This is a genomic window from Pseudomonadota bacterium, from assembly GCA_039196715.1.
Classification (GTDB): Bacteria; Pseudomonadota; Gammaproteobacteria; order CALCKW01; family CALCKW01; genus CALCKW01.
This window is the reverse complement of the sequence record JBCCUP010000021.1, coordinates 1-57459: the sequence shown is the minus strand read 5'-3', so window position 1 is coordinate 57459 and position 57459 is coordinate 1. Positions and strand designations below refer to the sequence as shown.

General features: G+C 65.9%; 51 protein-coding genes and 1 pseudogene (1 of these 52 only partly in view). 23 read left to right on the top strand and 29 right to left on the bottom strand.

The features are described from left to right. Both AAGA11_09695 and AAGA11_09690 read right to left on the bottom strand, forming a co-directional pair. Positions 1-791 carry the 5' portion of a sugar ABC transporter permease gene (locus tag AAGA11_09695; GenBank protein ID MEM9603124.1) on the bottom strand. The gene continues 448 nt to the left of window position 1, outside the view, so only the first 791 of its 1239 coding nucleotides appear in the window; its start codon is at positions 789-791; the stop codon falls past the left edge of the window. Between the two features lie 82 nt (positions 792-873). Continuing rightward, positions 874-2235, bottom strand: a complete 1362-nt coding sequence (locus tag AAGA11_09690; GenBank protein ID MEM9603123.1) for an extracellular solute-binding protein — start codon at positions 2233-2235, stop codon at positions 874-876. A gap of 246 nt (positions 2236-2481) precedes the next feature. On the opposite strand from AAGA11_09690, the gene AAGA11_09685 reads away from it, so the two are divergent. The 3 genes from AAGA11_09685 (at position 2482) to AAGA11_09675 (ending at position 5191) form a co-directional block, all read left to right on the top strand. Further along, positions 2482-3498 carry a LacI family transcriptional regulator gene (locus AAGA11_09685; GenBank protein ID MEM9603122.1) on the top strand — a complete coding sequence of 339 codons (1017 nt, stop codon included), beginning with the start codon at positions 2482-2484 and terminating at the stop codon, positions 3496-3498. Positions 3499-3605: 107 nt separating this feature from the next. Then, positions 3606-4214 carry a glutathione S-transferase family protein gene (locus AAGA11_09680; GenBank protein MEM9603121.1) on the top strand — a complete coding sequence of 203 codons (609 nt, stop codon included), beginning with the start codon at positions 3606-3608 and terminating at the stop codon, positions 4212-4214. 17 nt (positions 4215-4231) lie between these two features. Next, positions 4232-5191, top strand: a complete 960-nt coding sequence (locus tag AAGA11_09675; GenBank protein ID MEM9603120.1) for a pyridoxamine 5'-phosphate oxidase family protein — start codon at positions 4232-4234, stop codon at positions 5189-5191. A 10-nt stretch (positions 5192-5201) separates the two neighbouring features. Here the strand turns inward: AAGA11_09675 and AAGA11_09670 are convergent, their stop codons facing one another. Together AAGA11_09670 and AAGA11_09665 are read right to left on the bottom strand one after the other, a co-directional pair. Then, entirely contained in the window at positions 5202-6095 is an 894-nt protein-coding gene (locus AAGA11_09670; protein ID MEM9603119.1) for a LysR family transcriptional regulator, read from the bottom strand. A gap of 26 nt (positions 6096-6121) precedes the next feature. Then, positions 6122-6565 carry a hypothetical protein gene (locus AAGA11_09665; GenBank protein MEM9603118.1) on the bottom strand — a complete coding sequence of 148 codons (444 nt, stop codon included), beginning with the start codon at positions 6563-6565 and terminating at the stop codon, positions 6122-6124. Between the two features lie 138 nt (positions 6566-6703). Between AAGA11_09665 and AAGA11_09660 the strand changes: the two are divergent. Further along, positions 6704-8491, top strand: a pseudogene (locus AAGA11_09660) (acyl-CoA dehydrogenase). Positions 8492-8519: 28 nt separating this feature from the next. Here the strand turns inward: AAGA11_09660 and AAGA11_09655 are convergent. From AAGA11_09655 to AAGA11_09635, 5 genes are all read right to left on the bottom strand, one after another. Then, positions 8520-9284 carry an alpha/beta hydrolase gene (locus AAGA11_09655; GenBank protein ID MEM9603117.1) on the bottom strand — a complete coding sequence of 255 codons (765 nt, stop codon included), beginning with the start codon at positions 9282-9284 and terminating at the stop codon, positions 8520-8522. Positions 9285-9570: 286 nt separating this feature from the next. Then, positions 9571-11103 (bottom strand): sulfatase-like hydrolase/transferase, encoded by a 1533-nt coding sequence (locus AAGA11_09650; protein MEM9603116.1) that lies wholly within the window; start codon positions 11101-11103, stop codon positions 9571-9573. Then, complete coding sequence (locus tag AAGA11_09645; protein ID MEM9603115.1) at positions 11096-12682, bottom strand: tripartite tricarboxylate transporter permease; 1587 nt, start codon at positions 12680-12682, stop codon at positions 11096-11098. The genes AAGA11_09650 and AAGA11_09645 overlap by 8 nt, the downstream gene beginning before the upstream one ends. Continuing rightward, positions 12679-13245, bottom strand: a complete 567-nt coding sequence (locus AAGA11_09640) for a hypothetical protein (protein MEM9603114.1) — start codon at positions 13243-13245, stop codon at positions 12679-12681. The genes AAGA11_09645 and AAGA11_09640 overlap by 4 nt, the downstream gene beginning before the upstream one ends. A 58-nt stretch (positions 13246-13303) precedes the next feature. After that, positions 13304-14248, bottom strand: a complete 945-nt coding sequence (locus tag AAGA11_09635; GenBank protein MEM9603113.1) for a tripartite tricarboxylate transporter substrate-binding protein — start codon at positions 14246-14248, stop codon at positions 13304-13306. Between the two features lie 133 nt (positions 14249-14381). Between AAGA11_09635 and AAGA11_09630 the strand changes: the two genes are divergently transcribed. From AAGA11_09630 to AAGA11_09615, 4 genes are read left to right on the top strand one after another with little or no spacing between them, the layout of a single operon-like run. Then, positions 14382-14918: a MarR family winged helix-turn-helix transcriptional regulator gene (locus AAGA11_09630; GenBank protein MEM9603112.1), complete on the top strand. Its 537-nt coding sequence runs from the start codon at positions 14382-14384 to the stop codon at positions 14916-14918. Next, the gene (locus AAGA11_09625; GenBank protein ID MEM9603111.1) at positions 14911-16347 is read left to right on the top strand and encodes a sulfatase-like hydrolase/transferase; all 1437 of its coding nucleotides are present in this window, start codon (positions 14911-14913) and stop codon (positions 16345-16347) included. The genes AAGA11_09630 and AAGA11_09625 overlap by 8 nt, the downstream gene beginning before the upstream one ends. Before the next feature lie 4 nt (positions 16348-16351). Then, positions 16352-17206, top strand: a complete 855-nt coding sequence (locus AAGA11_09620; GenBank protein ID MEM9603110.1) for an MBL fold metallo-hydrolase — start codon at positions 16352-16354, stop codon at positions 17204-17206. 42 nt (positions 17207-17248) lie between these two features. Continuing rightward, positions 17249-18883 (top strand): long-chain-fatty-acid--CoA ligase, encoded by a 1635-nt coding sequence (locus tag AAGA11_09615; GenBank protein MEM9603109.1) that lies wholly within the window; start codon positions 17249-17251, stop codon positions 18881-18883. 130 nt (positions 18884-19013) lie between these two features. On the opposite strand, the gene AAGA11_09610 is transcribed toward AAGA11_09615, so the two are convergent. From AAGA11_09610 to AAGA11_09600, 3 genes are all read right to left on the bottom strand, one after another. Next, a complete protein-coding gene (locus AAGA11_09610; GenBank protein ID MEM9603108.1) occupies positions 19014-19832 on the bottom strand; it encodes an alpha/beta hydrolase in 819 nt (272 codons plus the stop codon). Next, a complete protein-coding gene (locus AAGA11_09605; protein MEM9603107.1) occupies positions 19814-20182 on the bottom strand; it encodes a 2Fe-2S iron-sulfur cluster-binding protein in 369 nt (122 codons plus the stop codon). Before AAGA11_09605 ends, AAGA11_09610 begins: the two co-directional genes overlap by 19 nt. A 90-nt stretch (positions 20183-20272) precedes the next feature. Beyond that, positions 20273-21649 (bottom strand): selenium-binding family protein, encoded by a 1377-nt coding sequence (locus AAGA11_09600; protein MEM9603106.1) that lies wholly within the window; start codon positions 21647-21649, stop codon positions 20273-20275. A 425-nt stretch (positions 21650-22074) separates the two neighbouring features. Between AAGA11_09600 and AAGA11_09595 the strand changes: the two genes are divergently transcribed. After that, positions 22075-22467 (top strand): nuclear transport factor 2 family protein, encoded by a 393-nt coding sequence (locus AAGA11_09595; GenBank protein MEM9603105.1) that lies wholly within the window; start codon positions 22075-22077, stop codon positions 22465-22467. A gap of 21 nt (positions 22468-22488) precedes the next feature. Here the strand turns inward: AAGA11_09595 and AAGA11_09590 are convergent, their stop codons facing one another. Next, positions 22489-22911 carry a nucleoside deaminase gene (locus tag AAGA11_09590; protein ID MEM9603104.1) on the bottom strand — a complete coding sequence of 141 codons (423 nt, stop codon included), beginning with the start codon at positions 22909-22911 and terminating at the stop codon, positions 22489-22491. A 141-nt stretch (positions 22912-23052) separates the two neighbouring features. Here AAGA11_09590 and AAGA11_09585 point away from each other — a divergent pair, with 141 nt between their 5' ends. From AAGA11_09585 to AAGA11_09575, 3 genes are all read left to right on the top strand, one after another. After that, the gene (locus tag AAGA11_09585; GenBank protein ID MEM9603103.1) at positions 23053-24066 is read left to right on the top strand and encodes an aldo/keto reductase; all 1014 of its coding nucleotides are present in this window, start codon (positions 23053-23055) and stop codon (positions 24064-24066) included. Positions 24067-24173: 107 nt separating this feature from the next. Beyond that, positions 24174-24971, top strand: coding sequence for a phytanoyl-CoA dioxygenase family protein (locus tag AAGA11_09580; GenBank protein MEM9603102.1), 798 nt, complete (start codon positions 24174-24176; stop codon positions 24969-24971). A gap of 10 nt (positions 24972-24981) precedes the next feature. Further along, positions 24982-25740: an SDR family oxidoreductase gene (locus AAGA11_09575; protein ID MEM9603101.1), complete on the top strand. Its 759-nt coding sequence runs from the start codon at positions 24982-24984 to the stop codon at positions 25738-25740. A gap of 10 nt (positions 25741-25750) precedes the next feature. Here the strand turns inward: AAGA11_09575 and AAGA11_09570 are convergent, their stop codons facing one another. Beyond that, on the bottom strand, positions 25751-27244 hold the full coding sequence (locus AAGA11_09570; GenBank protein MEM9603100.1) for a PLP-dependent aminotransferase family protein: 1494 nt from the start codon (positions 27242-27244) through the stop codon (positions 25751-25753). Positions 27245-27268: 24 nt separating this feature from the next. Next, positions 27269-28099 carry an inositol monophosphatase family protein gene (locus tag AAGA11_09565; protein ID MEM9603099.1) on the bottom strand — a complete coding sequence of 277 codons (831 nt, stop codon included), beginning with the start codon at positions 28097-28099 and terminating at the stop codon, positions 27269-27271. A gap of 386 nt (positions 28100-28485) precedes the next feature. On the opposite strand from AAGA11_09565, the gene AAGA11_09560 reads away from it, so the two are divergent. Both AAGA11_09560 and AAGA11_09555 read left to right on the top strand, forming a co-directional pair. Then, on the top strand, positions 28486-30927 hold the full coding sequence (locus AAGA11_09560) for an FAD-dependent oxidoreductase (GenBank protein MEM9603098.1): 2442 nt from the start codon (positions 28486-28488) through the stop codon (positions 30925-30927). 124 nt (positions 30928-31051) lie between these two features. Next, on the top strand, positions 31052-32932 hold the full coding sequence (locus AAGA11_09555) for a DUF4091 domain-containing protein (GenBank protein ID MEM9603097.1): 1881 nt from the start codon (positions 31052-31054) through the stop codon (positions 32930-32932). 8 nt (positions 32933-32940) lie between these two features. Here the strand turns inward: AAGA11_09555 and AAGA11_09550 are convergent, their stop codons facing one another. Genes AAGA11_09550 through AAGA11_09525 form a run of 6 tightly spaced genes read right to left on the bottom strand, consistent with a single transcriptional unit; the run spans position 32941 to position 38016 of the window. After that, positions 32941-33534, bottom strand: a complete 594-nt coding sequence (locus AAGA11_09550) for a DUF3833 family protein (GenBank protein MEM9603096.1) — start codon at positions 33532-33534, stop codon at positions 32941-32943. A gap of 8 nt (positions 33535-33542) precedes the next feature. Then, the gene (locus AAGA11_09545; protein MEM9603095.1) at positions 33543-34058 is read right to left on the bottom strand and encodes a DUF2878 family protein; all 516 of its coding nucleotides are present in this window, start codon (positions 34056-34058) and stop codon (positions 33543-33545) included. Continuing rightward, entirely contained in the window at positions 34045-35295 is a 1251-nt protein-coding gene (locus tag AAGA11_09540) for a cyclopropane-fatty-acyl-phospholipid synthase family protein (GenBank protein ID MEM9603094.1), read from the bottom strand. The genes AAGA11_09545 and AAGA11_09540 overlap by 14 nt, the downstream gene beginning before the upstream one ends. 14 nt (positions 35296-35309) lie before the next feature. Continuing rightward, positions 35310-36017, bottom strand: a complete 708-nt coding sequence (locus tag AAGA11_09535) for a DUF1365 domain-containing protein (GenBank protein ID MEM9603093.1) — start codon at positions 36015-36017, stop codon at positions 35310-35312. Further along, positions 36014-37297, bottom strand: a complete 1284-nt coding sequence (locus AAGA11_09530) for an FAD-dependent oxidoreductase (GenBank protein MEM9603092.1) — start codon at positions 37295-37297, stop codon at positions 36014-36016. The genes AAGA11_09535 and AAGA11_09530 overlap by 4 nt, the downstream gene beginning before the upstream one ends. After that, on the bottom strand, positions 37297-38016 hold the full coding sequence (locus tag AAGA11_09525; GenBank protein MEM9603091.1) for an SDR family NAD(P)-dependent oxidoreductase: 720 nt from the start codon (positions 38014-38016) through the stop codon (positions 37297-37299). Before AAGA11_09525 ends, AAGA11_09530 begins: the two co-directional genes overlap by 1 nt. Positions 38017-38065: 49 nt before the next feature. Between AAGA11_09525 and AAGA11_09520 the strand changes: the two genes are divergently transcribed. Beyond that, positions 38066-38449 carry a hypothetical protein gene (locus tag AAGA11_09520; protein MEM9603090.1) on the top strand — a complete coding sequence of 128 codons (384 nt, stop codon included), beginning with the start codon at positions 38066-38068 and terminating at the stop codon, positions 38447-38449. Positions 38450-38527: 78 nt separating this feature from the next. Next, on the top strand, positions 38528-39838 hold the full coding sequence (locus tag AAGA11_09515) for a HAMP domain-containing sensor histidine kinase (GenBank protein MEM9603089.1): 1311 nt from the start codon (positions 38528-38530) through the stop codon (positions 39836-39838). Here the strand turns inward: AAGA11_09515 and AAGA11_09510 are convergent. Then, positions 39804-40493: a response regulator transcription factor gene (locus tag AAGA11_09510; protein ID MEM9603088.1), complete on the bottom strand. Its 690-nt coding sequence runs from the start codon at positions 40491-40493 to the stop codon at positions 39804-39806. The two genes, AAGA11_09515 and AAGA11_09510, sit on opposite strands and share 35 nt — an antisense overlap. A 124-nt stretch (positions 40494-40617) precedes the next feature. Then, the gene (locus AAGA11_09505; GenBank protein ID MEM9603087.1) at positions 40618-41580 is read right to left on the bottom strand and encodes an exopolyphosphatase; all 963 of its coding nucleotides are present in this window, start codon (positions 41578-41580) and stop codon (positions 40618-40620) included. Between the two features lie 313 nt (positions 41581-41893). On the opposite strand from AAGA11_09505, the gene AAGA11_09500 reads away from it, so the two are divergent. The 3 genes from AAGA11_09500 to AAGA11_09490 all read left to right on the top strand — a co-directional run bounded on the left by AAGA11_09500 (position 41894) and on the right by AAGA11_09490 (position 46441). Further along, positions 41894-42748 carry a DUF533 domain-containing protein gene (locus AAGA11_09500; protein MEM9603086.1) on the top strand — a complete coding sequence of 285 codons (855 nt, stop codon included), beginning with the start codon at positions 41894-41896 and terminating at the stop codon, positions 42746-42748. A 107-nt stretch (positions 42749-42855) separates the two neighbouring features. After that, a complete protein-coding gene (locus AAGA11_09495; protein MEM9603085.1) occupies positions 42856-43641 on the top strand; it encodes a TSUP family transporter in 786 nt (261 codons plus the stop codon). 52 nt (positions 43642-43693) lie between these two features. Then, positions 43694-46441 (top strand): helicase-related protein, encoded by a 2748-nt coding sequence (locus AAGA11_09490; protein ID MEM9603084.1) that lies wholly within the window; start codon positions 43694-43696, stop codon positions 46439-46441. A 72-nt stretch (positions 46442-46513) separates the two neighbouring features. Here the strand turns inward: AAGA11_09490 and AAGA11_09485 are convergent, their stop codons facing one another. The 6 genes from AAGA11_09485 to AAGA11_09460 all read right to left on the bottom strand — a co-directional run bounded on the left by AAGA11_09485 (position 46514) and on the right by AAGA11_09460 (position 53680). Then, entirely contained in the window at positions 46514-47017 is a 504-nt protein-coding gene (locus AAGA11_09485; GenBank protein ID MEM9603083.1) for a DinB family protein, read from the bottom strand. A gap of 120 nt (positions 47018-47137) precedes the next feature. Further along, complete coding sequence (locus tag AAGA11_09480; protein ID MEM9603082.1) at positions 47138-48265, bottom strand: serine/threonine protein kinase; 1128 nt, start codon at positions 48263-48265, stop codon at positions 47138-47140. 115 nt (positions 48266-48380) lie between these two features. Then, complete coding sequence (locus tag AAGA11_09475) at positions 48381-50174, bottom strand: DEAD/DEAH box helicase (protein ID MEM9603081.1); 1794 nt, start codon at positions 50172-50174, stop codon at positions 48381-48383. Between the two features lie 285 nt (positions 50175-50459). Further along, positions 50460-51428: a 3-hydroxyisobutyrate dehydrogenase gene (gene mmsB / locus AAGA11_09470; protein MEM9603080.1), complete on the bottom strand. Its 969-nt coding sequence runs from the start codon at positions 51426-51428 to the stop codon at positions 50460-50462. After that, a complete protein-coding gene (locus AAGA11_09465) occupies positions 51370-52470 on the bottom strand; it encodes an enoyl-CoA hydratase/isomerase family protein (protein ID MEM9603079.1) in 1101 nt (366 codons plus the stop codon). The genes mmsB and AAGA11_09465 overlap by 59 nt, the downstream gene beginning before the upstream one ends. A 55-nt stretch (positions 52471-52525) precedes the next feature. Continuing rightward, positions 52526-53680 carry an acyl-CoA dehydrogenase family protein gene (locus tag AAGA11_09460; GenBank protein ID MEM9603078.1) on the bottom strand — a complete coding sequence of 385 codons (1155 nt, stop codon included), beginning with the start codon at positions 53678-53680 and terminating at the stop codon, positions 52526-52528. A 177-nt stretch (positions 53681-53857) separates the two neighbouring features. Here AAGA11_09460 and AAGA11_09455 point away from each other — a divergent pair, with 177 nt between their 5' ends. The 4 genes from AAGA11_09455 to AAGA11_09440 form a co-directional block, all read left to right on the top strand. Beyond that, positions 53858-54460, top strand: a complete 603-nt coding sequence (locus AAGA11_09455) for a glutathione S-transferase family protein (GenBank protein MEM9603077.1) — start codon at positions 53858-53860, stop codon at positions 54458-54460. 139 nt (positions 54461-54599) lie between these two features. Then, the gene (gene hspQ / locus AAGA11_09450; GenBank protein ID MEM9603076.1) at positions 54600-54926 is read left to right on the top strand and encodes a heat shock protein HspQ; all 327 of its coding nucleotides are present in this window, start codon (positions 54600-54602) and stop codon (positions 54924-54926) included. A 66-nt stretch (positions 54927-54992) separates the two neighbouring features. Then, entirely contained in the window at positions 54993-56150 is a 1158-nt protein-coding gene (argE, locus tag AAGA11_09445; GenBank protein ID MEM9603075.1) for an acetylornithine deacetylase, read from the top strand. A gap of 313 nt (positions 56151-56463) precedes the next feature. Further along, a partial coding sequence (locus tag AAGA11_09440) for a hypothetical protein (GenBank protein MEM9603074.1) occupies positions 56464-57459 on the top strand: 996 nt, incomplete at its 3' end.

The window sequence follows — 57459 nt, the reverse complement described above, 5'->3', positions numbered from 1 at the left end:
ACACCCATCTGGACCAGCAACGCGTTCAGGGACCCGGAAAACGGGTCGAGCAGCGCGACCCAGGTGAACGCCACCGCGATGATCGGTGACACGTAGGGAAAGAGGTACAGACCACGCAACACGCCCTTGCCGACGAAGCTCTTGTTCAGCAAGAGCGCAGCGAACAGCCCCACCACCAGGGCGCCTATGGTGCCGAAGACGGTGTAGAACGTGGTGGCCCAGAGCACGCTCATGAACTCTGCGCTGTCGAAGATGCGCTTGAAGTTGTCGAGCGTGAACGAGGCGTTGGTCAGGATGTTGTCGCCCGAACCGAACTTGAGCGGCTCACTGCCTTCGACAACGTCCTCGAGTGCATCGGGGTCACCGTCGAGTTCAACGGGAATGCGCAGGCGCTCGTTGAAGCCGCCAGGCACATCGCCGAAGTCGCATGCGAGCGCACTGCCCGACAGCGTGCAGGCCTCCGGCACCTCGAGAAGTGTGACGCCCGGTGGAATCGTGTCTTCAAAGCGCACGCCGCTGAGCACCTTGTCTTGCGAGGAGTTTCGCACCCGGTACTCGATGCGGTAGTTGTCACCACGGCTGCGGAGGCTCTCGCGCACCACGGTACTCACGGGGCGCAGGTCGCTCAAACCGACCGGCTTGAAGCTGATCCAGAAGATCGCCAGCAGCGGCAACAGGATCACCAGACTCACGATGGCGATCGTGGGTGCCAACAAGCCCCACGCGAGTTTGGCTTCGCGGCGCTCCAAAGCACCACGGGAAGTTGGGGGTATTGGGGTCGCTGTTGTCATACTGCTGCCCACCGCAACGAACGTGAATGGGATGGAGAGGGGTCGGTTGGTGGGCCGAGTGCCCACCAACCGAAACGGCGGCTCAGTTGACCTTCGAGAGCTCGTCGTTCATGGCTGCCACGGCGGCTGCGGCATCCACTTCACCGTCGATGTACTGGCGCACAACGCGGTTGATGACCTGGCTGTTGATCATCTTCGATGCCAGCGAGAGCTGACCTTCCGCCACGCCCCAGCGCTGCGCGACCTGCAGGCCGCCGACGATCTCGTCGAGCATCTCGGCCGAGTACAGGTCTTTCAGCGGTGCCTTGCGGTCCACGCCGACATCCAGCTCGGACCAGATCGCCGTGTACTTGCCAGGCTCGTCCGCGGTGCCAGTGCGCACGGGGAACTTGCCTTCCGCTGCGATCGACAGCGTCTGAGCGTAGCCTTCGTCCATCGAATACGTGATGAAGTCCTGCGCGACATCGGTGTTGGCATCTGAGGTGATACCGAAGTAGCGCACGTCACCCCAGGCAGCCCCGTCCGGGTTCGACGGACCGCTGAAGTTGGTCACGATGCCGGTCTTCGCCGCCAGCTCACGCGTGGTCGGGTCGTCGTTGATACTCGGCGCCGCACTGTCACGCAGACCGGCGAGCTCGTCGAGGATGAAGGGAGACCAGATGATCATCGCCGCGTTGCCGGAGAAGTACAGCTCGCGCGATTGCTTCCAGTACAGCTCACCCGGGGGCGATGCTGCAGCCACCGCCTTGTAGAAATCCAGCACTTCGGTGGTCGCCGCTTCATCGAGCGGAGCGAAGCCGTCTGAGTTGACCGGCGACACGCCGTTGGCGAGGAACACATGCTCCAGCACCTGGCTCATGAAGTTCTCGTCCACCTTGGTCGCGGCGACGAAGCCGTACATCTCGGGTGGGTTGTGCAGGGCGTCGAGCGCGGCCTGGACGTTGGCGTAGGAGGACGGAGCCTCGAGGCCGGCGGCGTCGAACAGGTCCTTGCGGTAAACCACCATCTGGGTCCAGCCGTCGACCGGCACGGATGCCACCCCGTCTTCAACGGCCGCCATGGAGAGCGGACCGGCAGAGAAGGTGTCAGTGCCGAGCTCTTCGACCAACTCGGATGCCGCGTCGGTGTCGAGGATACCGGCTTCGGCCCACGGCAGCGCGTACTGCAGCGTGTGGTAGATCACGTCCGGCAGATCACCGGCCGCAAACGCCGCAGTGGCACGGGTGCCGAGGTCGCTCTCGGAGACCGGAATGACCTCCACGGTGTGACCCGAGGCCGACCCGAAGTCCGCTGCCATCGCCTGCTGCTTCGCCAGACGCTCGGGCTGCTCTTCGGTGGTCCAGAACCGGATGGTGTCCGCCGATGCGGTGCCGGCAACGAGCGCCAGACCAATCGCCGAACTCAACAGAAGTCGGGCACCAGGCCCCTTTTTGGTGTGTGTCATGTACTCCCTCCCTGCGGGATCATCGCTTTAAGCATTCTGAGGATGCACCGGCGGACCGGCTGCATTCCTGCACAACTGTGCACGGATAATTGCAACGTTGCAACTCATTTCTTGCTCTTTGCGATGCCACAGGCAGCCAACCACCACATCCAACCATCACGCCGGAATCGGCCGCGCAGCGGGCAAACGTGTGACAATAGGTAACACTGCAACGTTGTAGCGCCGTCCGGGCAGCCCCCGAATGCAATGACCGACCGCCCCGTCACCAAAGCGCCCACGCTGAAAACCATCGCCGACATGACCGGTTTGAGCCTGTCGACCGTGTCCTTGTCACTGCGCGACGGATCGAAGCTCAAGAAAGAGACACGCGACCGCGTGGCGCGCGCGGCGGCAGAGCTGGGGTACGTGCCGAACCGTGCCGGCGTGCGGCTGCGTACAGGGCAAACCAACGTCCTGACGCTGATTCTGTCGACCGAACGCAACACGCTCGACTACACGCGCCTGCTGATTCAGGGTATCGGCTCGCACCTTCAGCGCACACCTTATCACCTGAATGTCACCCCGGAACTGCCCGGCAGCGACCCGCTCGACAGCCTCAACTACATCCTCACGAACCGCACCTCGGACGGTGTGATCCTGACCCACACCAGCACGCACGACGTCCGGGTGCAGCGCCTCGCTGACGCCGGCCTGCCCTTCGTGACGCACGGCCGCACGGCATTCGACTTCGACCATGCCTATGTCGATTTTCACGCTGAGCGGTTCATCGAGTTGGCCGTCGACCGGCTGCTCGCCCTGGGCCGCACGCGCTTCCTCTACGTGCCTTTCGACAACGGCACCACCAACTTCAACAACACCGTCGCGCAGTTCAAGGGCACGGTGTCTGAACGTGGCCTGGACGGCGACGTGGTGCTCGACACCAAACGCCTGGACACAGCTGCAAGCGCGCGTGAGTTCGCCTGTAACCTCGCGACGTCGAAGGCGCCACCCGACGCAATCATCTGCAGCAACGACGTGACCGCCGTGGCCGTACTGGGCGGGATGACCGACGCCGGCAAGCAGTGTGGGCGTGACTTCAACCTCGTCTGCAAGGGCACGACCGAGCTGCTGCCGGCGCTGTACCCCCAGATCGACACGGTACGCGAAGACCTGGTCGAAGCCGGCCGGCACATCGCAGAGCTTCTGATCCAGCGCTTGCGCGGCGAAGCTGTGTCGGCATTGCAAAAGCTCCACAAGCCGACCGTGAGCTGGGGCAACGGCTGAGGCGAGACGGTCTTTCGCCGCGCGAAAGACTGCATGTCGCCGCACGCCTCTACAAAAGACCGCGCCGTGACGCCAGTCTTGGAGCCCACACCCACAGGGCGCTCCCCATGGCACTCACGCTGTACGACTTCCCCCTCTCCGGACACGCCCACCGCGTGCGCCTGTTCCTCTCGCTGAACGGGCTGGACGCCGACATCAAGACGGTTGATCTCCCGGCCGGAGAGCAGCACAGCGAGGCATTTCTCGCGCTGAACCCGTTCGGACAGGTGCCGGTGCTGACCGACGGCGACGTGGTGGTGGCAGACTCCAACGCGATCCTTGTCTATCTCGCGAAGCGGTTTGCGCTCGCGCAGTGGCTACCGGAAGACCCGCTCGGTGCTGCGCGCGTGCAACAGTGGTTGTCCATTGCCGCGGGCCCGCTCACGTTCGGCCCCTGCAACGCGCGCTTGCGCGTGCTGTTCGGCGCGCCGTTCGACGAAGCCGACGTGACGGCCCGCTCACACGCGCTGTTCGCGCAGATGGACGCCGCGCTGACCGACCGGCCCTTCCTCACCGGCGACACCGCAACGCTGGCCGACGTCGCGTTGTACAGCTACACCGAACGGGTCGTGGACGCGGGCATCGACCGCAGCACCTACCAGCACATCACACGCTGGCTCGAACGCGTCGAAGCCCTGCCGGGCTTCACGCCGTTTGCACCCCACGACGCCGCCTGACGACCGGAGTTCACACCGTGACCGAAGAGCACAGCGAATTCACGCCTGCAGACGGTGCCCCGCCCTCCCCCTGGCACCGCGGCGAGCGCGCGCTGCACGCACGCCTCGGCGTGCAGGCGGAGATGGAACGCCTCGGCCAGCGCGTGCTGCGCCCTTTCATGCCAGAGCAGCACCAGCGGTTCTACGAGAGCCTGCCGTTCATGGTGGCGGGCGTGGTCGATGCGGCGGACCGTCCCTGGGCCACCGTCGTTCAGGGCCAACCGGGTTTTGTCGACGCACGCTCGCCAACGCGCCTGCACATCGCGGCCAGCGTGGCGAACACCGACCCGGCACACGCCGGCTTCAGTGACGGGCGCGCCATCGGGTTGCTGGGCATCGAACTCGGCACCCGTCGGCGCAACCGCGTGAACGGACAGATCAGCGCTGTCTCCGATCAGGGCGTCGATGTCGCCGTCGAACAGACCATGGGCAACTGCCCGAAGTACATACAGGTACGCGCACCGGTGGGGGACGCCGCCGTCACAGCGAAACCGTCCACCGAGCCGCTGGAGCTCGCCGCCACCGACACGAACTACCTGCAGGGCGTGCATGCGGCTGACACCTTTTTTGTCGCCTCCTACGCGGACACCGCATCCGGGCGCGCTGTCGATGTGTCGCACCGCGGTGGCAAACCGGGGTTCGTTCAGGTCGAGCGCGACGGCAGCCTGCTGATCCCGGACTACCCCGGCAACCGCTTCTTCAACACCTTCGGCAACATCCTCGAAACCGGCCGTGTCGGGCTCGTTTTTCCGGATTTCGACACAGGTGCGGTCTTGCAGTTGACCGGCGCGGCCGAGCTGCTGCTCGACACTGAAGTCACTGGCTTGAACGACACGGTGGCACAGGCCTGGCGAGTGCAGCCCGAGCGCATCGTCTACCGAGAGGCGGCGCTCGCACAGCGCTGGTCGCTGGAGGCGCCGTCGCCGTTCAACCCGTGACGCGCTGCCGTCACACGCCTTGCAGAAACGGGTTGTTCCGAAGGCGATCCCGCGCCAGTGCCACAAAGGCACGCACTTTGGCCGACGCCGATCGTCCCTCGGCATGCACCAGGTTGATTGGCAAGGCCGGTACCGCGTGCGACGCCAGCACTTCGCGCAGCTCACCACGCTCGATGGCATCGGCCACCTGGTAGGACAACACCCGGGTCACGCCCCAGCCGGCGGTTGCTGCGGCGATGGCCGAGGGAATCGACGACACCGACAGGCGCGGCTTGAGACGCGGGGCGCCCTCGCCCTCGAAACGCCAGCTCGCGTCGCTGATGGCGCTGCAGTGCACGATCCGGTGGTTCAGCAGGTCGGTTGGTGTCCGCGGTTCGCCGTGCTCGGCGAGGTAGGCCTCGCTCGCGCAGACCACACTGCGCACCGTGCCGACCGGGGTGGCGATCAGGCTCGAGTCGGCCAGCGCACCAATGCGCACCGCCACATCGAAGCGCGCTTCGATCAGGTTGACGACCTGGTCGAGCCAGACCGCGTCAACACGCACCTGCGAGTGAGCATCGAGGTACTCCAACACCAGGGGCTGCACGTAGAACTGCCCGAACATGGCCGGTGCCGTGAGGCGCAGTTCACCGCGCGGCTCGCGGTGGCTGCCGCGTGCAGTTTCTGTCGCAGCGCCGTAGCGCTCGAGGATGTCACGCGCCTCGCTGACAAAGCGGGTGCCGTCCGCCGTCAGCGTGAGTGCGCGGGTCGAGCGGTGAAACAGCAGCACCCCGAGCTCGGCCTCCAGCTCGCCCAGGATACGGGTCACCGAGGGGGCACTGAGTGACAGCGAACGGGCGGCACCGGCGAGGCTGCCCTCGTCTGCCACCGCGACACACACCTCGAGCGATTTCATCTTGTCCATCGAAACAGCGCCCCCGCGCCCGTCGGTCAGTGCAGCACGAAGGCCGCCGTCGCGGCAGCGAAAGCGAGCACGGCCGCGACCGTGCGCACCCAGTGCCACAGCGCCCACCGCGCCAGGGCTGACGCCAACGCCTCGTCGCTCAGGGTGCGGGCGGCAAAGGCGGCATTGGCGCGCTTGAAAAACAGAAAGAAGGTCGCGAGCGCGGCCAGACAGAGGACGGCAGCCACAGTCCGGTAGGCGTTATCAAACCGGTCGAGCAACGCCGACGCCACAGACAACCAGACCGCCGCGTTGGTGACCGGAAAAAAGAAGCGAAACAGGCGCGGCCCGAAGTCGCCGTGAAGACCGAAAAACGCGCTCGGTGAGAGCGTGCGCCAATAGGGCACGAGCAGCGCGCCCTCGGTCAACAGGCTGCCCGCGTAGAGGCCCAACGCCACGGTTGCCAGCACGTGAAGCCACTCGACAATCATGCCCTGCGCCCCCCGGTGTCACTGACACGCAGTGTACGGCCTCGCACGGCCCGGGCTCCAGCGCGCAGCGTGCGTGCGCACACGCGCCGAAAACCGGTCACACTGTGTGTCCTAGCCCTGGCAGCCCGCGCACGCTCCATGGATTTCATTCCCCGCAACGAAATGCAGTTCCTGTTGAACGACTGGCTCGAGGTGGCGACGCTGGCGGACCGAGACGCCTACCGCGCGCACGGTGTCGACACCTTCGACGCTGTGCTCGACCTCGCCGCCGACCTCGCCCGGGACCACTTCGCCCCGCACTACAAGGCCTCGGACGCAACCGAGCCCGAACTCGACGCCGGCACCGTGCGCCTGATTCCCGCGATCGGTGAGGCGCTCGGCACGTACGCCGAAGCGGGTTTCTTCGCCAGCGCCTTCCCGGAGGCGTTCGGTGGCCTGTAGCTGCCGAACACCGTCGCCACCGCCGCCTTCGCCCACTTCTGTGCCGCCAACATCAGCACTGCCGCCTACCCGATGCTGACCGGCGGCAACGCCCGCCTGCTGCTCGAATGCGCAAGTCCGGCGCAGATTGACGCCTGGGCTCGGCCCCAAATCGCCGGTCGCTGTTTCGGCACCATGTGCCTGTCCGAACCACACGCCGGCTCGTCGCTTGCGGACATCCGCACCCATGCGAAACCGGACGGCTCGGACGCCCTCGGCCAGCGCTACCGGCTGCGCGGAAACAAGATGTGGATCTCGGGTGGCGACCACAGCCTGAGCGAGAACATCGTCCACCTCGTGCTCGCCAAGGCCCCCGCTGACGACGGCACGCAGCTGACGGGCATCCGGGGTATTTCGCTGTTCGCCGTGCCAAAGGTGTTGCCGGACGGCTCCCGAAACGACGTTGCGGTCGCCGGTCTCAACCACAAGATGGGCTACCGCGGCACGGTGAATTGCCTGTTGAATTTCGGCGAGACCACCGGCGCACTCGGTTGGCGCATCGGCGCAGCAGGCGACGGCCTGCCCAACATGTTCCGGATGATGAACGAGGCGCGGATCATGGTCGGCCTCGGGGCGGCCGCGCTGGCGTTTCGTGGCTACACCCAATCGCTCGACTACGCGCGCAATCGACCGCAGGGTCGGCTGGGAGCGGATGCCCGCAACCCCGATGCGCCCATGGTGCCGATTGTCGAGCACGCCGACGTCAAGCGCATGCTGTTGGCGCAGAAGGCCATCGCCGAGGGCGCGCTCGCGCTGGTCCTGTACTCGGCGCGCCTCGTCGATGACATCAAGACCGCGCCCGAAATGGGCGACCGCCAGGACGCCGAACACCTGCTCGGCCTGCTGACACCGATCACCAAGAGCTGGCCCTCGGAGTTTGGCCTGGTGGCGAACGACCATGCAATCCAGATTCACGGCGGCTACGGCTACACGCGCGACTACGACGTCGAGCAGATCTACCGGGACAACCGCCTCAACCCGATCCACGAGGGCACGCACGGCATCCAGGCGATCGATTTCCTCGGCCGCAAGGTGTTGGCCGACCAGGGCCGTGCGCTCGCACTCCTCACGACACGGATGACGGTGACTGTCGATCGCGCGCGCCTGCACCCGCAACTCGATACCTTCGCGACGGCGCTGGCCACCGCGATCGACACCGCGCGCTCGGCGCTGGATCACCTGGCGTCTCGCGTCGAGCCCGAGCGCGCGATGGACAACGCCAGCCACGCACTGTCCGCCTTCGGCCACACCGTGGTGGCCTGGCTGTGGCTCGATCAGGCGATCGCGGCGTTGGCGCTCGGTGACACCCGTGCCAATCAACGCGAGGCCAAGCTGGCAACCTGCCGGTACTTCTTCGAGTGCGAACTGCCCAAGACCGAAGCACAGTGGCGTCTCGTGGCCGAGGCCAACACCGCAGCCGCAGACGTGCCGAGCGCCTGGCTCTGACCGTGACCACACGCCAGGCCTTGCAAGTTCAGTGGGTCACGGCGCCCACGCGATCGGCGAGGAACGCGGCAGCGCGCGCGGCGGTTTCGGCCTCACGGCAGTCGTTGAGGTGCACGAGGTGCTTGTTCAGGTTGGCGCAGCCGTACGCGACCATCGTGACCGTGGACGGAAACGCGTCTGCGAGAAACTGCAGATCCTCGGGACGGTTGAACGGGTCGCCCTCGTAGGCAAACACCAGCGCCGACAGCGCCGGGGCCGACAGCATGCGTACCACCTGGCGCGGACGCACTTCGCCCCGCCACCACGGGAAGGCGGCCGCCTCGCTCCGGCGACCGGCGAATGCTGGCGCGTAGGCGATCGCGGCGTTGAACTTGGCGGGAAACGCACTCGCCGCCATCAGCGCCACCCAGCCACCGGCCGAATGCCCGGCGAGGAACAACCGCTGCGGTGCCACACCGGCGTCGATCATGTCGTCGAGTGTGCGCTCCACTTCCGCGAGGCGGTCGTCCACGTATTGCCCGGCAAAGGCCGCCCCGGGCGGCTCGGTGACGGCTGAACACAGGTAGTAGATCAGCGTCGTCTCGCTCTGCACGGACAGCAACGACGGCGGCACCCGATTCCAGAAGGCACCACAGTCTTCTCTGCGCTGCGGCCGGGTGGTGCCGTGGCTGTAAATGATGACCGTCTTGCTTGCCGGCGCCTCGATCCAGATCGGCGGCCGGTCCCGCAGGTAGTTGCGCGATTTGGGTTGCGCAACCGCCGTGTCTGCGTAGAACCCCGTTACAGGGGCCATGACGCTGCAGCCTCCCAACAGCATCGACAGGCACACCGCGCAAAGCAGCAATAGCCGGTCTCCCGCACCCAGGGGTTGATGAGCCGGCCGCACACCGACGCACTCACGTACCGCCGGTGCGGGAACCGGGACGTCAGCCGAACAGCCTGCGGGTGATGGCCCATCCGTCACAGGGCGGTTGATCAAACGAGGCGAGTACATGGTTTGAGCGTTTTACGCGCCACACGTGACGCTGTCGACCCCAATCACTGCACGCGCACAGCATCGGTCTCACCCGGGCCGACGTCTACGCCATCCCCACCTGCACCTGGTCGGGCAACATGTCATCGGGTCGCGCGTCGATCATCGTCTGGAGCGCGGCCTGCACGTCGGCGTAGTCGGCCTCGTCGAAGCGGTTGACGCACTCGTGCGGGTCGTTGACGAGGTCGTAAAGTTCCCCCGCGCCGCTGATGAGATCGACCGTGAGTTTGTGTGTCCTGGTGCGAACGGTGCGCAACGACAAACCGACACCGGCCCGGGTGGGCAGCAGTTGCCACTCGTTGAACGCGTAGGCCCGCGTTGCGTCGTCGGTCTCGATCAGCGGGCGCACGCTCTCGCCGTGTTGCGTTTGCAACGGCGCGGCGCCGGCGTAGTCGGAGAAGGTCGGACCGAGGTCGAGGGTCGACACCGGGTCATCGACCACTTTGCCCTGCGGCACGCCGGGCCCGCGCCAGATCATCGGCACACGCAACAGGCCGTCGTAGTGCATCGGCCCCTTGAGGACCAAACCGTGATCGCCGAGCCAGTCGCCGTGGTCCGAGATATAGATCACAAGCGTGTTCTCGGCCTGCCCGCTCAGCTCCAGCGCCGCGAGGATCCGACCGACGTTGTGGTCGATCAGTGCGATCTGCCCGTAGGTGTTGGCGATGATCTCACGCAGCTGCTGGTCGGTCTGCGGTGGAATGCGGCTGTACTCCTTGCGGATTTTGGCTGACGCGGCCGACCCCGTCGGTTCCTTGGTCAGCACAGCCTCGTGCCACCACGGGCGACCGGCGAAGTGGCGCTCGCGGTGGGGCGGCAAGTCGACATCAGCCGGATCGTGCAGGCGCGACCAGGGCTCGGGACAATCAAACGGGTGGTGCGGGTCAGGGAAGCTGACCCAACTGCAAAACGGCGTGTCATCGTCGTGCGAATCCAACCAACGAATGAACCGATCCGCTGTCCAGGTGCTGTTGTGCCATTCCGGCGGCAAGCGGGAGTGCCAGGTTTGCGCCGCGCCGTGGGTGTTACCGGCGTTCTCGCCGTACAAACGGTTCTTCTCGTCGCCGTTGCCGTCGGCGTAAAACCAGCGCTCGTAGTGTTGGCCGCGCGGCGGCTTCTCTGGCAGAAAGTAGTTGTGGCCCACCAACATCATCTCGACGTGCGCGAACCCCATGTAGGGGCCGTGCCAGTCGTCGCCGTATTCGTGCGATGAACTGAGGCATTCAGGTGTGCCGGTCGGCTCGAAGGTGTGGTACGTCGAGAAGTGCGCCTTGCCGAAATACGCCGTGTCGTAGCCACCCGCCGCGAGCGCACCGGCAAAGCCGCGCTCGCCAATCGCCGGGCTGAGGTCGATGCCGTTGTCGTGCACGCCGTGGCTGCGCGGCAACAGGCCCGTCAGGATCGACGCACGCGCCGGTTGGCACACCACACACGGCGTGATGCACGACGAAAAGCGCGTGCCCTCGGCGGCGAGCCCGTCGAGGTGCGGCGTCTTGATGCGCCGACCCTCGAAGCCGAAGCAGTCCGCGCGGTGTTGGTCTGCCGAAATCAACAGGATGTTGGGGCGCTTGTCAGACATCGGGGGTTTTCCGGAAGCCAAGGCGCACCACAATCACGACCGCGATGACAATGAACGCAAGCGCCAGGGGGTTGTTGAAAAGGAACCAGGGGTCACTGCCGGTTGCGGCGAAGGCCTGCCGTGCGGTTTGCTCGAGGCTGCCGGCGAGGATGAACGCGATGACAAACGGCAGGACCGACACGTCGAGTCGGCGCATCAGGTAGCCAAGTGCACCGAAAGCCAGTGTCACGTACACCGCGCTGAGCGCCGCCTCTTGCACATAGATCGCGGTGAGGGTCACGAGCAACACACTCGGCATCAGCAGCTGGCGCGGCACACGCGCCATGATCCCCATGTAGCGCATGACCGTGCCGCCCACGGTCCAGTTTGCAAGGTTGGCAATCACCATGAGGGTGAAGAGGCCGAAGGCCATCACCAGCTCGCTGTTGACGCTCTGTGCGTCGAAGCGGAAGACGGAAGGCCCCGGGTTGAAGCCACCGATGCTGTCGGTTGCGAGGATCAGAAACACCGCCGCCGCGTTGCCGGGGATACCGAGTGACAGCACCGGAATCAGGTTGGCCCCCGAGACCGCGCTGTTGGCCCCTTCGGTGGACGCCACACCCTCGGCCAGGCCGGAGCCAAAGCCCGCTTCACCGGGGTTGCGCTTGGCATAGCGACGTTTGCCGGCCGCGTACCCAAGCGTGGCCGCCAGCGTCGAACCCACACCCGGCAGCGCGCCGATGGCGGTGCCGATCACCGCCGAGCGGCCGATGTACGGCAACAGACGCTTGCGCTCGTGCCAGCGCAAGCGCTGGTCGCCCACCTCGCCGACGCGTTGCCGGTCGGCCTCGGCGATGCCCTCGCGCACCATGTCTTCGATCGACTTGAACACCTCGCCGATGATCAGCACCCCGAGGATCACCGCCACCACGGGGAAACCGTTGGCGACACCGTCAAACCCGAGGCTGAGTCGGGGGTAGAAGTCTTCACCGGTGCCGACGTAGGCGACCAGCATGCCCAGGCTCGCCGAGATCAGGCCCCGCGCCGGCGAGCTGCCAACCACGGCGGCGATGAACGCGAGCGACAGGATGATCAGCGCGGTTTTTTCCGGCAGGTCGAGCCAGCGCTCGACGAACACCGCAAGAAAGGGCGCACCGATGAACAGCACCATGTCCGAAAAGGTGTCGCCACTCACGGACGAAAAATGCGCGACGCGCAGCGCCTTGGTGCCCTGCCCGCGCCCGGTCATCGGGAAGCCGTCCTGTGTGGTCAGGAACGCATCCGGGGTGCCCGGTGTGTTGAAGAGGATCGCCGGCACCGCGCCGCCAACGGTCGCACCCTTCATCACGCCGATCAGAAAACCCATCACCGGCAGGAGGGCCGAGGGCTCGTAACCGAAGATCGAAATCAGGATGGGCAGGCTGACCGCCATCGCCATGGGCCCGGCAAGGCCCGGGGTGGCGCCCACCACCACACCGACGAAAAACCCGAGCAGCACCATCACCAACGCGCTCGGAATGCCCCAGCCGAACAGGCTGATCAGCGGATCGCTCGCAAACACCGCGAGCACGCCCGCCCAAATGTATTCTAGTGGCGTCACACGTCACCGTTCGGGGGCAGCAGGAGGTCTTCGAACGGCAGGTCGTAGAGCAGCGCGAGTGCCAGTACCACGGCAAACGCCAGCGCAACGCTGCGCCAGCGCAGACCGCGCTCGATCCAGGCCACCACACCCGCGATGAGCAGCGTGCCACCGAGCAGGTAGCCAAGGTATTTCCAGGGCGCGGTGTCGCGCAACAAGCGGTAAGCGTCGAGGGTGTCGCCGCTCGCCCACACCGCCACCGGGCCGGCCCAGCGCATCACCAGCAGGCACAGCACCACGAGGCCCCCGAAGCGCAACAGAAAGCCGAGGTTTTCGCGGTGTAGCGCACCGCCGCTCCGCCGCCACCACCCCGAAAGGCACAACCACAAGCCCGACACCGCAAGCAGGCCCGCCGCCACCGTAGGTGCAAGGCCGTCGCCGATCACCAGCCGTCGGCGCGCCTTTTCAATCAGGCCGGTCTCGGCGTCCAGCGGGATCCAGATGAACGCCAGCACCAACGCGAACACCAGGCAGACAGCGCCTAGGATGCGGTCGGTGGCTTGCGACTGTTCGCGCGATGACACGCCCGTGAGACCCGAGTACACGCACGGGCCACGGTGGCCCGAGCGCGCTGCAACCGTCTTACTCGGTCGCCGCCATCAGGGCTTCGGAGTCGGCGACCCCGTCGGCCATGAACTGCACCAGCGGCTCGCCTTGCAACACCGCGGCGCCGCCGAAGGCTTTGCCGATGAAGCCACCGGCCTTGCTCTCGGTGTCTTGCGCGATCTCGGCGATCGCCGAGCTGATGGCGCTGGCCGCGTCTTCCGGCATACCGGCGGGGCCGACGAACAGGAAGTATCCGTCCGCGTTGAAGTCCACCCCGAGCTCGGCCATGGTCGGCGCGGTCGGGGAGATGTTCAGCTTGGTGGAGAGGCCGTAGGCGAGGTTGACCATGTCCCCGGCGGCGACCGCCTTGTTCTGGATGCCCGCACCCCAGCCGATGTCCATGTCGCCCGCGTTCAGGCCGTTCATGACCGCCTTGCCGCCGCGCACGCTGATGATGTTGAACTCCACGCCGTGCGCCTCACCGAGCAGGTAGGCGAGGTCGGCAAGCTTGGGGCTCATGACACCGAAGCGGATGGCCTCACCGCCCTTGGCCGCGGCAACCACGTCGGCAAAGGTGTTCCAGCCTTTCTCGCTTTTGGCGACCACACCCATCTGGAAGCCGGCCGTGGTAGTCAGGTAGGTGAAGTCGTCGACCGCATAACCCGGGTTCTCTGCCACGACCATGTTGTAACCGATCGATTCCGTCACCAACAGGCCGATGACCGTGCCGTCGTTGGGCTGGTCCACCATCGCCTTGGCGAGCACGGAGCCGCCCTTGCCCGTGACCTGCTCTGGGATGATCTTCCAACCGTGGCGCGCCTCGAGCTCTTCGGCGATCATGCGGCCTTGGGTGTCCGCACCGCCGCCGGCCGCGAACGCGATCATCATCTTGATCGGACCGGGTGGCGTCCACTCGGCAACGGCGGACGTCGACACGGCCAGGCCCAGCGCGAGTGCGCAGGCAGTCAGCGAACGAAACATGGCAATTCACCTTCTGTGCAGTATGGTGCAGGCGAGTGTCGTGCGGTTTTGTTGACATGTCAACATCGTTCCCTGACATTGACCCCATGAGCGCAACCGCACCATCAGCCGATCGAGCGACGAGGACAACGCAGTGCAACACGCCGGCACCCCTACCACAACGCAGCCCCGGCACGATCTGGCTGGCGAGGCAGGCGACACACCGTCGCCCGAGGCAGTGAGCGCGGCCCACCGCATCCGAAACGCGGTCACCTACCAGCTGTCGCGCACAGTGACCCGGCTGAATGCCCAGGTGGCCAAGCGCTTGCGCGACGAGCACAACATGAGCATCGCCCAATGGCGGGTGCTCGCCATCCTCGCGGACGAGCACGACACCACCTCGGCGGCAATCCGACGCATCGTCGACATCGACAAGGGCCAACTCAGCCGGCTGGTGAGCGCGATGCAGGTGTGCGGTTGGGTCGACGTCGCCGAGGACCCGCTCGACCTGCGCCGCCAACGCATCAGCCTGACCGACGAGGGCCGCCGCGCACATGCCGGTGCCGAACCGATGATGCGGCGGCGACGTCAGTGGCTGGAATCGCAGATCACGGCCGAGGAGAAGGCCACGCTCGTGGCCATCCTCGAGAAGATCAACACAGCCGCGGAAGCCGAGCTCTGCGATGACTGAACGCGCCGGACAAAACCTGCTGGTCATCGTCTCGGACGAGCACCAGTCGCGCGCGATGGGCTGCGCCGGACACGCTTTCGTCAAGACACCCAACCTCGACGCGCTGGCCGCACGCGGGACGCGCTTCGCCAACGCTTACACGCCCTCGCCCATCTGCGTGCCGGCGCGCGCGTCGTTTGCCACCGGCCGCTACGTGCACCGCAACCGGCTCTGGGACAACGCCATGCCCTACACCGGCGACATTCCGGGCTGGGGGCACCGCCTGCAAGACAGCGGCGTCCCGGTGGAATCGATCGGCAAACTGCACTACCGGCACGCCGAAGACAACGACGGCTTCGACCACAAGCACATCCCGATGATGGTGGTGGACGGCGTCGGCATGGTGTGGGCCTCGCTGCGGCGCGAGCACGAGCGCGTCTTCCCGCGCTCGCGGATGCTCGGCGAGTACATCGGCCCCGGCACCAGCCGCTACACCGAGTACGACGCCGCCGTCACCGCCAGGACCCAAGACTGGCTGCGGGCGCGTGCGACGGATGACGCCCCTTGGTGCCTCTACGTGGGCCTGGTCGCGCCGCACTTCCCGTTCGCCGTGCCCCACGACTTCTTCGACCTCTACCCCCCTGGAAGCCTGCCACCGGTCAAGCAACACCCGAGCACCGGCTACCAACGCCACCCGTGGGTCGAGTTGCAGAACGCGCTCATGGACAGCGAGTCGAATTTCACAGACGCAGCCGAACGCCTCGCGGCACTCTCCTGCTACTACGGCCTGACGACGTGGATGGACCACAACGTCGGGCAGATCCTGAGCGCCCTCGAGGACGCCGGGCTCGCCGACAACACCACGGTGATCTACAGCTCCGACCACGGCGACAACGTCGGTGCGAGGGGCCTCTGGGGGAAGTCCAACCACTACGAGGAATCCGTGGCGGTGCCGCTGATTGTCGCCGGCCCCGGCACGCCGGTCGGCACCTGCAACACGCCCTGCAGCCTGCTCGACCTCAGTGCCACGATTGTCGACCACTTCAACGCCCCGACGCTCGACGACAGCCCGGGCGAGTCCCTCTACGAACTCATGGCCGCACCCGCGAATCCCGAGCGCGAGGTCTTCAGCGAGTACCACGCCGCCGGTGCCGTCTCGGGCGCGTTCATGCTGCGCAAGGGCGACTGGAAGCTGATCCACTACGTCGGCTTCGAACCCGAGCTGTTCAACCTGCGCGAGGACCCCGAAGAACTGACCAACCTGGCAGCCGACCCCGCGCACGCCAAGACACTGGCCCGCCTGGACGCAGCGCTGCGCGCCATCTGTGACCCGGAGGCCATGGACGCGCTCGCGCACGCGGATCAGGCAGCCCTGATTGCGTCCTACGGCGGGCGCGAACGCGCGCTCACGCTCGGCGCCCCAGGTGCCACACCGCCGCCGCGGGTCTGACGCCATGAAGATCACCCTGCTCGGCACCGGCTCCCCCGAGGCCAACGCCCGCCGCGCCAGCTCCGGTTACCTCGTGGAGATCGGCAGCGACCGAATCCTGTTCGACTGTGGCGGGGGCGTGGTGGACCGCCTGCTGCAGGCCGGGCGCCAGCCCTCGGACATCACGCACCTGGTGTTCACGCACCTGCACAGCGACCACATGATCGATTACGCGCGGCTGATCCATGCCGCCTGGGACGAAGGCGGCGCGCCCATCGCCGTGTACGGTCCCGCCCCCATCCGCACGGTGCACGAGCGACTCTTCGGCCGCGAGGGCGCGCTCGCCTTTGACCTGATCGCGCGCACCGAGCTCGAGCAGAGCCAACGGGTCTGGGTCGACCGTGGTGGCACCCTGCCGCGCCCCTGGCCCGCGCCCGCCATCACAGAAATACAAGCCGGTAACAGTATCGACGGCGACGGTTGGCGTATCACCAGCGCCACCGCCGCGCACGCCCAACCGCTGCTCGACTGCTTCGGCTTTCGCCTCGAAGCGGACGGTCAGGTGTTCGTCTACAGCGGCGACACTGCGATCACACCCGAGATCGAAGCGTTGTGCCAGGACGCGGACTTCCTGCTGCACTGGTGCTACCGCCTGGATGACGAGGACCTGCACCCGGCACTCAATGCCATGAGCCCGTCGCCGCAACAGATCGCCGCCATGGCGGCGCGCGCCGGTGTGAAACAGGTGGTGCTGACCCACTTCCGCACCCACATGGACGCCGTCGGCCGCCATGCCGTGGCACTCGCCGGCATCGAATCACCGCCCACGGCCATCGCCGAAGACCTGATGCACTTCACACTGGGCGAGGAATCGGGGTAAAACAGCCGGACGCTCGGCACGATCGGCCACGAGGGGAACGGGATGCTCGGCACCATGATGGACGAACCGCTGCTGATCTCCAGCCTGATCGAGCACGCCGCGCTCTACCACGGCGACACAGACATCGTGTCGGTCGAGACCGACGGCAGTCTGTCTCGCAGCACCTGGCGCGAGATCGCCACCAACGCCCACCGACTCGCCGCCGCGCTGGACGCGCTCGGCCTCGGTCCACTCGACCGCTGCGCCACGATCGCCTGGAACAACCGACGGCACCTGGAGATCTACTTCGGCGTGTCCGGCGCCGGCTTTGTCTGCCACACGCTGAACCCGCGCCTGCACCCCGAGCAGATGACCTACATCGTGAACCACGCCGAAGACAAGGTGCTGTTCATCGACAAAGGCTTCGTGCCACAGGTGCGTGCGCTGCGCGACAGCCTGACATCCGTTGAGCACATTGTCCTCATGGGGCCACGCGACGCCGAGGTCGCGGACGAGATCGACGGAATCCTGTACTACGACGAACTGCTCGCTGCGGCCGCTGACGATCACGTCTGGCCGCGTTTCGACGAACGCAACCCGTCGTCGCTCTGTTACACCTCCGGCACCACAGGCAACCCCAAGGGCGTGCTCTACTCGCACCGCTCGACAGTGTTGCACACCCTCGGCGCGAACCAGCCGGACGGCCACGGGCTCTCCGCCCGGGACACGGTGATGCCGGCGGTACCAATGTTCCACGCGAACGCCTGGGGCGTACCCTATGTCGCGGCCGCCGTGGGGGCACGCCTGGTCTTGCCAGGTGCGAATCTCGACGGCGAGAGCCTGGTGGCGCTGATAGACGGTGAACGCGTAACCATGTCGTTCGGCGTGCCCACGATCTGGATGGGCCTGCTGGACGCACTCGAAAAAACCGGCTCCCGGGCTGCGACGATGCAGCGCACCGTGGTCGGCGGCTCCGCGTTGCCACCGTCAATGTACGCGGCGTTTCGCGACCGCTACGGCATCGAGCTGATCCACGGCTGGGGCATGACCGAAGTCAGCCCGCTCGGCACGGCGAATCAACCGCTGGCCAAACACCTGAGCCTACCCGCCGCCGAACGCGAAGCCCTGCGACTCGCCCAGGGCCGTCCGCCTTTCGGCGTGCAACTGCGCGTTGTCGACACGGACCAACGCGCGTTACCGCGTGACGGCGTGACCGAAGGCATGCTGCAAATCAAGGGATACTGGATTGTCGACACCTACTTCAAGGCCGAACAGAGTGCCCTGACCGACGACGGTTGGTTCGACACCGGCGACGTCGCCACCCTCGACCCTGACGGGTTCCTCGTCATCCGCGACCGCAGCAAGGACGTGATCAAGTCCGGTGGCGAGTGGATCTCGTCGGTGGAACTCGAAAACATCGCCATCGCCCACCCGGGTGTCGCCAACGCCGCGGCGATCGCGGCCTACCACCCGAAATGGGACGAGCGGCCCGTGCTGATCGCCGTGGCCCAGCCCGGCGCCGAGCTCACAGAGCAGGACCTGATTGCGCACTACAACGGCAAGGTCGCGCGGTGGCAGGTGCCGGACCGCGTGGTGTTTGTCGACGAGCTGCCCCTCGGGGCCACCGGCAAGGTGCTCAAGAACCGCCTGCGTGAGCGCCACTGGCAGGTGCTGTCCGACGGGGACGTGCCTGCATAACCCACCGAGTCGCACCGGCAGTGTGGTGCCAGCCACACGGGACATCTGGAGACGCCGAACGGCGCAAGACCGGAATCCGTCGTGCCTGTCCGGCGCGTGCCGTCGTCCACTGCCGTTTCGGCGTGATCGACTACAGTCGTGCCAGGAACCCAGACAGCGCCTCGGCGCACGCGGCGGTTTGTTCGATATGCTGGAAATGGCCGCAGTCTTCGAGCGGCACGAATGTCGCGTTGAGTGTTTTTGCCATGGCCTCGGATTGATCAAGCCGGACCATGCGGTCGTTGTCCGAGGCGATGATCAGGGCGGGCACCTGCACCTTGTCCAGTTGGTCGGTCAGGTCGATTTCCGCGCACGCGAAGAAGTCGCCGTAGACCACGTCCTGCCCGGTCTCGAGCATGCGCTGGCGGCCTTTCTCCTTGAAGAAGGCGCCGGTCTTCTTGTACCAGCTGTACTTGATGATGGCATCGACGGTGTTTTCGAAGTCCTGCTGCAGGCCTTCGAGGATGGCCGGGGACACCTGCAAGGTGCTCGCGGCCCCGATCAGGCAGATGCCGGCGAGCCGCGGGTTTTGCCGGATGGCGAGCGACAGTGTGATGGCCGCCCCCATGCTGTGGCCGGTGAGCACGACGCGGTTCAGGTCCAGCGCGTCCATGACCCCCTCGATCGCGTCCACGTAGGCCTCGATTGACGTGGCCCCGGCCCCGCCGCTCTCGCCGTGGCCCGGCAGATCAATTGCGTAAATGGGGTACTGATCGAGGTCCGCGACGTGGCTCGCCGGGGTCAGCCCCATGGCGCGGGTGACGTCATCCACAGACCGCCAGGCTTGCGGCCAATCCTGGTTGCGTCCGCCAGCACCGTGCACGAGCACGACGGTCACGCCGTCATCTCGCGTCGGTGCGCCATTGAACGCATAGGCGATGTCAGCGCCGTTTACTTCGGTTGCAGGCATTTGATCAGTTCCACGGTCTTCGGGTCGGGGTGGGCAAACGGGTTTCTGTAGAGGGCACCGTGGCTCTCGACACCCACTTCGATGTGGCAGTCTGCCTTCGGCCGGGCGACGCACAACAGGATGTACCCCGCCCGGCTCTGCCGCCGGTTGAGCGCCGTGGCGTTCGGCTGGCGGACAGACCCGGACAACAGGCGGGCCGCGCAGGTGATGCAACCGCCGTAGCGGCAGGCAATGGGCAAGGCATGACCCGCGGCTTCGACGGCGTCGATGATCGCCTCGTCTTCACGGACCGCAAGCGGCGCCCATGCACGGTTGCTGAAGGAAACACGGTGCGTGGCGACGTCTTTCACCGGTTTGCGCCTACGGGCACGGCGCTGTCTCGGACACCGAGGTCGCAAACCATCGCATCGCCGCCCCGGTGTCGACTGGACTCAACCGGGTCACACCCAGATATCGGACGAGCAGTCCCCACCGGGGTAACGGGTCTCATGGGCACGCGCAGGCCCGTTCGGCTCCTTGCCAAAATCCACCACGAAGTCTTCGCGCAGCGTCATGCCACCGTTGGTGGTGTCACAGTCGATGATGAACATCTGGCCGCCCTTGTCCTTGATGTCGGGGTAGAACTGGTTGTCCCAGGTGGAAAACAACGAGGTCGTCACGTAGAGGCGCTTGCCGTCGAGCGACAACTGGATCATTTGCGGCGCCCCGTGTATCTCGATACCGCCAACGGTGGGCGCCTTGCCCAGCAAGCCACCCATGAAAATCTGGCCCGTCAGCACCGGGTTGGAGGGATCACTGATGTCGTACTGGCGCAGATCACCGTGCAACCAGTTGGAGAAATAGAGGTACTTGTCGTCCATGGACAGCAGGATGTCGGTGATCAGGCCCGGCATCGGCACCGGGAAATGATCGACATCGATCGGCTCAACATCGATGATCTTTTCGATCACCAGTTCGCCGTTGTCGTCTTTGTACCAATGGTGGATGTTGGAACTCAACGTGGCGCCCACGAAGCCGTGTGTCGAATCCGGTTCATGGTGAAAACGCACTTCCAGCGGGATCAGGCCCTCGCCGCCGAGGTCGACCGATTTCTCGATCTTCTTGGCTTCAAAGTCCCAGAAGTGGATGTGCCGGCCGTACTTGCCTTCGGCGACATCCGCGAGATCAAATCCCGGCATGAACGTGTTGGGTGCCGCCCATTCCGTTGACACCATCATGTTGTGCCGCGGTTGGTACCAGAAGTCGTAGTTGTAGTTCATGCCGGTGATGTCGTTTTCCCATCGCCCGACGATCTCGAACTCCTTGTTGAGGTGTAGAAAACCGCCCGGGCCTTTGCCGTCGGCATCGCCCAACATCGAAACGATGATGTCAGACCCCAGGCAGTGCACGGTGTGGGGTGCACTGAGGTTGGTCTTGCGCTTGATCTCTTCGCCGGAGATCGTCTTGTGGAGCGTCGGGTTGCGCGGGTCGGTCGCCGTGTCGATGATATAGAAATTGCTGGTGCGCACGCCAGGGACGATGAGGTACTTGCGCGACATCGACGCATCCTGGTTGCACGAGGAACAGGCGTTCCAGCCCATGTGGTGCAACTCATCCCCGATCGTCGGCACCTCGCAGCGGCTGATCACCTGCCCGTAGGTGTCGCTGTTTTCATCGACATCGATGGTGGCGATGTAGTCCGGCTTTTCGATGCCGGTGCCGGTGTAGATACAGATGGTGTACACCACGTTTTCTCGCGGTGCCTTGATCGCATCCTGTGGAGACGCGTACCCGGGTCCGGGGCACGCACAGGCCGCGCTTTGCTGGTTTGCTGACATCGTTGTTCTCCACGGAGTTTCGTGACGTACACGGTACAGGGTGCGTTGTCGCCGGCAAACAACCCGTCGTCCAACAGCGTTTGGGCAGTCAGTTTTCGGGCATCGCGAGCATCCGCCAGGTCACCCGGGAAACGCCCCGGAACTGCAACCGATGTCTCGCGGCGTTGCGTGTGCGACACTCGCCCTTGCAAAACGTCCGACGCCCACGACACGGTATCGAATTACGACAACATCGGCAATTCTTCGGCATGACCTCACGCCGGTGAGCTTGAGAAGGCACACGCCGCGCTGGACCGGCAGGCAGCGCAGGACGCGGTGCGGTATCGGGAACAGCACGCAGCGGGGCGCGGCGTGCGTCACCCGGTCACAGGCACAGCTACCACACAAACGAAGCGACCCCGACACCGCTGGCCACAGGAGACACCATGACCCCGCGCGAGGTTGTCCTGGCATTTTGGGACGCGATGCAATCCAACGATTTTGAACGCGCCAGCGCGTGGCTCAGCACGGACTTCGAGGGCCACTGGCCACAATCCGGGGAGCTGACACGGGGTCGGCAGGCCTTCGCCCGAATCAACACCGAATACCCGGCCAAGGCCCGCTGGCATTTTCAGCTCAACAGCATCGTGTGCGAGGGCGCGCGGGTGGTCACCGACGTGTCGGTGACCGACGGCACAACGGCTGGTCGGGCCATCACCTTTCACACGGTTGAGAACGGCCTGATTACGCGGCAAACGGAATTCTGGCCAGACCCGTTCGAGGCGCCGGCTTGGCGCGCTGCGTGGGTCAAGGTGGTGGATGCGCCACCGTTCGGTTGACGGGCTTGAAAAACGGGTGGATCAGTCCTCGGCGATGTCTTCCAGCCAGAGCGCCGGTTTCTCCTCGACGAAGCGTTTCATGAGCGCGATGCAATCGGGGTCGTTGACCACGATGACTTCGACGCCGCGCTCTCGCAGAAAATCCTCGTTGCCGCCGAAGTTGACGTTCTCCCCGACCACGACACGCGGAATCCCGAACTGCACGATCGTGCCCGAGCACATCATGCAGGGCGAGAGCGAGGTGTAGAGCGTCTTGTCGCGGTAGGTCTTCTGGCGCCCGGCCTTGCGCAAACAGTCCATTTCCCCGTGCGCAATCGGGTCGCCGCCCTGCACGCGCTGGTTGCGCCCCTGCGCGATCAACTCGTCACCGCGCGCGAGAACCGAACCGATCGGACAGCCGCCCTCGTCGAAGCCGGCCTTGGCCTCGTCGTACGCCAGTCGCAGGAATCGGGCATCGGTCTAGTTCAGCATGACAGTGTCTCGGCGGATTGGAATCACAGCGGCGGTCCCGACACGGCCCGGCCCTTGCGCGGGGCAGACGGGAGCGAGGACACTGTAACCTTTTCCACACGGCTTCACACCACCATGCACACGCGCACCATCGGGCCGCTCACGGTCTCCGCCATCGGTCTGGGTTGCATGAACATGTCGATGGGGTACGGCGCGGCGGTCGATGCGGACTCGGAGTCTCTGCTAAACGCTGCGTTGGACAACGGGTACAGCTTCCTCGACACCGCCGCGCTCTACGGCGGCGGCCACAACGAGCGGCTGATCGGTCGGGCGCTCAAGCACCGCCGACAGGAGTACGTGCTCGCAACCAAGGGCGGATTCACCCGCACCGCCGATGGCAAGGCCACCATCAACGGTCGACCGGAGGCGATACGCCGCGATTGCGAGGCCAGTCTGAAGCGGCTCGGCACCGACGTGATCGACCTCTACTACGTCCACCGCCTGGACACCGATGTGCCGGTTGAGGAGACCACCGGGGCGCTCGCCGACCTCAAAGCCGCGGGCAAGGTGCGCGCGATCGGCCTGTCCGAAGTGTGCACCGCGAGCTTGCGCCGCGCCCACGTCGAACACCCGATCGACGCCGTGCAGAGCGAGTACTCCCTGTGGTCGCGCACCCCGGAGCACGGTGTGCTCCAGGCCTGCGCCGAGCTCGGTGTCACCCTGGTGCCGTTCTCCCCGCTCGCGCGCGGCTTCCTCGCGGGTTCGTCGCACGACGTGAACACGCTCGCCGAGACGGACCTGCGCGCCACCATTGCACGGCCAAGCTTCGAGCCCGACGCCTTTGCGCACAACGTGGCGCTGCTGACGCCGTTCAACGCGGTCGCCGAGCGGATCGGGTGCACACCCGCGCAGCTCGCGCTTGCCTGGCTGCTCGCACACCGCAACGACACCGGCGCACGCACGCTGGTGCCGATCCCCGGCACCAAGCACATCGACTGGATGCGCGAGAACGCCGGTGCGGGCGACATCGCACTGGATGACGACACCGTCTCCGAACTGGACGCGCTGATCAACGAGGACGCTGTCTCGGGCCAACGCTACACCGATGCCCTGATGGCCAGCACCGATTCGGAACGGGATCGGATCTGAGCCCCCCTTTAGCTGACCCTCCCCGGTCGGCGACCGGGACGCCTGTGTTGCTGGAGCTCGACCGGTCTTTCGCGTAAGTTGGCGGGTTGGACACACTGATCGCCACCATGACCTTTGCCGTTTCCGACGCCACCGTCGAGGCCTTCCAACGCGACGGCGCCGTGCTGATCCCGGGCCTGTTTGACGGCTGGGTCGACACGATCGCCGCCGGCATCGAGCGCAACATGGCCGAGCCCGGCCCCTACGCGGCGGAGAACCTGAAACCGGGCGAAGGCGGCCGCTTCTTCGACGACTACTGCAACTGGCAGCGCATCCCGGAGTTCACCGAGGTGGTTGAACGCTCGCCGGTGGCCTGCGTGGCCGCGCAGCTGATGCGCTCACGCGCGGTCCAGCTGTTCCACGACCATGTGCTGGTCAAGGAACCCGGCACCACCAAGCCGACGCCCTGGCATCAGGACGCACCCTACTACTTCGTCGACGGTGAGCAGACCGTGAGCTTCTGGTCGCCCGTCGAGGCCGTGACCGACGCGACGCTGCGCTGCGTTGCGGGCTCGCACCGGTGGGCGAAACCCGTGCTGCCGGTGCGCTGGTTGGCGGAGGACACTTTCTACCCCGACCCGGGCGCCTTCATGCCGGTCCCCGACCCGGACGCCGAGGGCATGCCCGTGGTCGAATGGGCCTTGCAGCCGGGCGACGCGGTGGCGTTTCACTTCAAGACCTTGCACGGTGCGCGGGGCAACACCAGCGCCAACCGGCGGCGCGCCTTTTCCCTGCGACTGGTCGGCGACGATGCCCGCTACGTCGAGCGCCCCGGCCGCACCTCACCACCCTTCCCCGGCCACGCGATGCAAGCGGGCCAACGCCTGCGCGAAGACTGGTTCCCCTACCTGATCACCGCACCCTGAACGCAACCGAATGGACATAGACAACCGACACTTCGTGGTCACGGGGGCCGCCCGCGGCCTGGGCCTGGCGATCACCCGGACACTGCTCGACCGCGGCGGCCGGGTCACCCTGGCCGACGTCGACGCCGACAGCCTGGCGCGCGCGCGGCGCGCGCTGGACGCCGTTGACCGCACCGCCACCTGCGTGTGCGACGTCAGCGACGAGCACCAGGTCGAGACGCTCTTCAATGCCGCCCAGGCCGCCTTTGGTGCCGTGCACGGCGTGGTCTGCAACGCGGGCATCCTGCGCGACGCCCTCTTGGTGAAGGCCGAGAATGGCGAGGTGACCAACCGCATGTCATTGCAAGCCTGGCAAGCGGTGATCGACGTCAACCTGACGGGCGTCTTCCTGACCGGGCGGGAGGCCGCGTCGCGCATGGTCGCGCACGGCGAGGGCGGCGTCATCGTGAACATCTCGAGCATCAGTCGCGCCGGCAACCCGGGGCAGAGCAACTACGCGGCCGCCAAGGCCGGGGTGGCCGCCCTGACCACGACTTGGGCCGGCGAACTCGCCCGGTACGGCATCCGGTGCAACGCGGTTGCACCCGGCGTTATCGACACCGACATGGTGGCCTCGATGAAAGCCGACGCCCGCGACCGCTTGATCAGCGCGACGCGGGTGGGCCGCCTCGGCACAGTCGAGGAGCTCGCAGACGCGGTGCGCTTTCTGATCGAGAACGGCTTCAACAACGGCCGCGTGCTGGAGTTCGACGGCGGTATGCGGTTGTAACCGCTCGCCCTCAACTCATCGCCCGGACCAGCTTCGAGACCCGCGCCACACCCTCGGCGATGCGGCTGGCATCGATCGACGAGAAGCCGAGCCTGAAGGTGTTCCGCGGCGCGTTGTCAGGGTCGTGGTAGTGCACCGCGCCCGGTTCGATCAACACACTCTGCTCCAGCGCCGCGCTGTAGAGCGCCTGCGCATCGAGCGTGTCCGGCCCCGTGACCCAGAAGGCCGTGCCGCCGAAACTCGGCGCCCGTGACGCCTCGGGCAGGTGCGTGTTCAAGGCATCGCCCAACACGGACCAGCGCTCGCGGTAGATCTTGTGCAAGCGCGTCACCAGCGCATCGTAGTGGCCGAGCGACAGAAACAGGGCCAGCTTCTGCTGGTTGTTGGTCGGCGGGTGCCGGTAGCCAAAGCGGCGCAGGGCACGCAGCTCCCGGACGACGGGCGCCGGCGCTACGAGGTAGCCCACACGCAAGCCCGGCGCCACCACCTTCGAGAGACTGCCGACGTAGATCACGCGGCCGTCGCTGTCGAGGCTCTTGAGTGCCGGCACCGGGTCACTCAGGTAGTTCGTCTCGCTCTCGTAGTCGTCCTCGATCACCACCGCATCGATGTCGCGCGCCTTGTTCAACAACGCCTCGCGTCGGTCGAGCGGCATGGTGGCCGTGGTCGGCGATTGGTGGCTGGGCGTCACATAGATGCTGTCGCAGCCGTTGAGCGCGTCGGAGACGACCAACCCGGCGTCGTCGACATCGATGGGCCTGACTTCGCCGGCGGTCATGCGGAACATGTTACGCGCGTCGGTGTAGCCGGGGTTCTCCATCGCCACAACCGAGCGTGCGCCGTGCAACAGCGTGCTGACCAACATCAGCGCATTCTGTGCACCGAGCGTGATCAGCACCTCGTCCTCGTCGGCAAACACGCCGCGGCGCGGCAGCACGCGCAAGCGGATCTGCTCGACGAGCTCAGCGAGGTCGTGGTCGACACGGTCGCGTGCCCAATCGTGGATCGCCGACACCGAACTCGCCTGCCGGGAGCATTCGCGCCAGTCGTTGACCGGGATCAACGACGGGTCCGGCTGCCCGTAGACAAAGGGGTAATCAAACGCCCGCCAGTTGTCCGGCTTGACAATGTTGCGCAAGCGCGAGGGTTGGATCACGGCCCGGCTGTGCCACTCGACCGTGCACCGGTCGGCGTCCTGCGCCGGCGACGGTGCCCCACCCTGCACCCGCCCGGCGAGGATATCGCGGTTGACGAAATAGCCCTGCCGTTCCCGTGCAATCAGGAAATTCTCGTCGATCAGCTGCTGATAGGCGATCACGACGGTGTTGCGCGAGACCGACAGGTGCCGCGCCAGCACGCGGGAACTCGGCAGCGGTTTCTGCTCCGAAACGCGCCCGTCGAGTATCGCCGCGACCAGTTGCTCGCGCAGTTGGCGCTGCAGGCTCAGCTCGAGCGACGCATCGAGCTGAAACAATTGCCGCCACATCACCGCTTCGTTGTCCATGGTCGTCTCAGTCCCCGCCTGTAGTCACGCGCCGCCCCGCAGCCGCGCCAGGGCCTCGCGGTGCAAGGCCGGTGTGGCCGCTGCCACGACGGTGCCCCCCTGGGAGGGGTCGCCGCCGTCCCAGCTCGTGACGACGCCCCCGGCCGCCTCGATGATCGGAATCAACGCGTAGATGTCGTAGCACTGCAGCCCCGCCTCGACCACAAGGTCCGCGTGCCCCGCCGCCAACAGAGCGTAGGAGTAGCAATCAGCGCCCATCCGCTCCAGCCGCACGGCCGCGGCAACGCGCTCGTACGCCGGCCGCTCGGCCTCGGTGAAGATGTCGCGGCTGGTGCAGAACAGCCGGGCGTCCGCGAGCGACTCGACGTCCGAGCAGGCGAGCGTCTGCGTGTCACCCCGGTGTTGCAGCGTGCCACCCAGGCGGCTGCCACAGTACAGCTCGTCGGTGAAGGGCTGGTAGAGAATGCCGGCCACCGGCCGGCGGCCGTCGCTGAGCCCGACCAGCGTGCCCCACAGCGGCACACCACTGATGAAGGACCGCGTGCCGTCGATCGGATCGACAACCCACGTCAGCCCGGTGGTGCCGGCGGTGTAGCCGTCTTCTTCGCCAAAAAAGCCGTTGCCGGGCAGGGCTGACGCCAGCGCGGCCCGCAACTGGCGCTCACAGGCGCGGTCTGCCTCGGTCACGGGGTCGAATCCGTCCGCCAGTTTGTTGTCGATCGCCAGTTTTTGCCGGAAATGGCGCAGGGTCACCGACGCCGTGTCGGACACGAGCGTGCAGGCCACGCTCGTCATCTGTGCGAGCGTGGTGTCGTCCAGCGCGACCTGATCCGAACTCAGAAACGGTAAACTCATGATTTAATTGATATTATTGATCTGCGCATCGGCAGACTCACAAAACCGTAATATATCATTCGACGAAAACGCGGCCGTTGGTTTTATCTGTGCTAAACCCCTATGGTCCGTCCAAACGGACCGGGTCGCCAAGACCACTTCGACACAGTCGCCGCGGCGCATCGGACACGACGCCCGCACAGACGCTTCCGAGTCCACAGCCATTGGGCTATCAGACTCCGTAACCTTGCGAGTTACCGAGGTCGAGCACGGATGCTCCACCTTCGCAAGGCGACACCCCGAACCGGGGCTGTCGACTTCTCATAACTGACCGTCGTTGCCTACGGCTTCGCCCAACCCGGGCGGCGCTACTCTGTGTGGCTGTCCCACGTTGCCGGAGCCCTCCCATGCCAGTGTCCTTGCCCAGTCACGCCCGTGCGGTTGTTATCGGCGGCGGTGTCGCCGGCGCGAGTGTGCTCTACCACCTCGCAGAGATGGGGTGGACCGATGTGGTGTTGCTCGAGCGCCAACAGCTGACCTCGGGCACCACCTGGCACGCCGCTGGGCTCATGGGGTCGGTGCGTACGAACGAGCCCCATTCGTTCATGGTCAACTACACCCGCGAGCTCTACAAAAAGCTCGAAGCCGAGACCGGCCAGGGCACCGGATTCAAGCAGGTTGGCTCCTTGAGCGTCGCGTCGGATGCCGAGCGCTTCGAGGAATACAAGCGCGCCGTCGACAGCGCCAACGCCTTCGGTGTCGAGTCCCACCTGATCACGCCGAGCGAACTGAAAGACCTCTACCCGCTGATCAACACCGACGATGTGCTCGGCGCCATGCACTTGCCACTCGACGGACAGGTCGACCCCTCGGGCGCCACCAACACGCTGGTGCGCGCCGCACGCAACCGCGGCGCAAAAATCTTCGAGGGCGTGACCGTCACCGGAGTGACGACGGCGGGTGGGCGCGTCAGCGGTGTCGACACCACCGACGGGCACATCGCGTGCGAGGTGGTGGTCAACGCCGCCGGCCTCTGGGCACACGAACTCGGCAAGCTCTCCGGCGTCAACGTGCCGCTGCACGCCTGCGAGCACTTCTACGTTGTCACCGACAAACACCCCGATATCCCAAAGGACCTGCCCGTGATGCGCGAGCACTCGGCAGAGGCCTACTTCAAAGAAGACGCGGGCAGCCTGCTGATCGGCGCCTTCGAGAAAAAGGCCAAACCGTACAAGGTCGCCGACATCCCGGCGGATTCGGCGTACCTCGAATTGCCCGAGGACTGGGACCACTTCATGCCCATTCTCGAGGCCGCGATGCACCGCGTGCCACTGTTGGAAAACCTCGGCATCCGCAAGTTCTTCAACGGCCCCGAGAGCTTTACGCCCGACGACCAGTTCCACATGGGAGAAGCGCCGGAGTTGCCAGGCTACTTCATGCTCGCGGGTTTCAATTCGGTCGGCATCCAGACCGCGCCGGGTGCCGCAAAGGTGCTCGCGGATTGGATCGCAAACGGCAAGCCTGCCTTCGAGGTGCTGGCCAACGACCCCGCGCGCAACCCGACGTACAGCAACAACACGGTCTACCTCGGCGAGCGCGCATCCGAGACCCTGGGCCTGCTGTACGACCACCATTTCCCCTACCGCCAGTTCGCGTCCGCGCGCGGCGTGCGCCGCTCGCCCATCCACGCCGAACTCAAGGCGGCCAACGCCTGCTTCGGCACGATTGCCGGCTTCGAGCGCCCGAACTGGTTCGCGCCCGAGGGCGTGACTCCAGTGTACGAGTACAGCTTCGGCCGCCAGAACTGGTTTGACTACAGCGCCGCCGAACACGCCGCCGTGCGCGAGCGCGTCGGCCTGATCGACATTTCGTCGTTCGGCAAAATCCGCGTGCAGGGCCGCGACACCTGTGCCCAACTCAACCGGATTTGCGCCAACGACGTTGACGTGTCGGTCGGCCGCATTGTCTACACGCAGTGGTGCAATGCCCACGGTGGCATCGAGGCCGATGTCACCGTGCAGCGCCTTGGCGAAACCTGCTTCCACGTGGTCTGCCCCGCGGCGACCACCAACCGCGAGCTGCGCTGGTTGCATCTCAACATCGACCCGGCCAGCCATTGCACCGTCACCGACGTCACGGGCAACGAGGCCGTCTTCGCGGTCATGGGCCCCGACAGCCGCACGCTCCTCAGCGCGCTGACCCCGAGCCCACTCGACAACGACAGCTTCCCGTTCGGCACGGTACAGACGATCGACATCGGCTATGCACAGGTGCGCGCGGCCCGCCTGACCTACGTCGGCGAGCTCGGGTGGGAGCTGCACATGCCGTGCGAGGTCGCGGGCCACGTGTTCGAGACGCTCATGGCATCACCCCATGCGCCGACGCTGGTCGGCATGCACGCCATGGATTCGCTCCGCATCGAAAAAGGCTACCGCCACTTCGGCCACGACATCGGTGAAGTCGACACGCCACTCGAGGCCGGGCTTGGCTTTGCCGTTGCCTTTGACAAGCCGGACTTCATCGGCCGCGATGTGTTGCTGGCGCAGCGGGAAGAACGGCCACTCAAGAAACGCCTGGTGCAGTTCCAGTTGCAGGACGCTCAACCGCTGCTCTACCACGCCGAGCCGATCCTGCTCGACGGCAAGATCGTGGGGTACACGAGTTCCGGCAACTACGGCCACCACCTCGGCGGCGCGATTGCGATGGGCTACGTGAAACTCGATGAGCCGGTCACCGCAGAGACGGTGAACACCAGCAACTGGTCCATCCGTGTCGCGGGCCGGGACATCGCCGCCACGGCCTCGTTCAAACCCCTCTACGACCCGAGCAACGCGCGCATCCGCGCCTGAGGGACCGCGCGCAGACCGGCCTCCGGGCGCGCGCCGAGGCCGGAGCACATCGGTGCACGCCGCGGCGAGTCGCCCCACGGCGCGCGTCTACACTTTGCGGGTGTCTTTGCGCACGGGCGCCCGCATGCCTTCCCGAAATCAGTTCGCCGTGGTCACGGTGTTGCTCGTTGCCGCGCTGCAGCTGCACGCCTGGCTGCGGCCCGACAGCCCAGCGTGCATCGATGCCGGTGACACACTTCAGGTGTGCGCGCTGAGCGACATGCAGAAGGTGGCCCGACACGCGCGACCGCGCGCCGAGCACGCCGACTACCGGTTGACCGACAACCAGACCATCCGCCTCCACTCCGCCCGCAACGAAACCGTCGCGTTTCAATTGCTCCTGCGGTCGCAGCGGAAATCGCCGCCGCCGGTGTCGGTTCGCTGGGACCGGTTCAGCCGTGAAGGCGAGACGACCGAGCACCAGCCGCAGGTCGAGCTGTTCCAGGCGCACTACCACCACGTCGCCAACGGCGGGTACCGCTGGGGACCGAAATCAGCCGTGCTGCCCTGGCCTGCCGACTACCCCGACGCGCTGGTGCCAGCGACCAGCGGCTGCCTCGGCGACCGTCAACCGCTGTTTGACACCATCACACCCGCGCCGGCGCGGCGGCACAACGCGCTGGTGTGGATCGACATCCGCACGGCCACCGACGCACCCGCAGGGCGCTACCGGACGCAGGTCCACCTCGAGCAGAACGGCGAGGTGATCGCCTCGGTGCCCGTGGACATTCAGGTCTGGCACGCGACCTTGCCTGCGACCCCGACGATTGATGCGGTCGGTGAGCTCTACCGCACCTACCGGCTCGAGGGTGCGGGCGAGGACCCGTCGAGCGCGGACTGGCAGCGCATGAGTCAGTGCTACCAGCAGCTTGCGCACCGGCACCGGGCGGTGTTCCTCGAACGCTCGCCCAACAAACCGGAGAGCGACGCCGACTGGGCACACTACACGGACACCTGGGGTCCGGCGCTGGACGGCAGCCTGTTCACCGAGGCTTACGGCTACACCGGCACCGGCTACGGCACACCGGTCTCGGTCTGGCGCACGCCGTGGCCCCAACCCTACGACGTCAAACTGGACGGCCCGCTGAGCGACGCGGAGGTGACCCGCTACACCGCGATGGCGGCCGAGTGGGAGCAACAGGCGACGGCACGGGGCTGGACCGCGCCGTGGGTGTTCGCGTACGTCTTCGACGAAGTGGACGGCCCCAACGACGAAGACACCGGTATCGCGCGTGACGACCTCTACATCGCCATGACCCATGCCCAGATGCACCGCGTGCAATCGGCGATCGACCGCGGCACGGCGTCCCTCGACATCGATCTGATGTGGACCAGCCACAGCAACCCCGCCACCTGGCAGGGCCGCGACAATCTGGATCTGCAGGGTACGATCCGACACTGGGCACCGAACGCGCACGCCTACGACCCCGCGTTTCTGCAAGCCCGCGAGGCGCTCGGCGAGACCACCTGGTTCTACCACAGTGGCCACCCGGCCGTGGGTGCGCACAGCATCAACGCCTCGGGTATCGACATGCGCACCTGGGGCGTCATCGGGGCGCGCTACGGCGTGTCCGGTCAACTGATGTGGGCAGTCAACCTCGGCAGCGACGCGCGGCCCTTCGCCGAGCCGATGTACAAACCCGACGAGGACCGCTTCGGCAACGGCGTGCTCGTCTACCCCGGGAATCAGCTGGACAAGATCGGCTACCCGGTTGTGCCCGGACCGATTCCGAGCGTACGCCTGAAGCTGTGGCGCCGCGGGTTGCAGGACGCCGACCTCATTCAGCTCGCCCGGGCACGCGCGCCAGCCGAGACCGATGCACTGGTCAACGCCCTCGTGCCCTCGGCTCTGGCCGACGCCGTCGCCGAGGGCGGTGGTCCACAGTGGCCGACAGACCCCGCGCGCTGGACCGATTTCAAACGTGCGCTGCTGGCGCTGGCGAGCCCGTCAGCACCGTCCGAGTGACCGACGCGTCAGTCGCTGACTGCCGCGGTCGTGTTGGGTAGCTGCACCTCAGGCGGTATCGCAGCGCCCTTGTAAAACACACTCGACACGGAGCCAACGTTGAAACCGAACTTCTTGAGTTGCGTGTTGTTGTACATCACGTCTTCAGACACGGCGTGGAAGCGGTCGACCACGCTCAGCACCAGGTCCATACCCCGGTACTGGACCGTGAGCGCGTAGCGCAGGACACCGTCCGGCCCGCTCACCTCACCGGTCGCAACACCCTCGACGTCGCCGGCGCGGCCGCGGTACTCGCCGTTGGCCAGCCGCTCGATCTGCCAGACACGCTCCAACACCTCACCGTCGTCAAAGTGCAGGATTTCATCGAGCGTGAGCTCACCGGTGCGTTCATCCCAGGTGCCGACAATCTCGGCCCAGAACCGACGGATGACCTCACCGCCCCGGTTGCGCACAAATCCCCGGGCGTGGATCGGCCCCTGGAAGAAGTGCTCAAAGCGAAACGGATCGATTTCCGGCTCGTTGGTGTGGGCAGCACGTGCCGGCGCGGAGAGCACCGACAGGCACATAAACGCAATCGCGACGTAGGCAGACAGTGTTTTCACGGTGATTTTCACAGAGCGAGCGCCCTGTGACCTCGTGTTCGTGTTAAGAGTTTCAATTGCAGCCACATCAATGCGCCCCAGGACACGGCAATCACGGCCCAGGCGACGGCGCCGCTGCCGACGCCGCCCCCCACCGAGCCCGCGCCGAGGCCCACCGCCGCGGCGTAGGCCAAGGTGCCGGAGACCATTCCGACAGGCACCTGCACCGGCTCACTGAGCTTCGCCATCCAGTGCATGCCCCGTTGCAACACCAGCGCAAACTGCACCCAGAGCAACGCGAGCCACACCGGCATCACCGAGTTGCCCATTTCGAGCACGCCGGCAAGCACCAGTGCCGCATCGCGACCGATGCCGAGCAGCGCCACGGCCACCACCGTGGCCAGCACCGCGCGTGACGGCCGCACCACAGCGAGCGAGGCCGCGATCACCACGAGCTGCGGTAGCAGCCACGGGTCGCCCCCGACCACCGCCACGCCCCAACCGAGCTTGAACAGGATCAGGTTGAGCCAATCACGTCGCTCCATCGCCCGCGCCCCCATCGGCTGATTTGTTCGCCACCAAATGCACGGTGGATATGGCCTGCTCGGCAAAACCGCCTTCGCAGTAACTGAAGTAATAGCGCCACAACCGGTACATGCGCTCATCAAAGCCGAAGCTCGACACCGTGTTGCGGGCCGCGATCAGCTTGTCGTGCCAGACCCGCAGGGTCTTTGCATAATGCAAGCCGATGTCATCGACACTCGAGACCCGCAGCGCGGTGTCACGGTTCATGATGCGCTCCATGGCGCCGAGTGAGGGCAGGAAGCCGCCCGGAAACACGTAGCGCTGAATGAAGTCGGTGCTGCGCCGGTAGTCGTCGTAGTAGGCGTCCGGGATCGTGATGGCCTGGAGCACGAGGCGCCCGCCCGGCCGCAGCAGGTCATTGCAGGTCTTGAAGAAGGTCGGCAGGTGCTCTTCGCCCACGGCCTCGATCATCTCTACCGAGACGATCTTGTCGTAGCGCCCGGTCAGGGCCCGGTAGTCACTGTCGAGCAGGTGCACACGCCCCTCGAGTCCCGCCCGCGCAATGCGGGCTTTGGCAAACTGGAACTGCGCCTGCGATATCGTGGTCGTGGTCACCACGACGTCGTGGTGCTTGGCAGCGTACTCGGCCAGGCCGCCCCAGCCAGTGCCGATCTCGAGCACGTGGTCGCCCGGCTGAAGATCGAGCAGCTCGCACAGGCGGGCAAGTTTGTTCTGCTGGGCCTGCGCGAGCGAGTCCGAGTCGGTCTGGAACAGCGCGCTCGAGTACATCATCGACTCGTCCAGAATCGTCTCGAAAAAGGCATTGCTGATGTCGTAGTGCGCGCTGATGTTCCGCTTCGACCCGGCAACCGAGTTTCGACGCGCCCAGTGCCACAACCGGTGAAGCACCCGCCCGGTGCGTGCCAGTCCCCCGTTCATGGTGCGCATGGTGTTGCGGTTGAGCACGAAAAGGCGCACCACGGCGGTGAGGTCGGGCGTGTCCCAATCCCCCTCGAAAAAGGCCTCGCCCGCCCCGGTGACGCCAGACCGCAGCACGCGCGTGTACGCCGCTTCCCGATTGACCTCGATGGTGGCGCTCGGCCCGTCTAGCGTTCCGCCAAAAACGTGCCGCTGCGGGCCGTCGATCAGGGTGAGTCGACCCACGCGTATTTCACCGAGCAGCTTCAACACGAGCCGTCGGGCCAGATTTAACCGGGGTTGCATTTCAACTGCAGCTGTTGCTCGCATCTCTGTCATCGCGTTCTCTCCAATCAGCGCGGGTGCGGTACGTATTTCACACCCTTTCGGTACAAGTGCATGGCTTGCCAGTAGATCGCAGCCATCACCTGCAAACACACCGCGGGTGATCGAATCAAGGCCAGCGCACAACGCCAACCGGTTAGGGGTTTTCTGTCCAGCACGAGCGTGGCATCGAAGAGCTTGTCGTCGGCGTGGTTCTCGATGTGCACGCAGAGCCGCTCGCGCAGCTCGGTGAATCGCCAGCGGTAGAGCTGGTCCATGTCCATGAAAGGGGACACGTGAAAGGCTTTGGGCGTCGGCGCCAGCTCGCGGTAGTTGACCAGGTAGCGGTGCCGCTCACGCCAGGGTGTGTTGCTGACTTCAACCAGAATGCTCGACAGCGCGCCCTCCGCGTCGTGGCAGTAAAAGAAATTCACCGGACTGAAGTAGTACCCGAGGCTGCGCGGCAGACCAAGAAACACCACCCTGCCCCCGTCTCGCTCACCACCCAGGGTTTCGACGGCATCCCACACCCGATCGCGCGTCAACTCGCCGTCGAGGTAGTCCGACTGCCGAATCGACATCAGGCCGAAGCGGTCCACGGCAAGCAGCGGCCAACGGTCGAGGGTGGGCAGGTCGTCGAGATCAATCGCCAGCGCGAGTGCACGGTAGCGAAACCGGTGCAACACCGGTGCGAAGCGTCGGTGCCGCACCCAGCCGGTGTAGAGCGCGCTGTTCATACGGAGCATCCAAGTTGTTCGCAGACGTCGAGCGCACTGCGCACGCCGTCCTCGTGGAAGCCGTTGTACCAGTACGCGCCGCAGTAGTGGATGCGGTCGACGCCACAGATGTCGCCCCGTTGGGTCTGGGCGGCGATCATGTCGACGCCGAACTGCGGGTGCGCGTAGCGGTACTCGCCGAGGATGCTCTCCTCGCGGATGGCGTGGTTCGGGTTGAGCGTGACGCAGAACTGCGGCGCATCGGCCGGCAGGCACTGCAGGATGTTCATGCTGTAGGTCACCGAGGGCGGCGTTGCCTCGTCGGCGCCCAAGCGGTAGTTCCAACTCGCGCGTGCGAGTTGTGTCGCCGGCAAGGCGGTTTCGTCACGGTGCAGGATCACCCGGTTTTCCCGGTAGGGAATCGCTTCGAGCACCCGTTGCTCAGCCTCGGTGGGAGCGTCGAGCAGGCCGAGCGCCTGGTCGCTGTGGCAGGCCAGCACGACGCGGTCGTAGTCCGCGCGCTGACCCGAGTCGGTCACGAGTTGCACGCCGTCGTCGCTGCGCGCCACGCGTGCGATACCCGACCCGACACGGATGTCGCCGCTGATCGACTCCGTGAAGTGCGGGATGTAGGACGACGACCCGCCGACCAGCGTGAACCACTGGGGCCGGTTGACGAGGTCCAGCAGCCCGTGGTTCTCGAAGAACTGCAGAAAGAACGGCAGCGGGTACTCGCGCACGTCGGCGAGCGAAGACGACCAGATGGCCGCCCCCATCGGCAGCAGGTATTTGCGGGCGAGGTCATCGCTGAAACGGCCCTCGCGCAGCAGATCACCGACGGTGAGGTCGGTGCTGATCGGCGCCGTTTCGGCGAGACGCGCCTTGGCAACCTTGTTGAACCGCGCAATCTCGAGCAGGAAACGGTAAAACGCCGGCTTGAGCAGATTGCGGCGGTCGCAGAACAGCGAGTTGGGGGTGTGGCCGTTGAACACCCAGCCGTCGACCGGGTCGGTCACGCTGAAGCTCATCTCGGTCGGCTGGTAGGCGAGACCGAGGTCGTCGATGATCTTCCTGAACCGCGGGTAGTTGCGGTCGTTGAACACGATGAATCCGGTGTCGATGGCGAAATCGCCCTCCGGCACCGACACCGGAATGGTGGCCGTGTGGCCACCGAGCCGTGGCTCGCTCTCGTAGAGATCGACGTGGTGCCGGGTCGAAAGGCGCATTGCGCTGACGAGACCGGAGACACCCGACCCCACCACGGCGATGCGCTGGCCATCGCGCTGTGTTGCACTGTGCATCAGGCCATCTTCCTCGCCAGCGCTACGCGCCAGCCGGTCGGCAGCCGACCGAGTACACGCAACATCATGCAGAACAGCCAGGGCGCACAGACGTGCGCCCTGCCTCGGTCGAGCCCATCGCGGATCGACGCCGCGGCCTGCTCGGCCGAGATGATCATCGGCATCTTGAAGGTGTTCTTGTCGGTCAGCGGCGTCTCCACGAATCCCGGGCTCACGAGGCTGACGTGGATGCCATCGGCGGCCAGGTCGGCGTCGAGCGAACCCGCCATGTACGCGAGCGCCGCCTTGCTGCCGCCGTAGGCTGACGCCCGACTGAACGGCAGGTAGGTCGCCATCGAGCCCACGATCGCGATTCGGCTACCACGTTGCAAGCCCGGCAACACCCCCTGAAGGCAGTTGGCCGTGCCGAGAACGTTGACGCGCATGACCCGCTCGACCAGCGCAGCGTCGAACTGGCGCGCATCGTCGATGTATTCGCAGGTGCCCGCGTTCAAGACAACGAGGTCCCAGGGCGTGTCCACACCGCCGAGTGCCGCCACGCAGGCTTCGCGGTCGGCCACATCGAACTCGAGCACGGCGCAGCCCGTCTCCTCCGCGAGTGCATCCAATCGGCTGCGGTCGCGGCCGCAGGCGGTCACCTGCCACCCGTTCACGGTGTATTCGCGCACCAGGGCCGCGCCGATGCCGGAGCTCGCACCGGTGACAAGAACCTGCTTCATCCGCCCTCCTGCTTTTGAGCCAACGCACGGCACCGCCGACCACAGGCACGTGCTCGTACAACATGGCACCGAGGTCGAGGTAGTCGCGGTGGTAGTGGATGCGATCGCCAAAGCGCACGTGGGTGGCACCGTCGAGGCTCAGGGGCGTGCCGCCCGCGAGCCGGGGGTGTGCGTAGTGCATGGTCCATTGCAGCCAGGCGCTGTTGTCCGGCAAGCACTGCACGGCGGAGAAGCTGAAACGGCACTCGGTGATGTTCTGTGCGGTCCGCGCCAGGTAGGCTTGCAAATCGCTCAGGCCTTCGATGCGGTGCACGGGGTCCTGGAACACCACATCGTCGCTGTACACTTCGGGCACGTCGGCCAGCATCTCTCGACCGAAGTGCGCGTACATCGCCTTCAGGCGCTGCACTGCGGGCGGTTCGCCGACAGGTGATTCGTTATGATTTTGCGACTCCACGGTGCGCGGTCTCCGCGTATTCCTCTTTGACTGATTTGCATTGTGAGTGAGCCCATGTCAACGCAACGTGAAGACCTCGCGACACCACTGGACGGTCAGGGACTGCTCGGCACCCTGTTCCGCGTGCACATCCTGCAAATGCTGTTCATCAGCGTCATCACGGCACTCGGTGTGTACGTGGCGGCCATCGTTGTCGAGAAGGTCATGGTGCGCACGGCACTCGAAAAGGAGGCTGCACACTTCTGGGATGCGCGCTCGCACGACGCCTCACACCCGGCGCCGAACACGGCAAACCTGCTCGGCCACCTGTCCCCCGTCGCGGAGGCCACCGAGTTCGCTGAGGCCCCACTCGGATTCCAGCGCTGGCAACGCGCGGACCTCGACACGCTGATCCACGTGTCCACGGAAGCCGGGCAACGGCTGGTGCTGGTGTTCGACGAGCAGAGCGTGCGGCGCTTGTCGTTCTACTTCGGCGTGGTGCCACTCAGCCTGGCGCTGGTGGTGATCTACGCCTCGGCCTGGCTTGCCTACCGGTACTCGGCCCGCTTCCTGTCACCGGTCACCTCACTCGCCTCGACCATGCGCCACTTCAATCTCTACACCCAGAAGCTCGACGACCTGCGGCTCGACGCCTACACCCAAACCAACCAGACGCACGAGGTGCGCACACTCGCGGGCGCGCTCAAGGCCTTCACATCGCGGTTGCAACAGCAGATCGTGCGCGAACGCGAATTCACCCGCGACATCAGTCACGAGATCCGCACGCCGTTGGCCGTCGTATTGGGTTCGCTCGACCTGCTCGATGCCAACCCGGACCACGACAAGCGCACACGCGCAATCAGCCGCATCCGCTCAACCTGCCAGGACATGCTCTCGACCATGGAGACGCTGCTGCTGCTGGCGCGCGAGGACGCAGAGCCTGGCACGGGCAACACCGTAAGTCAGGACTGGCTCAATCGCCTGGTCGAGCAGGTGTCGAGCACACACAACCCCGAAGGCCACGTGGAGATCTCGGTGGACGTGCAACAGCCGATCGCCGTCGAAGCGCCTCGACAGGCCCTGGCGATTGTCATCGGCAACCTGCTGCGCAACGCCTGCAACTACACGCCCGAGGGCCGCGTGCGCATCTCGATGATGCACGACCGCGTGGTGATCACCGACACCGGTCCGGGCATGAGCTTCGACACCTTGTCGCGCATACAAGCGCCCTTTGCCCGTGAATCAGATGCCGCCGCAGGGCACGGGCTGGGCCTCGACATCGTCAAACGGGTTTGCGAACGCTTTGGCTGGTCGCTTCACTGGCAGAGCCACCCCGGACAGGGCACGGAAATCAGCGTGGTGCTGTCGGCGGTGGAACCAACCTGACCCCCACGCCCTTGACCGTTTCGATCATCGGCACATCGAAAGGTTGATCGACCGCACGCCGCAGGTTGTAGAGGTGACTGCGCAGCGCGTCGGTGTCCGGCAGGTCGTCACCCCAGAGCGCGTTGAGCATGGCCGCACGAGACACCACAGCCGGTGATTCCCGCAGCAGCAGGTGCAGGAGTTTGAACCCCACCGGCGACAGCTTGATGCGTTGACCGGCGCGGGTGACCCGGTAGGACGCGGTGTCGAGCTCGAGATCGCCGACGCCGAGCGTGGGTTGCGACCAGACGCCGCGGTGCCGGTTGGTGACCGCGCGCAAGCGCGCCACCAGTTCCCGCTGCTCGAAGGGTTTGACCAGATAGTCGTCCGCACCGGCCTCGAATCCGTTGAGCTTGTCGTCGAGTTCATCACGCGCGGTCAACATGAGAATCGGCACGTCCCGCACGCCGCTGCTGCGGATCGCGCGGCACACGTCGAGGCCCGAGAGGCCGGGCAAGCCGACATCGAGCACGATCGCATCGTAGCGGTTCTCCTGCGCGAGCGTCAGGCCTGCGTTTCCAGTCGCCGCGTAGTCGCACTCGATGTCCTCGTTCTCGAGGTAGTCGATCAGCGTCTCAGCAAGCAGTCGGTGGTCTTCGACAAGCAGAACCAGCATGGGGACTCAACCGCACCCGTGGGCGTGTGCAGTGGACTCTAGCACGGGGGATCGACAAAACGCCGTGACAAAAAAAACGCGCCCGGTGGGCGCGTTTTTCCGATGTGATGCCGCGCTGCCCGGGTCAGGCCGCCGCCTGGCCCGCGTCGCGTGTCGGCCCGTCGGCGTTGATCTGGTCGATGAGTTCCGACAACACGGCCTCGGCCTGGTCGTTCGCCACCTGACAGGTGCCCGCCGCCTCGTGCCCCCCGCCGCCGTAGCGCAACATCATTTCACCCACGTTCGTGGCCGAGCTGCGATCGATGATCGACTTGCCGGTCGCGAACACGGTGTTCTGCTGCTTCAGGCCCCAGAGCACGTGAATTGAAATGTTGGTCTCGGGGTAGAGCGCGTAAATCATGAAGCGGTTGCCCGGCCAGATGGTTTCTTCGTCGCGCAGGTCGAGCACCACGAGGTTGCTGTGCACGCGCGCGCAACGCGCGATCTGCGCGGTGAATTTCTCGCTGCACTCGTGGTAGAGGTTCGAGCGCTCCAACACATCCGGCAGCGCCATGATCTGTTCGATCGACATGGTGCTGCAGTGATCGATCAGCTCCATCATCAGCGCGTAGTTGGAAATCCGGAACTCGTGGAAGCGGCCCAACCCCGTGCGCGCGTCCATCAGGAAGTTCAACAGGTTCCAGCCCTCGGGTGCGAGAATCTCCTCGCGGCTGAACTGCGCCGAATCGCCCTTGTCGACCGCCGCCATCATTTCGTCCCACTCAACCGGGAACGCCTCATGACCGCCGTAGTGACGCCAGACCACCCGTGCAGCGGACGGCGCTTCGGGCTCGATCACATGGTTGCTCTGCGGCGCGTCAGCACGCAGCAACTCCGAGGAGTGGTGATCGAAACACAAGTGTGCGCCAGGCACATACGGCAGGTTGGTGGTGATGTCACGCGCTGAGATGTTGATCTTGCCGTCTTGCATGTCCTTCGGGTGAACGAAGGTCACGTCGTCTATCAGGTCGAGGTGCTTCAGCAGCACGGCACAGATCAATCCATCAAAATCACTGCGGGTCACCAAGCGAAATTTGGTGTCGGCCATCAACATCGTCTCCGGAATCGGCGTCATCACCCTTTTCATCGGCGGTCCACGGGCAGTCTTGACCCCGAAACCCGGAAATCCGATTTTCAATCGTATACAGACATTATTGCGGTACTGAACCCCGTGGACCGGGTGCGCCACACCTCACCCTTCCGGCTTGTCACGCACGCCGTGGCAGCGTAGAAAGCCGCGGGCCGGTGGCCCCGGGCCGCCAACGTGTGCGCGGCGCACGCCCGGTGTGCGGTTGAGCTCCGAGCCGGGAAGTCCCACCATGGCGGTACACGGCCAGGTCGGCCAGCGCTGAGGGACGCACATGAACATGATCGGAACACTGGGCAAGGTCGCGATGGGCGTGATGGTGGCCCGCGGTATCGGCAAAATGCTCAACCGCCGCAGTGCGACACCGTCGGGCGGCTCGAGCGGCGGCCTCGGCAGTGTGCTGGGCGGCGCGGCCGGTGGCAATGCCGGCAGCCCCGGTCTCACGGATGTGCTCGGCAGCGTGCTCGGCGGTGGCGGATCCAGCGGCGGCGGCCTGCTCGGCGGGGTCCTGGGTGCGGTGCTCGGCGGCGGCCAGGGCCGGGCAGCCGCCGGTGGCTCGGCCGGCGGTGACGGCCTTGGCGACCTGCTCGGCGGTGCCCGAGGCGGCGGACTGGGCGGTGCGCTCGGCAACGCGCTCGGTGCCGATGGCCAGCGTGGCGGCGGGCTCGGGGGCCTGTTGGATGCCCTCGGGGGCGGCGCCTCAGGATCGACTGACAGTCTCGGCGACCTGCTGAACAGCGCGCTCAACGGCCAACAGCTCAGCGCCGCCCCGACCGAGGAAGAGAAGGCCGAGATCCTGTTGCGCGCGATGCTCATGGCCTGCAAGGCCGACGGCGAGATTGACGAGCGCGAGCGACAGCGGATCGGCGAGCACCTCGGCGACATCAGCCCCGACGAAGCCGCGTTCGTGCGCGAGGTCATGCAGGCCCCCGTGGACGTCGAGGGCCTCGCGCGCGAGACCCCGAAGGACATGGCCCAGCAGGTGTACATGATGAGCGTGCTCGCAATCGACCTGGACGCCCAATCCGAAGCTCAGTACCTGCACTCGCTGGCCCAGGCCCTCGACGTGTCACAGGCGACCTGCAACGCGATCCACGAAAAACTCGGCGTGCCGACACTGTACCGCTGAACCCGGGGGTCGCCGTGGCGTCGCCGGTCCGACAGTCGGTGTTCACTCGTCACGGCGACAAAGCACTGGGGTAAACTGGCGGGTTTCGTAGGCTGACGAGCGCTCGCGTGGCAGAACTCGCCCCTTACCAATTCGTCCTCGTCGCTCTGATCTTCGTCTGGAGCGGGTTCGTGCGCTCCGGCCTCGGTTTCGGTGGCGCGGCGTTGGCACTGCCGTTTCTGCTGCTGGTGCACCCCGAACCGGTGCTGTTTCTGCCCCTGTTGGCCGTGCACCTGCTGATCTTTTCACTCTGGATCACCCACGGGCGCCACCGTGTGGCCGCCTGGCGCGGCACCGGTCAGGCCACCACGCACAGCCAGATCGATTGGCGGTTTCTCGGCTACGCACTCGCCATCATGGCCGTCCCCAAGTTCATCGGTATCGTCGGCCTGCTCACCTTGCCCGGCGAAACGGTGAGCCTCGTGATCTGCGCCATCATCGCGGTCTACGCGGTCGGGTACATCACCAACAAACCCTTTGCCAGCCGTCACTGGTCCACCGATGTGGTGTTTCTGGCCATCGGTGGCTACGCGAGCGGTATATCCTTGATCGGCGCGCCGCTGATTGCCGCGGTGTTCGCAAGCCACGTGGCCCGTGAGGCGCTGCGTGACACGCTGTTCGTGACCTGGTTCGTCGTCACCGGCCTGAAAGTGATCGCGTTGATGCTCGCTGGCGTGGACATGCAGTGGGTCCACCACCTCTGGTTGCTGCCGTGTGTGACCGCGGGCCATATCCTCGGCATGCGGATCCACGATTGGCTGCAGACCGGCGACGCCACCCAATTCAACCGTGTGCTGGGTACGGCTCTCCTGAGCGTCAGCGCGCTCGGTATCGCCCACATTGCATGGCCCTGACCCCACCGCCGCCGAGCACCCCGTTGCTTGATCGCCCCACAGTGAGACCCGCGTGAGCACCGTATTTCAACCTGGACAACGCTTTCTGAGCGAGGCCGAACCCGAGTTGGGGCTCGGCCTGGTGACCGCCGTCGAGGCACGGCAAGTGGAGCTGGCTTTCCCGCTGCTCGAGGAGACCCGACGCTACGTCGTCGACAATGCCCCGCTGTTGCGGCTGCAGCTGAACCCGGGCGACACCGCCAACACGGTGCACGGTTGGTCCCTGCAGATTGCGTCTGTGTCAGCCAATGACCGGTTGCTCGTCTACCACGGCACTCGCTTCGACACCGGCGAAACCGTGGAGCTGCCCGAGCCGCTGCTGACCGCCAACTACAGCCTGAATCAGCCACGCGAGCGCCTGCTGGCGGGCCAGACCGGCCGCAACCGCGATTTCGAGCTGCGTCTCGACGCCGTGCGACGGCTTGACACCGCGCACCGCTCCTCTCACCTCGGCCTCCACGGCCCTCGGGTCGAGCTGCTGCCCCACCAACTCTACGTCGCCGATCAGGTCAGCCGCCGGCACCAACCGCGTGTGTTGCTGGCCGACGAAGTCGGGCTCGGCAAGACCATCGAAGCCGGGCTGATCATCCACCGCCAGCTGCTGACCAACCGCGCCCGGCGGGTACTGATCCTGGTGCCAGACGCCCTGCAACACCAGTGGCTGATCGAACTGCGGCGCCGGTTCAACCTGCTGTTCACGCTGGTCACACCGGAATCGGAAGACGCGTTCGAGACCGGGCAACTGCTGCTGTGCCCGCTGTCCATTCTGCTCTCCGAGGCCACGCTGGCCGAGCAGGCGTGCGCAGCGTCGTGGGACACACTGGTGGTTGATGAGGCCCACCACGTGGCCTGGTCGCGCGAGCAACCGAGTCCGGCCTACGCGTTGGTGGAACGCCTGGCAAACTCGGCACCGGGCGTTTTGCTGTTGACCGCGACGCCCGAGCAGCTCGGGCCCGAGGGGCATTTTGCGCGCCTCAGGCTGCTGGACCCGGAGCGCTTTCACGACCTCGACGCGCACCTGGCGAGCGACGCAGCCTATCGCCACGTCGCCGACGCCGCCACGCCCCTGCTCGAGCCGGAGACACCGATCACACCGGCGCAGCTCGCCACGCTCACGGCCTACCTCGAGGGTGACACGCAGCGGGAGCTGCTGCAGACGGACATGGACGCCGACACGCGACGGCGTGTGCTCGACACACTGATTGACAGGCACGGCACCGGTCGCGTGTTGTTCCGGAACACACGCCAATCGGTCGGTGGCATGCCGAAGCGAAGCTTGCGCACACACGCCTTGCCGCCGCTGGCAGCGGGTGAGGCGCGCACCGAGGTACTGTCGCACTGGCTGCTGACCACGCTGCGTGCCAACCCGGACACGCGCTACCTCCTGATCTGCGAACACGACGACACCGCACTCGACATTGCAACCGCGTTGCGCTTGCGCGCCGGCATCGTCGCCGCCGTGTTCCACAGCGGCATGAGCGTGCTCGAATGCGATCGCGCCGCCGCCCACTTTGCCGACGACGAGAGCGGTTGCCCGATTCTGATCTCGTCGGCGGTCGGCAGCGAAGGCCGCAACTTCCAGTTCGTCAACGAAGTGATTCTGTTCGACCTGCCGCTCGCGCCCGATGTGCTGGAGCAGCGCATTGGCCGTGTCGACCGCATCGGGCAGAAGCGCGACGTCGTCATTCACGTGCCCTGCTGCGCGCAGAGCGCAGACGAGGTGCTGCTGCGCTGGTACGACGAGGGCCTCGGTGCCTTCGCGCGCAGTTGCAACTACGGCAGCGCCGTGCTCGGCAAACTCGGCGATGCCCGCGAGTCGGCGATGACAGCGCCCGAGGACACGGCGCAGTGCGACCGGCTCATTGCCACCACTCAGTCGGTCACCGAGCAGGTGCGCGCGCAGCTTGACGCCGGTCGTGACCGCTTGCTCGAACTCGCGTCCACCGACCCGGTTGCCTCGCACGAACTTGCCACCGAGCTGCAGCAACTCGACGAGCAACCCGGCCCCTGGCCGTTCATCGAACGCGCAGCAGACTGTTTCGGGCTCGAGCTCGAGGAGCTCTCGGCCGACAGCTACAGCATCCACATCGGCTCGGCCTCGGAGCACAACGACTTTCCCGGCCTGCCCGAAGACGGGTGCAGCGGGACGGACAACCGTGAGCTCGCCCTGCACCGAGAGGACCTGGAATTCATCACCTGGGAACACCCGCTGGTGCGCGGCCTGCTGCACCTCGTGGTCGACGGCGACACCGGCAAGACCGCGGCAGTCGCGCTCAAGGCGCAGCCCTTCAAACCCGGCGAGGTCCTGCTGGAGACGGTGTACAGCCTGCAGAGCACAGCACCTGGCAAACAGTGGCAACGGTATCTGCCCGTCACCTATCTGCGCCTCCTGCACACGCGCAGCGGGCTCGAGGTCGCGACCAAGGTGCCAAGCACCTGGCTGGCCATCAATGTGAAGAACATCGACCGCGGCACCGCCCGCCAGTTGATCGACGCCCAGCGTGACACCCTGGCTCGCCGGATGGGCGAGATCGAGCAGACCGCGATAGACAAGGCGGCCCCGATCGCCGAAGAGGCCCTCGAAGCCGCCCGCGCACACTTCCGGTCCGAGCAGGACCGGCTGGTGGCCTTGCGGACACTCGGCGCCCCGGTGCGCGACGCCGAGATCGCAGCACTGCAGGCCGAGCAACAGCAGATCGTCACTTGTCTCGCCAAACTCACCCCGCAACTCGAATCGGTGCGCGTCATCTTCACGCACTGAACCCACGCGCCTCGTCAGGCGCCTGCAGGCGCCACGGGGTTCGCTGCCGGATGGGCCGCTCGGCGGGCCGCGCTAGCTCGCCTGCCGATACCGGACCGTGGAGCTCGCGACACCAAAATGCGCTGGCAGCGCGACGTGCGGGGCGATGTCAGCCACACCGATCCGAATCAGCGCCATGTGGTGAATCGCGTGCTCGATGTTGTACGCCAGTTCCCGGAAAAGACAACTGCGGATCTCGGACGCGTCGCCTGACTCCAGGCTATAGTCAACCCGAAGCGTCAGGAGTGCATCGTGCTCGGTGCTCGCGAGAAAGCCCTTGATGTCGTCGATGGCATGCAAGGCGGCCACCGGGTCTGATTCGAGTGCGGGGTCGCGACGACGCTGATCGTAGTCGACGGTGCCGACGCCCACGCCGTCGATCACACAGCCGAAGAACTCGATCGTGTGTCGGATATGCTGGCCCACCGAGGCACCGCTCAGGGTCGGCACCGGCCGTGAAAAGTCCGGCTCACGCAGTTGCGCGACAACATCGGACAGCTGGTCGAGAAGGGCTTCGGCAGATCGCTGGATACGCATGGCACAACACGCTTGCACGGGAAGAGTCGACAAAGTGACTCGACCCGGTGCGGTTGGTTCCAGTGTGTTGGCCGGTGCTGCGGGTACTACGTAGGCACGCGGGGCGGGGCGTCGCAGCGGTCACCCGCGCAGCAGTGTGCCACCGACCTGCTTGGGAAAGTAATCCTCGCAACTGCCTTCGCGGTACACATCGCCGGTAGCACAATGCAAGCCGCCACCAAAAGGGTAGGCGTCGCGGAACGGCACCGGAATGACATTCATCCCGAGCTTGTCCATCTGCTCCATCTGCAACACCTCGGAGGCCTCGACCACAACCGTCTTGTGGTCGAGTATCAGGCAGTTCATCGACAACCAGATGCTCGAGTAACACAGCGGCGGCGGTTGGTTGTGCGACGGCGCAGCGGCGTCGACGATCTCCCAATCGTTGGCCTCGAAGAAGGCGCGTTGGGCATCCGGCAGACGGCGGTTGGGGTTGTTGATGATCAACCCCGGGCGCAAGGGTACGAAGGTCGCGTCGATGTGGATCGGGTACGGGTCGCCCGGAAAGTTGACGGCGTGAACACGGTGGTTCGGAAAGTGGCGCTGCAACCACTCCATGCCGCGCCGGTTGGTGGTCAGGCCGTGCTGGCAGAAGAGGTCCTTGCCCAGGCGCATCACGTCAGCGGCGTCGAACAACGGCTCGTGTTCGGTGGTGACGAAGTCCAGCGCAGCGGTGCGACGCAGGCGCTCCTCGATCGTGATCTCGTCGAAATAGCCCTGTTGGTAGGAGGCGTCGCTCAGCCGCGGCCGCGGGGCCTGCTCCCAGCGGAAATTCGGGTCTTCATCGAAGTACTTCTGCATGAGGTCGTGGTACGCGAGGTACTCGAAGTACCGGCACCGGAACGACATGGGCGCGGAGAGGATCTCGCTGCCCACTGTGAGCAGGACGTCGCGCGGCGGCATGCAGCCGAACTGACTTGCGGTCTGGAAGTCTGGCGTCGACACCGCCTGGTTCCACTGAATCGGCGTCGGCCGGTCGACGGTGATGCCCCGGTCTTCGAGCACGTTGGCGAGGTTGTCGAGCTGTGCGTTGGCTTTTTCAACGGTCTCGAGCGGACGCGGCCCCCACATGCCGCGCATGTCGCTGTCTTCAGGGATCTTGGCTTCGGTGGCCGGCTCGTTAGGCGGAATGCAGGTGTGGTCGGCCCGGCCAACTATCACGTGCTTGAGTGGATCAAATTCGTTCCACGAGTTGACAACGGTGGCCATGCATCTGCCCTATCAGTGCGTTGAAGTGACGCGCACTATACCGAAGTCACCCGCCCGAATCAGCGTGGAACCGACGCAGAATGGCGCCGGATTCACCTGGGTTGGACAGCCCCTCTCAGGTGGACTGCTGGCGCCTGCGACGGCGGCGTTGCTGCTGTCCGGCGCCACCCTGGCCCTGGCGGTTCTGTGCCGCTGCACCGCCCTGGTTGTTACCCCGGCCCTGCTTGCGGTTTCGGTTGCCGCTGTTGCCGTTGCCGTTGCGGGCTCGGTTGCCGTTGGCGTTGTTGCCATTGCCGTTGCCACGGCGCTGCCGGTTGCCGTTCTGCTGGCGGTACTCCGCCATGCCCGGGTCGGCCGGCTGCATCCAGAGCGTGCCCTCGTGCACTTCCGGTCCGTCGATGCGGTTGCCGTTGACCTCGGGCAGGTCGTCCTCGCCTATCTGGTAGACATGGCCGCCGCCGCGCTGCGCCCGGTTGGCGTTGCGCGACGGGCGCTGTGGCACAACCCGGTTGCCGGAGTGCTCGAGCGTCGGAGGCAGGTTGGCGTTGTCCAGCGGTTGGCGATCTTCGTCGTGCTCGCGCTGTTTGGCCTGGCGTTCCTTGCGGTTGCGCTTGCGCGCCGGTTTTCGCTCGCCCGACTGCGCCTCGTCGACCATCTCGTTCTTGTCACCCTTGTCGCCCCGGCCCTTGTTGCCACGCTGCCGACCGGGCTTGCCGTCGGTGGCCTGCCGCTGGCCATCGCGGTTGCGACCCGGTGCCGCATCGAGTACCCACTCGTCGGTGAATTCGAAGCCCTCGACATCCCCGCGTTCGATTTTCAACCCGGTGAAGGCCTCGATGTCGGCGAGCAGCTTGCCCTCCTCGCCGCATACCAGTGACAACGCCTTGCCACTCGCACCGGCACGGCCCGTGCGGCCGATCCGATGCACGTAGTCCTCTGGCACGTTCGGCAGATCGTAGTTGACCACATGCGGCAACTGGTCGATGTCGAGCCCGCGCGCGGCGATGTCGGTGGCGACCAACACGCGTATATCACCGGCCTTGAACTCCGCGAGCGCCCGCGTGCGTGCGCTTTGGCTCTTGTTGCCGTGAATGGCGAGCGCGGTGATCTCGGCCTTCTCGAGGTGACGCACCAGGCGGTTTGCGCCGTGCTTGGTGCGCGAGAACACCAGCACCTGGGGCCAGTTGTGTTCGTTGATCAGGTGAACCAGCACCCGCCACTTCTGCGACTTGTTGACGGTCAGTACCGTCTGCTCGACAGCTTCGACGGTCGAATTGGGCGGGTTGACGGAAATTTCGACGGGGTCGTGTACGAGGTCGCGCGCCAGCGCGCGGATGTCGTCGGAGAACGTTGCCGAGAACATCAGGTTTTGCCGACGCTCCGGCAACAGCGCGAGGATCCGCTTGATGTCATGGATGAAGCCCATGTCGAGCATCCGATCGGCCTCGTCCAGTACCAACACCTGCAGCGCGTCGAAGCCGACGACACCTTGCTGATGCAAATCCAGTAACCGACCCGGGGTGGCGACCAGGATGTCCACCGACGCGGACAGCGTTTCGATCTGCCCCTTGATGTTGACACCACCGAAGACCACCGCGTGCGTGACCGGCACGTGTCTGCCGTACGCCCTGGCGTTGTCGCCGATCTGCGCGGCCAGCTCCCGCGTGGGTGCAAGCACCAGCGCCACGGGTTGGCCTAGCGCCGCGCGCTCGGCGTCCGCCAGGCGGTGCAGCATGGGCAGGACGAACCCGGCGGTCTTGCCGGTGCCGGTTTGCGCCGCGGCCATGACGTCACGGCCGTCACAGATGGCAGGAATGGCCTGTTGCTGAACCGGCGTCGGGGTGTCGTAACCCTGCTCGGCCACAGCTTTCAACAGTTCGGCCGAAAGGCCGAGCGAATCGAAGCTCATGCACTGTCTCGTTGCGATGTAGGGGTGCGCGAATGTGGGCCCGGGCGAGGGTCGCCTCACAGGTCCCACGGCGGCCTCAGCCGCGTGTCGGTCGGGGGCAAGTCACCCGCGCCGGTTCTCTCAAGCGACCAACCCGCGCTGCCGATCGCTTGGCCTGCACCACCGGAAACCCGGGCAGGCTCAGTCATTCCCTTGATTGTAATAGCAGAATGCCGTTATCGCCAGTCCACACCGTGCGATGCGGCTTTCCGGCCTGCCTGCCCTGTCGCTCGCCGCGCCGCCGACTCAGTCGGCGTCGGCGTAGAGCGACAACACGCTGCTGAAATCGAGTGGGCCGTTGCCCTTGGCCTTGTGCATCGCGTACAACGCACGCGCCTGCGACCCCATCGGCACCGGCGCGTTGAGCTGCTGGCTGAGGTCCATGGCGAGGCCGAGGTCCTTGACCATGAGATCGGTCATGAAACCGCCCTGGTAACCCTTGCTTGCCGGGGCCGTCGGCATGACACCGGGCACCGGGTTGTAGACATTCAATGCCCAGTTGCCACCGGAACTCTGGCGCATGATGTCGGAGAGCACAGCCGGGTCCAAACCCGCCTTGATGCCCATGTTCAGCGCTTCACAGGTGCCGGTCATCAACACCGAGAGCAGCATGTTGTTGCAGGCCTTGGCAATTTGCCCGGCACCGGCCGCCCCGGCGTGGAAGAGGTTCTTGCCCATGACTTCGAGAATCGGCAACGCCTTCTGGAAATGCGCTTCGTGTCCCCCGCACAGAAAGCTCAGCGTGCCGGCCGCTGCACCGGCTGTGCCGCCCGACACCGGCGCATCGAGGAACGCCAGTCCGCGCGCGTCGGCGAGGGCCGCGATGTGTTGGGCGGTCGCCGCATCGATCGTGGAGCAGTCGATCGCCACCGCGTCCGCCGAAAGCACGTCGAGCAAGGGCGTCTCACCGTCAACATACAGGCCACGCACATGCTGGCCGGCTGGCAACATCGACACCAGAAAATCGGCGTCTGTCGCCGCTTCTGCGGCGGTGCCCACCGCAACGGCACCTGCCGCCACCGCGTTCTCCACTGCGGTCGGCACCAGGTCGAATACACGCACGGTGTGGCCTGCCTTGACCAGGTTGACCGCCATCGGCAAACCCATGTTGCCCAGGCCAATGAATCCGATGTGCGCCATGGCTGTGTGCTCCTGATCAGATGAGTGACGCCAGTGGGTTCGCGTCCCACGGGCTGTCGAAAAAGCGGTCGACAACCGCCGGGTCGACGGTGTCGAGCGACTTGAAAGTCCAGTCGGGTGCGCCGGTCTTCTCGATCAGCAAGGCCGTGACGCCTTCCTGGAATTCGCGGAACTGCGCACACTGCACCGACAGGCCGACTTCGCTGAGAAACACCTCGCGCAGCGAGGCGTGGCGTGTGCGCTCGAGTTGCTTGGCCATGACCTTGATCGCCAGCGGGCTGCCGTGCCCGGCGGTCTTCTGCGCACGCTGCAACCACGGGTCGTCGGTCTCCAGGGCCATGATGTTGGCCACGAAGCCCTCGACCGAGTCTGCGTCGGTCAGTGTCTGAATCAGGTCGTAGTGCGCGCGAATCTGCGACACGGGGTCGTAGACCGACTGGCTCGCGTGCTCGAGTGTGCGCAGCACGTGATTGACCGTCGCGTGCGCGTCGGCGTTGTCCCAGTTCGCCGCAGACAGCGACGCGAGCATCTCGTCATAGCGATCGCTCGAGACAAAACGGTTGCCCAGCCCGAGAAACAGCACATCGGCCGCGTTGAGGCGCACGCCGGTAACCGCAACAAACAGCCCGGTGCGACCAGGCAAGCGGTTCAGGAACCAGCTGCCGCCCACGTCCGGGTACAACGCGATGGTGACCTCGGGCATCGCAAGCACTGCGGTCTCGGTCACGACCCGGTGACTGCAGGCCGTCAACAGCCCTTTGCCCCCGCCCATCACGATGCCACTGCCCCAGCAGATGATGGGCTTGGGGTAGGTGTGCATGTCGTAGTCGAGTTTATACTCGCGCGTGAAGAACGCCTCGGGCAGGCCGGGGTTGCCGCCGCGCACCGCCTTCACCAGGCTCACGACGTCGCCGCCAGCGCAAAAGGCCTTCTCACCGGCACCGCGCAGCACCACCGCAACCACGCTCGGGTCGTCACGCCAGGCATCGAGTTGCGGCTGGATGGTGTCGATCATGTCCAGGGTCAAGGCGTTGTGCCGCGCCGGGTCGTTCAACACCAACTCCTTGATGGTGGAGCCGTCTGGGGTGGCGTGGGTGTGGGTCAAAACGCTGGACATGGGGCAGAGCCTGCAAAAGTGGGTCGGGTGGTCGCGCGCGTGCTGGTGCCGGCGGTCAAGTCAGCGGAACCTCGCTGTCCAGCAGCCGACGCGCCACCAGGACGCGCATGATTTCGTTGCTGCCTTCGAGGATGCGGTGCACTCGTGTATCCCGCAGATAACGCTCGAACGGGTACTCGCGGATGTAGCCGATGCCACCGTGGAGCTGCAGCGCTTCGTCGCAGACCCGGTGGCCGACATCGGTGGCAAAGCGCTTGGCCATGGCTGCGTAGGTGGTTTTGTCGGGGTCGTCGCGATCGAGTTTGCTGGCGGCAAGTCGCACCAGCTGCCGTGCCGCGACGAGCTCGGTCGCCATGTCCGCAAGGCGAAATTGCAAGCCCTGGAAATCGGCGATCGGGCGACCGAACTGCTTGCGTTGCAGGAGGTAGTCGCGGCTCTGCTCCAGCGCCATTTGTGCCGTGCCGAGGCTGCAGGCGGCGATGTTGATGCGCCCGCCATCGAGGCCGGCCATGGCGATGCGGAAGCCGTCGCCCTCCTCCCCGAGGCGTCGGTCGGCCGGCACACGCACCGCGTCGAAGTTCACCTGCCGCGTCGGCTGACTGTGCCAGCCGAGTTTGTCCTCGTTGCGCCCGAAACTGATGCCGTCGCTGTCGGCGTCCACCGCGAAGGCCGAGATGCCGCGCGCACCGGCCTCGCCAGTGCGCGCCATGACCACCAGCACGTCGGTGCCGCCAGCGCCGGAGATGAAGATCTTGTTGCCGCTCAACGTGTAGTGGTCGCCGTCGCGCACGGCCGAGGTGCGCAGGGACGCCGCGTCGGAACCTGCACCGGGTTCGGTCAGGCAGTAGGACGCGAGTTTTTGCCCCTGGCAGAGCGGGTCGCCGAGCGCGTCCACGGTGTCTTGCGACCCGAACGTGCCCACCATCCAGGTCGCCATGTTGTGGATCGAGATGTAGGCGGTTGTCGAGGTGCAGCCACGGGAGAGCGCTTCGAACACCAGCGCGCTGTCGAGTCGCGGCAGCCCGAGGCCGCCTGCGGCCGCCGGTGCATACAGCCCACACAGGCCGAGCTCGCCGGCGCGGCGCAGGGTGTCGACCGGGAACACGTGTTCCGCATCCCACCGGGCCGCGTGCGGCGCCAGCTCGTTCTCGGAGAATTGCGTCGCGAGATCAACAAAGGCCTGCTGATCTGCGTTGAGTTCAAAATCCACGCCCCACCCTCGCGCGGGCCCGCCAGGGCTCGCAACCGCCAGTCAAAGGCGCCAGTGTGCCACGCCATGGCCCCGTTGACGACGCGCGACACGGCCTGCGGTCCGCTGACGCGTGCTACGGTGGCACCGTGTGACCCGCAACCGCACCACCGACTCAGACCAGGACGCGTTCCCGCCATGCACATTCACGGTGATCGCCGATCCGGCAACTGCTACAAGATCCAACTCGCCGCCGACCTCCTGTCGTCGCCCTACACCTGGCACGACGTGGACATCCTGAGTGGCGAGACCCGCTCGCTCGACTTCCTCGCGCTGAACCCGGCGGGCGAGGTTCCGCTGGTGGTGCTCGACAACGGCAACACCCTCTCGGAATCAAATGCCGTCCTGAAATACCTCGCCGCCGGCACGGCGTACGAGCCCGACACCGCTTTTGCCCGCGCCAAGGTGTGGCAGTGGCAGTTCTGGGAACAATACAACCATGAGCCCCGCATCGCCGTGGCCCGGTTCATCAAGCTCTATCAGGGTCTGCCCCCCGAGCGGCAGGCCGAGTTCGACGCCCTGCAGAAACCGGGGCACCGCGCCCTGGCACTGATGGATCGACAGCTGTCCGAGGCGCCGTGGCTGACCGGTGACCAGATGACGATGGCCGACATCTCGCTGTACGCCTACACCCACGTGGCGGGCGACGGCGGCTTCGACCTCAGCGACTACACCGGCATCACCGACTGGCTTGCACGCATCGAATCCACGCCGGGCTACACGCCGATGCAGGCGGGCTGACATCCTGGTGCAGGGGGCGGCCACAACCAACCCACCTGGCGCCCGGCAGCGGACCCGGTGCGCCAAATCGCGCACTGCCGGCGATTGAAAACGGGGGTGGCGGGCACTAACCTTAGTGGGGTGAGACTGGGGATCAGAGATGGTCAAGACCGCCAAATTCAATATCGGACAAGTCGTCAAGCACCGCTACTTTCCGTTCCGTGGCGTGATCTTCGACGTCGACCCGCAGTTTGACAACACCGACGAGTGGTACGAGTCCATTCCAGCCGAAATCCGGCCGCGTAAAGACCAGCCCTTCTACCACCTCTTCGCCGAGAACGAACAGAGCGAGTACATCGCCTACGTCTCGGAGCAGAACCTCCTGCCCGACCACTCCGGCGAACCCTGTCGTCACGCGGGCGTGCAGAACCTGTTCGAGCGCGACGAGATGGGCGTCTACCACTCCCGCGGCAAGGCCACGCACTGAGGCCAGCCGCCGCAGGGACCGGTGTGATACCGTCGAGGCACGTTTACACGACCTGCGTCGCCCGCCATGCCCGACCGCTATACCCCCCGTCAGATGCTCGAGAAGCTCGTGGCCTTCCCCACCGTGTCGAGCGAGAGCAATCTGCCGCTGATTGACTTCGTCGAAGACTACCTCAACGGCCACGGCGTGCCGTGCCACCGCGTGCCCGACGAAACCGGCCTGAAATCGAGCCTGTTTGCCAACATTGGCCCCGACGAGGCCGGTGGCGTGGTCTTGTCGGGCCACACCGACGTGGTGCCGGTCGAGGGACAACCCTGGACGACCGACCCGTTCACCGTTGTCGAGCGCGACGGCAAGCTCTTCGGTCGCGGCACGTGCGACATGAAAGGCTTCAATGCGATCGGCCTTGCGCTCGTGCCCGACATGCTGGCGGCCGGCCTCAAGAAACCCATCCAGATTGCCTTGTCCTACGACGAGGAAGTCGGCTGCGTCGGCGCACCGCCGATGATCGCCGCCATGCGCGCCGCCCTGCCGCCGGCCAGGGCCGTGGTGGTCGGAGAGCCCTCACTGATGCGCATGGTAAACGGCCACAAGGGCAGCATCGGCCTCGAGACCCACGTGCGTGGCCACGAAGTCCACAGCTCGCTGGTGCACACCGGCGTCTCCGCCGTCATGGTCGCGGCCAAGCTGATCGACTGGCACAGCGAGCGCATGGCGGAGAACCGCGCCGCCGCCGACCCGTCGTCGCCGTACACCCCGCCCTGGACCACCCTCCACGTCGGCATCGTCAACGGGGGCACGGCCGGCAACATCACGGCACGCGACTGCCACTTCACCACCGATATCCGCATGGTGCCCGGCGAATCCGCTGACGACTGGTACGCGCGCTACCGTGCCTACGCCGACACGCTCGAGGCCGGCATGCAGGCGATTCACCCCGACACCGGCATCGACATCCGCCGCCGTCACGGTGTCCCCGCCTGCCGCACCGAAGTGGACAGCGAAGCCGAAATGCTCGTGCGCCGCCTGACCGGCGACAACAGCGAGGCGGTCGTCTCCTACGGCACCGAAGCCGGCCAGTTCCAGGACGAGGGCTACGCCACGGTGATCTGTGGACCGGGTTCCATCGAACAGGCCCACCAGGCGGACGAATTCATCGAAGTGGCGCAGCTCGATGCCGGAACACACTTCGTCAAAAGGCTGATTGCCGAGCTCTCTGCCTAGCGTACAGACCGCAGTGCCGTGGACAATTGCCCTGGGCACCGGGCGGTCACGGTTGGCACCCCGCGCTCTGCCGGCCGGCGAGCCCGACCAGGTGCGCGCACCGGATGGCCGAGGACACACCCGGAATCCGCCCCGAACCGGCTTTCGCTCAAACCCATTCCGCGTCACATGTACCGCACAGCGTCTGCAGCAAGCAGGGGAACCCTGCGCACCTCCCGGTACACTCGGCAGCCGTGTTGCGCGACCGACCGGTCCGCGGTCGGCCAAGCTGGTACGCTCGTTAGCCCCTCCACGTGTTATCGGAGACTCGGCCATGCGCGCTGTCCCCCTTCTGCGGACCCTGACCTGCCTGGTGTTGCTGGCGGGCGCCGGGCTACCGGTTCACTGGCCGCTCGTGCCAAACGCGCACGCCGCCACGTTGTCGTCAAGCCTGCAGTTCAAGGTCGGCAAGATTGCCGAGAACATCGACAAAACGCACCAACGGTTGCGCGACGAGGGCAGCCAGGCCGTCGCCGACCCGATGAAGGCGAAGCAACTGCGCGAGCGCATCGAGAGCTACGGCCGGGCGCTCGACAAGATGCCGTCCAACGACGACCCCGTGCTGCTCGACGCCAAGGCGCGCCACGGTGCGCTCGTCGCGGCATTCAACGCGCTGGCGACCGGGGGCGCACCGACCGAAACGCCCGACACCGACGCCAACAGCACACCGGCAAGCACGGCGGCCAGCGCGACACCCTCGACCTCCACGGCTGCCGCACCTGCGGCGGAGGCGCGACCGGAGCTCGTCTCCGGACAACGGGTCCGCGTGACCAAGCTCACCCGCGACATCCAGGCGGTCCAGGCCGACCTCATCACGTCCGGGCCCTCGCCGCTGCAGCGCGCGTCCGAAGTCGAACGCTACCGCGCGGCACTCGAGAAGTACGCGACCGGTCTCAACCGCTACGCCGACTACGCCCACGACCCCGACGTCGTCAGCGCCGCCCGCGCCTACCAGGCACTGCGCCAGGCGCTGTCGGCCGAATACCAGCGGGCCCGAGCACAACTCGACACGCTCGGCGATGTCCAGGCCATCCTCGCCAACATCGAGGCGTCGCTGCGGGCGAGCACCGTGCCACAGATGCTCTGGCGACCGGTCACGGACGCCGAGGCCACTGCCCTTGTCGTTGCGCGGGACGACACAACCCGACGCGCGACCGACGCCATCGCCGAACTGCGGCGCATCGCGCCACTCGCCTACCTCGATAAAAACAACCCCGGCACGGTGCAACAGGGCGCACTCTACGATCAGAGCGACCTCAACCGCCTGTTT

What these genes read in the sequence shown, in the direction of transcription:
- AAGA11_09690 (MEM9603123.1), bottom strand. Translation starts at nt 2,235, where the DNA reads ATGACACACACCAAAAAGGGGCCTGGTGCCCGACTTCTGTTGAGTTCG.
- AAGA11_09685 (MEM9603122.1), top strand. Translation starts at nt 2,482, where the DNA reads ATGACCGACCGCCCCGTCACCAAAGCGCCCACGCTGAAAACCATCGCC.
- AAGA11_09680 (MEM9603121.1), top strand. Translation starts at nt 3,606, where the DNA reads ATGGCACTCACGCTGTACGACTTCCCCCTCTCCGGACACGCCCACCGC.
- AAGA11_09670 (MEM9603119.1), bottom strand. Translation starts at nt 6,095, where the DNA reads ATGGACAAGATGAAATCGCTCGAGGTGTGTGTCGCGGTGGCAGACGAG.
- AAGA11_09665 (MEM9603118.1), bottom strand. Translation starts at nt 6,565, where the DNA reads ATGATTGTCGAGTGGCTTCACGTGCTGGCAACCGTGGCGTTGGGCCTC.
- AAGA11_09655 (MEM9603117.1), bottom strand. Translation starts at nt 9,284, where the DNA reads ATGGCCCCTGTAACGGGGTTCTACGCAGACACGGCGGTTGCGCAACCC.
- AAGA11_09650 (MEM9603116.1), bottom strand. Translation starts at nt 11,103, where the DNA reads ATGTCTGACAAGCGCCCCAACATCCTGTTGATTTCGGCAGACCAACAC.
- AAGA11_09635 (MEM9603113.1), bottom strand. Translation starts at nt 14,248, where the DNA reads ATGTTTCGTTCGCTGACTGCCTGCGCACTCGCGCTGGGCCTGGCCGTG.
- AAGA11_09625 (MEM9603111.1), top strand. Translation starts at nt 14,911, where the DNA reads ATGACTGAACGCGCCGGACAAAACCTGCTGGTCATCGTCTCGGACGAG.
- AAGA11_09620 (MEM9603110.1), top strand. Translation starts at nt 16,352, where the DNA reads ATGAAGATCACCCTGCTCGGCACCGGCTCCCCCGAGGCCAACGCCCGC.
- AAGA11_09615 (MEM9603109.1), top strand. Translation starts at nt 17,249, where the DNA reads ATGCTCGGCACCATGATGGACGAACCGCTGCTGATCTCCAGCCTGATC.
- AAGA11_09610 (MEM9603108.1), bottom strand. Translation starts at nt 19,832, where the DNA reads ATGCCTGCAACCGAAGTAAACGGCGCTGACATCGCCTATGCGTTCAAT.
- AAGA11_09600 (MEM9603106.1), bottom strand. Translation starts at nt 21,649, where the DNA reads ATGTCAGCAAACCAGCAAAGCGCGGCCTGTGCGTGCCCCGGACCCGGG.
- AAGA11_09595 (MEM9603105.1), top strand. Translation starts at nt 22,075, where the DNA reads ATGACCCCGCGCGAGGTTGTCCTGGCATTTTGGGACGCGATGCAATCC.
- AAGA11_09585 (MEM9603103.1), top strand. Translation starts at nt 23,053, where the DNA reads ATGCACACGCGCACCATCGGGCCGCTCACGGTCTCCGCCATCGGTCTG.
- AAGA11_09580 (MEM9603102.1), top strand. Translation starts at nt 24,174, where the DNA reads ATGACCTTTGCCGTTTCCGACGCCACCGTCGAGGCCTTCCAACGCGAC.
- AAGA11_09575 (MEM9603101.1), top strand. Translation starts at nt 24,982, where the DNA reads ATGGACATAGACAACCGACACTTCGTGGTCACGGGGGCCGCCCGCGGC.
- AAGA11_09570 (MEM9603100.1), bottom strand. Translation starts at nt 27,244, where the DNA reads ATGGACAACGAAGCGGTGATGTGGCGGCAATTGTTTCAGCTCGATGCG.
- AAGA11_09565 (MEM9603099.1), bottom strand. Translation starts at nt 28,099, where the DNA reads ATGAGTTTACCGTTTCTGAGTTCGGATCAGGTCGCGCTGGACGACACC.
- AAGA11_09560 (MEM9603098.1), top strand. Translation starts at nt 28,486, where the DNA reads ATGCCAGTGTCCTTGCCCAGTCACGCCCGTGCGGTTGTTATCGGCGGC.
- AAGA11_09555 (MEM9603097.1), top strand. Translation starts at nt 31,052, where the DNA reads ATGCCTTCCCGAAATCAGTTCGCCGTGGTCACGGTGTTGCTCGTTGCC.
- AAGA11_09545 (MEM9603095.1), bottom strand. Translation starts at nt 34,058, where the DNA reads ATGGAGCGACGTGATTGGCTCAACCTGATCCTGTTCAAGCTCGGTTGG.
- AAGA11_09540 (MEM9603094.1), bottom strand. Translation starts at nt 35,295, where the DNA reads ATGACAGAGATGCGAGCAACAGCTGCAGTTGAAATGCAACCCCGGTTA.
- AAGA11_09535 (MEM9603093.1), bottom strand. Translation starts at nt 36,017, where the DNA reads ATGAACAGCGCGCTCTACACCGGCTGGGTGCGGCACCGACGCTTCGCA.
- AAGA11_09530 (MEM9603092.1), bottom strand. Translation starts at nt 37,297, where the DNA reads ATGCACAGTGCAACACAGCGCGATGGCCAGCGCATCGCCGTGGTGGGG.
- AAGA11_09525 (MEM9603091.1), bottom strand. Translation starts at nt 38,016, where the DNA reads ATGAAGCAGGTTCTTGTCACCGGTGCGAGCTCCGGCATCGGCGCGGCC.
- AAGA11_09515 (MEM9603089.1), top strand. Translation starts at nt 38,528, where the DNA reads ATGTCAACGCAACGTGAAGACCTCGCGACACCACTGGACGGTCAGGGA.
- AAGA11_09510 (MEM9603088.1), bottom strand. Translation starts at nt 40,493, where the DNA reads ATGCTGGTTCTGCTTGTCGAAGACCACCGACTGCTTGCTGAGACGCTG.
- AAGA11_09505 (MEM9603087.1), bottom strand. Translation starts at nt 41,580, where the DNA reads ATGGCCGACACCAAATTTCGCTTGGTGACCCGCAGTGATTTTGATGGA.
- AAGA11_09500 (MEM9603086.1), top strand. Translation starts at nt 41,894, where the DNA reads ATGAACATGATCGGAACACTGGGCAAGGTCGCGATGGGCGTGATGGTG.
- AAGA11_09485 (MEM9603083.1), bottom strand. Translation starts at nt 47,017, where the DNA reads ATGCGTATCCAGCGATCTGCCGAAGCCCTTCTCGACCAGCTGTCCGAT.
- AAGA11_09480 (MEM9603082.1), bottom strand. Translation starts at nt 48,265, where the DNA reads ATGGCCACCGTTGTCAACTCGTGGAACGAATTTGATCCACTCAAGCAC.
- AAGA11_09475 (MEM9603081.1), bottom strand. Translation starts at nt 50,174, where the DNA reads ATGAGCTTCGATTCGCTCGGCCTTTCGGCCGAACTGTTGAAAGCTGTG.
- AAGA11_09465 (MEM9603079.1), bottom strand. Translation starts at nt 52,470, where the DNA reads ATGTCCAGCGTTTTGACCCACACCCACGCCACCCCAGACGGCTCCACC.
- AAGA11_09455 (MEM9603077.1), top strand. Translation starts at nt 53,858, where the DNA reads ATGCACATTCACGGTGATCGCCGATCCGGCAACTGCTACAAGATCCAA.
- hspQ (MEM9603076.1), top strand. Translation starts at nt 54,600, where the DNA reads ATGGTCAAGACCGCCAAATTCAATATCGGACAAGTCGTCAAGCACCGC.
- argE (MEM9603075.1), top strand. Translation starts at nt 54,993, where the DNA reads ATGCCCGACCGCTATACCCCCCGTCAGATGCTCGAGAAGCTCGTGGCC.